This is a genomic window from Paraglaciecola sp. 20A4, from assembly GCF_011378905.1.
Lineage (GTDB): Bacteria > Pseudomonadota > Gammaproteobacteria > Enterobacterales > Alteromonadaceae > Paraglaciecola.
The window spans coordinates 1-57,671 of sequence record NZ_WTPY01000022.1 but is presented as its reverse complement, the minus strand read 5'-3'; the positions used below and the strand labels follow the sequence as shown (position 1 = coordinate 57,671).

Here is a 57,671-nt window from a genome sequence, read left to right as displayed (position 1 = left end):
ATATAGTTCGCAATTAGTGGCTGAATTAGCACAATCATTCCCTAGATTAGTTAACCTCGATGCATAATTTAACCAACAATAGTGCTTATGTGAGGTGTACTGTCTATGAAATAGTGAATTTCACTAAAATGCAGCTATCGTTTGATTTTACGCGGAAAAATGCAGCATAAGTTACATTAATTTACACTTGTGGATTCTAACATAGTCATATTTTGGTTAGGATGCAGCATCGTTTTTAAGTAAGTGAACCAATATAAATATGTCTACCGATAAAAGTTGGACCAAATCATTCTTTAGCGGAATTTGGTCAGTACTCAATTTTAGCCGTAAGCTATTCTTTAACATTATCTTTTTAATTATATTCATTGGAATTATCTCTTTGTTCTTTAGAGATAATGGCCAAATAGGCGTGCAGCAAGATTCTGCTCTAGTCCTGAATTTAAAGGGTGATATTGTTATCCAAAAAAATGCAATTGATCCCTTCGAAGAATTTATGCAGCAAGCGATGGGTCAAGCAAATGAAAAACCCGAAGTATTGTTACAAGATATATTATTGACAATAGATAACGCTAAACAAGATCAGCGCATCAAAACCCTAGTACTCGATTTGCAGGAACTTAATGGCGCAGGCTTAGATAAACTCGAGCAGATTGCTCAAGCAGTAGATGACTTCAAACTTAGCAACAAACCTGTTTACGCCATTGGCGACTATTACACCCAAGAACAATATTACATAGCCAGTCATGCTGACCATGTGTATATGAATCCTATGGGCTGGATGCTATTTGAAGGTTACGGCCGATTCGGTATGTATTACAAATCTGCCTTAGAAAAAATAAAAGCCACGACACACGTATTCAAAGTCGGCACGTATAAATCAGCGGTAGAACCTATACTACGCGATGATATGTCACAACCCGCAAAAGAAGCCAATAAAGCGTGGTTAAATGCGATGTGGTCACAGTATAAAGACGGTGTTGCTAAAGCTAGAGGAATGTCGCCCAACAATTTCGATGAAAAAGTCGAAGACTTTATGGTCAAATTTGAAAACGCTAATGGTAATTTTGCTCAGTACGCAGTTGATAACGGTTGGGTAGATGGCTTAAAGACCCGCGAGCAAGTGTTACAAGAGCTTGTTTCGCTTGTGGGAGAAGATGACTCAAAACGTGGCTACAAACATATTGCCTTTAAAAATTATCTGCGCATTGTAAATCCACCCTTGCCACACCTGAGTTCTAATATGGATAAAGTCGGTATCGTTGTGGCCAAAGGCACCATTTTAAATGGTGAACAAAAGCCAGGTACAGTGGGTGGCGACAGCACCGCTGAATTACTTCGAAAAGCACGACTTGACGACAGCATTAAATCTGTTGTGTTGTATGTAGATTCGCCCGGTGGTAGTGCATTTGCATCAGAGATCATTCGTCAAGAAGTAGAAAATCTTAAAGCGGCCGGTAAACCCGTTGTTGCTCTAATGAGTACCTACGCTGCGTCCGGAGGATATTGGATATCCGCCAGCGCTGATGAAATTTGGGCAGCCCCCAGTACTATCACAGGTTCAATTGGCATTTTTGGTATGTTCGTCAGCTTTGAGAACACTCTAGACTATTTAGGCGTTCATACAGATGGAGTGGGTACCACAGACTTCGCTGGTATGGGGATTACACGTGGTATTGATCCTAAGATGGGTCAAGTGTTGCAGCGTGGTATTGAACATGGTTACGATCAATTTATCAGCTTAGTGGCAAACGAACGCCATATGAGTAAAGCAGACGTTGATAGCATCGCCCAAGGGCGTGTTTGGATAGGCGAAACCGCGTTAGAATTAAACTTAGTTGATCATCTTGGTTATATTGATGACGCTATCTCTGCAGCCGCACAGCGCGCGAATCTGACGGAATACGATGTTACCTATGTCGAAAGAACGTTAAACAGTAGTGAGTTGTTTTGGAACGAACTATTCGCAAATGCATCAGCTGTGTTAGCAAAAACTCAATTCGCGCAAAGTGACGGCAAACTCATGAGTCTAATAAGCAAAGTAACCGCTGATTTTGACAATGTGGTCAAATTAAATGATCCACGCGGTGTTTACGCTTTCTGCCTAACCTGCGATATTTAACGTTAGTAATATTTACACCGTGCCTAACGCAATTGCGTTAGGCACGGTGGATCCGGTTAAATTGACGTAGCAGTATCTAACAATGACTTTTCCTCCCCCCTCGCCAACAACACTTGAAGACATGCAATTGAATATTATTGCGCGCGTTAATACCTGCGTAACACATGCTAACAATCGGTTAGCAATCAATCTTGCACAACCAACTATTAGCTTTGATCAACGTGGAAAGATCGCAGGATGCGCCCGCTTACAAAACAATACGCTTAAATTTAATCCCGTTTTATTGGTGGATAATTACGCGACATTTATGTCTGAAGTCGTACCTCATGAAGTATGTCATCTATTGACTTATACCCTGTTCGGTCGCGTTAGGCCCCATGGCAAAGAATGGCGTAGTCTGATGAGTCAATTGTTTCGATTAACGGGGCACACCTACCATAAAATGGATGTCACTAAAGTAAGTGGTAAAACATTTCCGTATGTTTGCGAATGTGGCCAAATCGAACTGAGTATTCGCCGCCACAATAAAGTCCAAAGGCAACAACAACGATATATTTGTCGCCAATGCAGTGAAATTTTACAGCCGCTTTAAGGCGTAAGGTCAGAACCAACGTTGTGTAAATGCCTTATCCAATTCATCAAACGCGGTTTTAAGTAAATCAGCTAATTCTTTATATTTCGGACGGGATTTAACTTGTGCCACACTACATCCCTGTTGTTGCATCTTATGATGAATGTCACGGTACCAAATCAAGGTAGACGGGGGTAGCCATTGATTAGCGCGGTGCCCAAGCCATAATAATCCTTGAACAGGAATAGACAGAAAGAAAATAGCCATCGCCACAGCGTTCGGCAGTGTTTCTAAACCTGTCACTGAATAGGCCATAGCAACCGTCAATACCGCTAATGGTGGCATGGTTTTGATGGCTAACTTTGTCGCAGCAATCACTCTGCACTCTGGGAACATTGGGTACAGTTCTTTCTTTAGTGGCCAAGTTTGCATGTATTGCTGACCATCTTTGAACAAGGTAAAAACGGATTGTGCCATGAGTAACCTACTTTTGTCGGATCGCCCCTTAGGGCATGGTAACGATGTTAGCTAAAAGTTGTTCTTTTAGAAAGTAGCCAATGGCATTAGTTCACGCCAAATACGATAGCAATCTTAGATATAGCAATTTTTTTATCTTAAAAAGATTGAAAGTTTGCTGTCTAGACGCATTTATAGAGGTAATGAGGGGGGAACCTCTTTACCTAATTGGCGCTATTGCATAAAATCGCCCACAAATTCATTTTGGAGACATTAATGTCTGAATCAAGGCACGTAAAATTACTTATTCTAGGCTCAGGCCCTGCGGGTTATTCAGCAGCAGTTTATGCAGCTCGAGCAAACTTAAACCCAGTACTGCTTACCGGCATTCAGCAAGGTGGACAGCTTACGACCACAACTGAAGTCGAAAACTGGCCGGGCGACGCCGAAGGTTTAACGGGTCCTGATCTGATGGTTCGCATGCAACAGCATGCTGAAAAATTTGATACTGAAATTATTTTTGATCACATTAGTAAAACGGACTTTTCCAAACGTCCATTTACCTTAGTTGGTGACCAAGCGACTTATACCTGTGATGCTTTAATTATCTGTACTGGAGCATCGGCTAAGTATTTAGGCATGGAATCAGAAACCGCATTTATGGGTAAAGGTGTATCAGCCTGTGCGACATGTGACGGATTCTTCTATCGCAATCAAAAAGTCGCTGTTATTGGTGGCGGCAACACTGCTGTTGAAGAAGCGCTTTATCTTTCAAATATCGCCTCGGAAGTGCATGTTATTCACAGACGTGAAACATTCAGAAGTGAAAAAATTCTAGCTCAGCGTCTATTAGACAAAGCCGAAAACGGTAATGTTACATTGCATTTAAATAGTACGCTAGATGAAGTCCTTGGCGACCAGATGGGCGTAACAGGCGTACGGATAAAATCGACCACCTCTGAAGAAACCCAAGAATTAGACGTTATGGGGCTTTTCGTAGCGATCGGTCATCAGCCCAATACGGCTATTTTCGAAGGTCAACTCGAAATGAAAGATGGCTATATTAAAGTCAATAGCGGTACGGCCGGTAATGCCACCCAAACAAGTGTTGAAGGGGTATTTGCTGCGGGTGATGTGAGTGATCATGTTTATCGCCAAGCGATCACTTCAGCAGGAACAGGCTGTATGGCCGCCCTCGATGCTGAAAAATATTTAGACGCACTTTAAAAACGCTTTCTTTGGGCCTCCTTTGAGGCCTTTTTCATTTTATATCCACTGAGCCTGTATGATTGAACTCTTTCAATTAGATAAATCCCTGGACTTTCCATCGCCAGTAAACGCCTTAAATGATCCCCCTGGTTTACTTGCTTTTGGAGGGGATTTGTCGATAGCCCGATTATTACATGCCTACCAACACGGTATATTTCCCTGGTTTAGTACCAATGAACCCATATTATGGTGGTCGCCCGATCCAAGAGGTATCCTGCCATTAGACAATTTTATAGTATCAAAAAGCCTAGCCAAATTTATTCGCAAAACATCCTATAAAGTGACAGTAAACCTGAACTTTGAAAAGGTTATCCGAGCCTGCGCTGAAGTACGCCGGCAAGTTTCAGGTACCTGGATCACCCAAGATATGATAAATGCCTATATCGATTTACATCATTATGGAAGCGCCCACTCTATCGAGGTTTGGGATAACGATACGTTAGTCGGCGGCTTATATGGTGTTACGCCTGGTAATCTTTTTTGTGGCGAATCTATGTTTCATTACGCGACGAATGCTTCTAAGCTTGCTATGTTTTATTTAGTTACGTTACTACGGGAAAGTGGCTGCAAATTTATTGATTGTCAGTTGCAGAATGATCACTTAGCGAGTTTGGGTTGTATCGAAATTCCTAGAAATGATTTTCTAAGTCAACTTAAGCTTGCGGTTCAACAACCCACTCCCACTTCACTGTGGCAATCTAGGGAATTAACTAAATCGCAATGAAGTTTGGTATCAGTCAAAGCTTTACCTGCAGTTATCTGCCGAACGAGCAAGAAACCTTATTAGTCTATGCTGAACAAAATGGGCATAACAGCTATTACGAAATGCTAATGGGCGCAGGCTTTCGCCGTAGCGGAGCGCAAATTTATCGACCTCATTGTGAAGCCTGTCACGCTTGTCAGGCTATTCGGGTTCCGGTGAATGACTTTGTAGCTTCTCGAAGCCAAAAACGTATCTTAGCCCGTAACAGCGACATTACAGTGGTACTCAGCGAAGAAGACAAGCCTGGTTACTATCCGCTTTACGAAAATTACATTAATTCTCGTCATCAAGATGGAAGCATGTACCCTGCCACGCCAGAACAATACGCCAGTTTTGCCCATGGCGAATGGTTGGCTCCCCTCTACATAGAATTGCACCTTGAGGGTAAATTGGTTGGGATAGCCGTCACCGATCCACTCGAAAAGGCATTATCGGCTGTTTACACGTTTTTTAAGCCGTCACTTGCTCAACGGTCACTCGGTACGTTCGCAGTGTTGCAACAAATTGCGATTGCGAAGCGTCTGAATAAGCAGCATTTATATTTGGGTTACCAAATAGATAGCTGTCAAAAAATGCATTACAAGCGCAATTTTTTACCCCATGAGCGTTTTATTGAGCAAAAATGGCAGTTAATTTCAAAAAAAGACTGGTAAAGCTTTACACGACCGCCTTTATTGGGCAAAATCTGCGCGGCATTTTTGACACTTATTATTTTATAGAGGTAACAGAGCTACATGGCGAAAGAAGATTGTATTGAAATGGAAGGTACAGTGTTGGATACCCTTCCAAATACTATGTTTCGTGTCGAATTAGAAAACGGTCACGTTGTTACTGCACATATTTCAGGAAAGATGCGTAAGAACTATATCCGCATCTTAACGGGCGACAAAGTAACATGTGAAATGACGCCATATGATTTATCGAAGGGCCGTATTATTTACCGCGCTCGTTAATATCTAAAGCAAACGAAAAGGCCCAGTGTTTTACAACACTGGGCCTTTTTCTATATCTAAAATTTAGTATTTGACGTATTTTACGCGCCAAATACCTTATTTTCTATTTAAGCTTCAGACTTAGCTTCTTTTAGTGCCTTAAAGGTAAACACCAATTTTTTGTTTTTCAGGGAAATCTTCACACTGCCGCCCTGGCTTAACTCACCGAACAACAATTCACTGGCCAGTTCTTTCTTAACATGCTGTTGAATAACACGCGCCATCGGCCGTGCGCCCATGTTGCGATCGTAACCTTGTTCAGCCAACCACTGTCTCGCATCGTTTGTGACGTCTAACGACACACCTTTGTTATCCAGCTGAACTTGCAACTCAACAATAAACTTATCGACAACCTGCAATATCACGTCTTGTTCTAGATGGTTAAACCATACTATAGCGTCCAAGCGATTCCTAAACTCAGGTGTAAACGTCTTGTTGATTTCCGACATCGCATCGTGACTATGATCCTGCTCTTTAAAGCCAATCGATTTACGAATGGTTTCTTGCACCCCAGCATTGGTCGTCATAACTAATACGACATTGCGGAAGTCGACCTTGCGGCCGTTATTATCTGTGAGCGTGCCGTGATCCATCACTTGCAACAGAAGATTGAATACATCTGGATGCGCTTTCTCAATCTCATCCAATAACACAACTGAATGAGGGTTTTTAATCACTGCATCGGTTAGTAAACCACCTTGATCAAAGCCCACATAACCTGGGGGCGCGCCTATCAATCGACTAACAGCATGACGCTCCATGTATTCAGACATATCAAAGCGTAATAATTCCACACCCATAATTTTCGACAGCTGTTGGGTTATTTCCGTTTTACCAACCCCTGTGGGTCCTGCAAACAAGAAGCTACCAATGGGTTTCGTTTCAGCGCCTAGACCGGCTCGAGATAAACGAATGGCATCAGTCAATGTATCAATAGCTTGATCTTGGCCAAACACCACTAGTTTTAAATCTCGATCAAGATTCTTCAACGACTCTTTATCGCTAGACGACACAGATTTTTCAGGGATACGTGCAATCTTCGAAATGATGTGTTCAATGTCGGTCACCCCAATCGTTTTCTTACGCTTTGAAGGCGGCAATAAACGTTGACTGGCACCCGCTTCATCCATTACGTCTATCGCCTTGTCTGGTAAATGGCGTTCATTGATATACTTAGCAGAAAGCTCGGCCGCGGCTCGCAGCGCTTTATGGGTAAAGCGCACACTGTGGTGTTCTTCGTAACGAGACTTCAATCCCATCAAAATTTTTGTGGTATCAGATACTGACGGTTCAATTACATCGATTTTTTGAAAACGGCGCGCTAATGCGCGATCTTTCTCAAAAATACCTTGGTATTCCTGATAAGTTGTTGAGCCCATGCAGCGCAATTCGCCGCTACTTAACTTCGGTTTTAGCAAATTAGAAGCGTCCATCACCCCACCCGACGCCGCACCCGCACCAATAATGGTATGGATTTCATCAATAAATAATATCGCGTCAGGATCCTTAGCCAACTCTTTCAATATACCTTTAAGACGCTTCTCGAAGTCACCACGGTATTTAGTCCCCGCGAGAAGAGTTCCCATATCCAATGAGTAAATTATGGCGTTAGCGATAACCTCAGGCACGTCATTATGAATAATTCGAAATGCTAAACCTTCTGCAATGGCCGTTTTACCGACCCCCGCTTCACCGACTAGCAATGGGTTGTTTTTACGACGGCGACACAATATTTGAATACTGCGTTCAACCTCAAAATCTCGCCCAATAAGAGGGTCTATTTTACCCGCTTTCGCCAACTCATTTAAATTAGTGGTGTATTGATCGAGCATAGAAGAGCCAGCTTCTTGGGTCGCCCCCTCTTCATCCTGCTCAATAGAGTGAGGTGTACTGTCATCACTTTTTGATACACCGTGTGAAATAAAATTAACGACATCAAGACGTGTGACATCTGCTTTTTTCAAAATGTACACAGCTTGAGACTCTTGCTCACTGAAAATAGCAACCAATACATTTGCCCCAGTCACTTCTTCTTTACCGGAGGACTGCACGTGGAAGACCGCTCGCTGCAATACACGCTGGAAACCTAACGTTGGTTGAGTTTCGCGTTCATTATTTGCATCTTCAAGCAATAAAGGCGTGGTGTCTTTAACGAAGTCGGTTAATTCCTTTTTAATCACATCTACGTTCGCGCCACAGGCTTTAAGCGCTTCGGTTGCGGAGCCATTGTCGAGCAAGGCTAATAAAAGGTGCTCGACGGTCATGAATTCATGTCTATGCTCTCTGGCAAAGATAAACGCTTCATTTAACGTTTGTTCTAATTCTTTATTTAACATTTTTAGACCCTCTTACTGCGCTAAACCTGTTCCATAGTACACATCAACGGATGCTGATGCTTCTTGGCATACTGGGTGACTTGCATAACTTTAGTCTCAGCTATCTCGGCGGTATATACACCACAAACGGCTCGACCACGATAATGCACAGTCAACATAATTTGATGGGCTTTTTCTGAGTCCAAGTTGAAAAACCTAACCAATACTTCAATCACGAAATCCATCGGCGTGTAATCATCGTTATTCAGCAAAACTTTATACATGGGTGGCGGTGCTAATTTCTGCTTAACCGTATCTAGCTGCTTTTCGCGCTCAATATTAATAGTGTTGTCTTTGCTCATAATAAGAAGAATAGTGCCCTTAGTGCAAATTTTGCAGTTTTATTAACATTTACTTATTTATCAATTTATCCTTGACAAAAACAGGTTAAAAAATCTACATTTTCTAGTGCGACGATTGTTATTTTAACATTTTCGCCTTCCCCATACTTCATTGTGGGGATAAATATGCGTCAGTTCAAGGGATTAAAAGGAAGCAGAAGTATGGCTGTTGGCAAAGTAAAATGGTTTAACAATGCGAAAGGGTTTGGTTTTATTGTTCCAGAGGACGGTGGTGATGACATTTTTGCGCATTACTCAACCATTCAAATGGAAGGATATCGCTCCTTAAAAGCAGGGCAAGAAGTGAAGTATGATGTACAGCAAGGACCGAAAGGACTACATGCTGAAAACATTGATTTCAACGGTGAGCCCGAACAGTAACGATTGGTCATAAAAAAAGCAGACCCGAGGGTCTGCTTTTTTATGCCTAATTAAAATTTATTATTTAAATTCTTTTAGGATGTTATTTAACGTATCACTTGGGCACATGGCTTTAGTAATCTTTTTCTCATCAGGGAAGTAATAACCACCAATATCTTCTGGCGCGCCTTGAGTCGAATCAATTTCAGACATAATTTTCGTTTCATTTTTGCTTAACTTATCAAACAATGACGAAAATTTGCTCGCTAATTCAGCATCATCACTCTGATTTGCTAACGCTTCAGCCCAATACATTGCTAAGTAAAAATGGCTGCCGCGGTTATCGAGTTGGCCCGCTTTACGTTGAGGTGACTTACCTTCATTCAGTAATTTTTCAGTCGCTTTATCTAACGTTTTAGCCAAAATTTTTGCTTTCGCGTTCTCATTTTTAATGGCTAAATCTTCAATAGATACCGCGATGGCTAAAAATTCACCTAGGGAATCCCAACGTAAATGACCTTCTTCAACAAATTGTTGAACATGTTTAGGTGCACTGCCGCCCGCTCCAGTCTCAAACAAGCCACCACCGGCCATTAATGGCACAATAGACAACATTTTAGCACTGGTGCCCAACTCAAGGATCGGGAATAAATCAGTTAGATAATCGCGTAATACGTTACCTGATACTGAAATAGTGTCTAAACCGCGAATTACACGCTCCATCGAATATCTAATGGCACGAACTGGCGCCATAATTTCGATGTGTAAACCGTCGGTATCGTGATCTTTAAGATACTTGTTCACTTTAAGAATAAGCTGAGCGTCATGAGCACGTTCATCATCTAACCAGAAAATCGCTGGGTCTCCTGATTGACGAGCACGATTAACCGCAAGTTTTACCCAATCACGAATAGGCTCATCTTTTGCCTGACACATACGCCAGATATCGCCATCTTCGACATTGTGCTCAATAAGTACATTTTCATCTTGGTCAATAATACGTACAACGCCTTCACCCGCGATTTCAAACGTTTTGTCATGTGAACCATATTCTTCCGCTTTTTGCGCCATCAAACCCACATTGGACACAGAGCCCATGGTGGTAGGATCGAATGCACCGTGAGTTTTACAGAAGTTAATCATTTCTTGATAAATGGTTGCATAAGTACTTTCAGGAATAACCGCTTTAGTATCATGCAATTTTCCATCAGGACCCCACATTTGCCCAGAAGAACGAATCATCGCTGGCATCGACGCATCAACAATGACATCGCTTGGTACGTGTAGGTTTGAAATACCTTTATCAGAGTTCACCATAGCAATCGGAGGACGATCAGCATAACAAGCATTAATATCAGATTGAATTTCGGCACGCTGTGATTCAGGCAAAGTAGATATTTTGTCGTAAACGCTGCCCAAGCCGTTATTCGCATCAACCCCTAGCTCTTCGAATAAATCAGCGTATTTTTCAAATAATTTTTTATAGAAAACTTTAACACAGTGACCAAATACAATGGGGTGAGACACCTTCATCATGGTTGCTTTGACGTGCAGTGAGAAAAGGATACCGGTCTTTTTTGCGTCTTCAATTTGTTCTTCAAAGAATTCACAAAGGGCTTTCTTACTCATAAACATGCCGTCAATAACTTCACCGGCTAACAAATCCACACGTGGCTTTAATATCTTGACTGTGCCATCTTTGTCAGTAAATTCGATGCGTACGTGTCCCGCTTTTTCAACGGTGACTGATTTTTCGCCTGAATAGAAGTCACCACCACGCATATGAGCAACATGAGTTTGTGATGCTTGGCTCCAAGGTCCCATTGAATGTGGGTTTTTGCGTGCGTAGCTTTTTACTGCTTTCGGGGCACGGCGATCAGAGTTGCCTTCACGTAGAACCGGGTTAACAGCACTGCCCAATATTTTAGAGTAACGCGCTTCAATTGCTTTTTCTTCGTCGGTAGACGGGTCTTCAGGATACGCTGGAACTTTATACCCCTTGTCGTTTAACTCTTTGATTGCAGCCTTTAACTGAGGCTTAGAAGCACTGACGTTAGGTAACTTAATGATATTTGTTGCTGGGTCTTGTGTGAGCTCGCCTAGTTCAGCTAAGGCGTCGGGTACTTTCTGCTCGTCACTCAAATAATCAGCAAAATTGGCCAAGATACGAGCAGCCAAAGAAATGTCACTAAGTTCAATTTCGATGTCGGCAGATGAAGCGAATGACTCTATTATTGGCAGCAAAGAATAAGTTGCTAGTAACGGGGCTTCATCGGTTTTCGTATAGATAATCTTTGACTTCTGAGTTGTCATTATATACCTCAAATGTTGCGGTAGAGAGCTACCGGATTAGTGTAGACTGATAAATAAGCGCAAAAACTGCCGCGAAATACCCGTCATTTAGTAAATTTATCAGGAATTAACACATCCGATCCTGACATCAGGATAAAGTTACAATGAAAAATTCGCTGGAAGATAATAAACAATTCGCCGCAGAGTGCAAAATAACTCAGCTATTTTATTCATAATAAGTTACAAGAAATGAACATTAATCAATATAAAAAGCCAAAAGCCACATCTGGTCGTACAAAAATCGTACTGTTTAACAAGCCATTTAATGTCCTCACTCAATTTACTGATGAAGCAGGCCGTCAAACTCTGAAAGATTATATTCCAATTGCCAATATATATGCAGCCGGTCGTTTAGACAAAGATAGCGAAGGGCTGTTGATATTAACCAACGATGGCAAGTTACAAAATCAGTTGACGGATCCGAAAAAGAAAACTAGCAAAACCTATTGGGTTCAAGTCGAAGGAAATCCTTCTGACGAAGACCTACAAGCTTTACGTGATGGTGTAAAACTAAAAGATGGCGTGACTCGTCCGGCTAAGGTCGAGTTAATAGATGAACCCGTTGTTTGGCCGCGTAATCCCCCCGTTCGTTTTCGTCAATCAATCCCAACATGTTGGTTATCAATCACCATCAGTGAAGGCAAAAATAGGCAAGTCAGGCGAATGACCGCCCATATAGGGTTTCCAACCCTAAGATTGATACGGTATCGAGTAGGCAACTGGACCTTAGATGGTATTCAAAACGGACACTATGTAGAATTAAATTAGTATCCGGGGTCACTCAACATATTGTGACATTTTACGTGCAGAATCCGGATGACCTTATGTCTGTTATTTGCTAGAATTCGCCACCATTTTTATTGAGACTTTGTTATTTATCATGCCTTATACCCACACTCTTAGTGCCACCGAGTTAGCCAACAATAACCAAAAAAAGGTCATTGTTGGTATGTCGGGTGGTGTCGATTCTTCCGTTTCAGCCTATATTTTGCTGCAACAAGGCTATCAAGTTGAAGGCCTGTTTATGAAGAATTGGGAAGAGGACGATAATGACGAATATTGCGCAGCCGCAGATGATTTAAGAGACGCACAAGCAGTAGCAGATAAACTCGGTATTGAATTACACCAAATTAATTTCGCTGCTGAATATTGGGATAACGTATTCGAATATTTCTTAAAGGAATACAAATCTGGGCGTACGCCTAATCCTGATATTATGTGCAATAAAGAAATTAAATTTAAAGCATTTCTTGAGTTTGCTGCAGAAGAACTTGAGGCAGATTATATTGCTACAGGGCATTACGTACGTCGCCGTAAAGTCAATGGCCATTGGCAGATGTTACGTGGCATGGACGATAACAAAGATCAAAGCTACTTCTTATATACTTTAGGTGAGCAACACGTCGCGCAAACGTTATTCCCCATTGGCGATATTGAAAAACCTCACGTGCGAGAAATTGCTCAAGAACAAGGTTTAATTACCCACGATAAAAAAGACAGCACCGGTATATGCTTTATCGGTGAACGGAAATTCACGGATTTCTTATCTCAGTACTTGCCCGCACAACCAGGTGTTATCGAAACACCTGAAGGTCAAGAGATTGGTCAACACCAAGGGCTGATGTACCATACTTTAGGTCAGCGAAAAGGTTTAATGATTGGCGGACTAAAGGAATTCGGCGAAGAGCCATGGTACGTTGTTGATAAAGATATGCAGCGTAATGTGTTGATAGTAGGACAAGGGGCAAATCACCCTCGCCTCTATTCTAACGGACTCGTGGCGAATCAGCTGCATTGGGTAGATAGAGAAGGCCCTTTATCAGCTCTAAAATGCAGCGTAAAAACCCGTTATCGCCAACATGATATCCCTTGTACAGTTACCCCTAAAGCTGATGGTAGCGTTACTGTCATATTTGATGAACCGCAAAAAGCGGTCACGCCAGGGCAGTCAGCCGTATTTTACGCTGATGAAGTCTGTTTAGGTGGCGGAATAATAGAGAGCTATATTCGTTAATGCAAAATTCTACTAAAAAAGACCTGAATACCGTCGACTTTGAAAAGTGCATCGCGCTTGCGGGTGTGTGTCAGGCCGCCGCATTGGTTAAACAAGTGTCTAAACACGGAAGCTGCGACGAGCAGGCGTTTAAAGCGACCATTGAAAGTATTGTTATCACAGAGTCCGACAACACCGAACAGGTATATGGGCAGTTAAGCAACTTAAAGATCGGTTTCGATACCCTTTATGCACAACTTGGCAATAGCACTAAGCCTAAAGACACAGAGATTACGCGTTATATTGCAAATCTGCTAAGTATTGAGCGTAAATTGAATCGCTCTAGCAAGCGCATGAATGAGTTAGGTGACAGAATTAATCACACTAAACGCCAACAACTTCACTTAGATTTATTTGCCAGTCAAATGTTGTCTAATCTTGCCAGTATTTACAGTGATATTGTGAGCCCAATAACAGCCAAAATTCAGGTTTCGGGTGATCCACAACTTCTCAAGCAAAGTGATAATCAGCATAAAGTCCGTGCATTACTTTTAGCCGGCGTTCGTTCAGCAGTACTGTGGCGACAACTAGGCGGAAAACGCCGACAAATATTATTTAATAGGCAGCGCACTCTCGTATGCGCTGAACAAGCATTAGCGCAAATCAACCAATCACGTTAGGAGCAAACATTCCATGCAGTTATCCGCATTAACCGCCGTATCCCCCATCGATGGACGTTACGCAGAGAAAACCGCTGAGTTACGAAGCATCTTTAGTGAATTCGGTTTACTAAAATATCGGGTACAAGTTGAAGTTCGTTGGTTGCAAAAGTTATCAGCCACGGCCCAAATTAAACAAGTCCCTGCTTTTAGCGCTGAAGCGAATGCACTATTGGATAACATTGTGGCTTCGTTCGACGAAAGTCATGCTGGTCGTATCAAAGAAATTGAACGCACCACTAATCATGATGTTAAAGCGGTTGAGTACTTTCTAAAAGAGCAAGTCGCCGACAACGAAGAACTAAATGCAGTCAATGAATTCATTCATTTTGCTTGTACATCTGAAGACATCAACAATATGTCTCATGCATTAATGCTGTTAGAAGCCCGTGAAAGCGTTGTTTTACCTTACTGTGATAAGTTAGTCAGTGAACTTAAGCGACTTGCCAAGGAATACCAGAGTATGCCTATGATGGCTCGTACTCATGGCCAACCTGCTTCTCCTACGACGTTGGGTAAAGAAATGGCGAATGTGATGTATCGTCTGCAGCGCCAACGTAATCAAATCGCTAATGTTGAAGTTCTTGGAAAAGTAAACGGGGCGGTAGGAAACTACAATGCACACTTATCTGCCTATCCTGATTTAGATTGGGCTCAATTCGCACAAGAATTTGTATCCAGTCTAGGCGTAACATTGAACCCATTCACCACCCAAATTGAACCTCATGATTATATCGCTGAGCTTTTTGATGCAATGGCGCGTTTCAACACCATATTGATCGATTTTAATCGTGATATTTGGGGCTATATTGCACTCGGTCACTTCAAGCAAAGAACGATAGCCGGTGAAATTGGTTCATCTACAATGCCGCATAAAGTTAATCCAATCGACTTTGAAAACTCAGAAGGTAATTTAGGTTTAGCCAATGCACTATTCGGTCATCTAGCCACTAAATTGCCGGTGTCTCGTTGGCAACGTGACTTGACCGATTCAACCGTTCTGCGCAACCTAGGCGTAGGCGTCGGTTATGCCATTATTGCTTATCAGGCCGCGCTTAAAGGGATCAGCAAGCTACAAGTGAATGAACAAAGTCTCCTCGATGAATTGAATAATAACTGGGAGCTGCTCGCAGAACCAATTCAAACGGTAATGCGTCGTTATGGTATCGAAAAACCTTATGAAAAATTAAAAGAACTCACCCGTGGCAAAAAAGTAAATCAGCAAATTATGGCTGAATTTATTGACGGTCTCGATTTACCAGACAATGCTAAAGAGCAACTTAAAGCCCTTACGCCTGCAAATTACATTGGTCAAGCAGTAGGTTTGGTAGACCAACTATAAGCATTTACTCGATAAGCTATTAACTGACGATACCTGAATCATCAGTATTGCATATAACCGTAAGCACCCTTTTACGGTTATATGCGACATAACTAATCTCACTTTATTCACCACTGTCCCTCAGGCTTTTTATCTTTTTACTTACTCGTCTTTTGTTAGAGTAAATTTATATCCATTTTTTGACCTATACTAATTAACCTACGGTCAACAGGAAGACCTCATGGTCACTCGTTTATTGCACATATGGATTTGGTGTGGAATTTCCCCTTCAGCCACCAACGACATTAATCCCACGCGTATAAGCAATATTTTAAGCTTGATGATCATCTTTGTGCTTTTGCTGCAAGTGCCCACCGCAATCTACTATTGGAATTTTGGCGGCTTATCAAAAATCAGCTTGTTACTTTGCCACTGTGTTCTCTTAATGCTCGTGCCATTATTCAATTGGGCGCAATATCAGCGGTTAGCTAAATTTACGCTAATATTTATTTTTATCAGCTATATTTTTTGGTCCAGTTTTATATGGCAAGCGAACCTCAATGTACATTACTACTTGCTGCTTGGGATCTTTGTTTGCCCATTCATCTTTGGCGCTAAAGGCGCAACTATGTGGATCTGCCTCAACTGCCATGTTGGCGTATTTCTGGCCATTGAAGCTTATTTTATTCTAGTTATTAATCCTCAAAACCTATCTGAATATCATCAGATAGCGAGTCTTTCTAGTGCCGTCTTTCTCACGTTATCTTGTGCGTTAACTAGCTTTCATGTAGGCAGAAATGTCAATCGAACCCAAAACAAATTGGTCAGTGCGCAACAACGTTCAGAACGATTATTATTAAATATATTGCCAGCTGCTATCGCTCATCGCTTAAAGCAACATCAGGGTAAAATTGCTGATCATTACGAACAGGCTTCGATTTGCTTTCTTGATTTAGAAAATTTTACGCAGTTGGCAAAATCACTGACACCGGAAGCTTTGGTGGATATGCTAGATGATATATTCAGTCAATTCGACAAACTCACCAAAATACATGGTTTAGAAAAAATTAAGACCATTGGGGACGGCTACATGGCGGCCGCTGGGATCCCTGCTGAAAGTCGATGTCATGCAATTCAGTGCTGCGAGTTTGCATTGGCTGCCCGTGAAGCATTTGATTTGCTCAAAACAAAGTACCAATTGAACTCCGGATTACGGATTGGTATTGGTTCAGGGGAAGTGATTGCTGGTGTTATTGGCCAAACTAAATTCTGTTACGATTTATGGGGTGAAGCTGTTACCCTTGCCGCACGTATGGAAAGTCATAGTATTAGCAAGCACATTCAAGTGAGTCAATTTACTTACGAGATGGCAAAAAATAAATTTCATTTCAGTCCTCGGGGTGAAATCCCGGTAAAGGGATTAGGTCAAACGCGCACCTATTGGTTGATCGGCCAGAAGCTGTGATCCCATCCAAAATAGCTTTGCCAATGCAAAAACAAAAGTAACCATTTTCAGCAAAAGGGCTGTATCGACGATGTATATATTTGATAATTTTGATCCCCACACTTTTCTCGCATCTTATTGGCAAAAACGCCCAGGTGTTTTTAAACATGCTTTTGCAGACTTTATCAATCCGTTAGACGAGCACGAACTGGCTGGGTTAGCACAAGATCCGAGAATTGATTCACGCGTTGTTTCCCTCAACCCACCTGCTTGGCAGGTTACACACGGCCCTATAGACGACTTTGAAAGTGTATGCCAAGGTAAATGGAGCCTGTTGGTTCAAAGCGTAGACCAGCATATCAGTGAAGCTGATACGCTTATTCGGATGTTTGACTTTATTCCCTACTGGCGTTTAGATGACTTGATGGTTAGTTTTTCGAACGAAGGTGCAGGTGTGGGTCCTCATCTTGATCAATACGACGTGTTTATCATTCAAGGCAAAGGTAGCCGACGTTGGCAAGTAGGGGAAAAAGGCGAATTTACCCCTTACCTTCCCCATCCAGATCTAAGCCAAATTAGTGACTTCGAGCCCGTGATAGACGAGGTGTTGCAGTGCGGAGATATGATTTATATTCCCGCAGGTTGTCCTCATAACGGTGTGGCGCTAGAAGATTGTATGAATTACTCAGTGGGCTTTAGAGCCCCATCCCAGCAGGATTTACTGTCTTCTTTGGCAGATTACAGTCTTGACTTAGGACTATTTAAAAAACGTTATCAAGACCAAGGCCTAACGCCCCGAAAAAACCCGAGTGAATTAGCGTCAACAGAAATAAACAGCTTCAGAGCAATGCTGCACGACGTAATCGACTCTGAGCAATTCGAGCGGTGGTTAAGTTGTCACTTTAGCGATACCCAATTAAATCAAGGCTACGACCCACAGCATAATCCAGATTATTCACTAAAAGAGATAGCCGAATTATTTGAGCAGGGAGCCCTATTTGAACGCCAACCTGGTATTCGACCAATATATTTAGCCAAAGAATATACCAGCGAACCATTAGAATTTTTTATTGAAGGCCAAGCCTATTTCGCCCCAGTAAACTACGTCGACGCTGTTTGCGGTATGTTATCGTCCCCTTCCTGGCAATACGACTTGACCAATAATAATCTTACTTCTTTATCCCTTGAGGATTTTTGGGTACAGCTTATGTGTGAACTCGTTAACGCCGGGGCATGGTTACCGCAAGAAGAAACCGACTTTTAAGCACAATTAAAAACGGCTCGTTTAGCAGGCGTTGTACTCAATACACTTAGTTTTATTTTATACGATATTGAGTGCGGCCTGATAACGTCTACTTTTCGCATCATTTTGTGTCCAATGTAAACCAGCAGGTCTACCCTGTTCATAAAGAAATGCGCTAGCAACCTTATTACCGGGAACAGCATAGCCTTAAACTGGTGAAGATAGGTGCCCGTAAATCGAAACGGTTACTTAAAACACCCCCTGTCCGACAACTCAGCGAATATTAACGACTGTCTATAAACCCTAGCAATGCCTATAGGGCGTGGATTTGCTTTTAGTCTTCTTGCAAATCCGTAATATCATCGATGATATCTTGCAATTCTTTCATGGCTTTACGCTGCTGCTTAGGGGTTAACGACGTTGATAACGCTGCTAGCATAGATGCGTAAACCTGATTATTGTGGGTCGATATTTGCGCTAGTTTTTCATCTTGATAGGTCTCTGGCTGTGATAGCAAGGTCAAAAAACTTTGTTTGAAGTGGGCTTCTTTGCGCTCATTAAGTAACATATCATGCGCCGCACTTTGTATGCGCTGGCGGTACGCCATCCATAAATCGAAGCTGCTTTGAAAATCCTCAGCAAAATTCATAATGATATTTTTTTGCTCAACGCTTAGCTTACCTATAAATTCCCGAGCGTTTTCTTGGGTATTTTTAATATTCTTTTTTAAGCGTTTTTCAACGTTGCTATCCTGTCGCTCTTCGATTCGCTTTTGATTTTCCTTATCCAACTCAGCAAACAAGGCATTAACTTGTTCATCACTTAAACTTGGTGCAAGTCGCACTAATTCAGGACTAATGTGATCGCGAAAACGTACCCAGTGCTGTTTTGCATTATTGAAATGTTGTTCCCATTGTTGAGCGCTAACATTGTTCTGAGATATCTGTAACTTAATCTGCTCAAGCTGCGCTTGATATTCGGTTAATTCGTCTTCGCGATGCCATTTCATCCACTGGGATACGTGGCCATCAAGTAATTTTTTTTGCGTTTTATCTAGCTCGACATAATCATCGATATACCAATACATCAACCAATCAATATTGTTATAAGCAAATTTGGAGCTGCACCCCGTGATAAATAAGCTTAGAGCGCAAAACAGCAGTAGGTATTTTTTCATTATGATCTCGCTAACGTTCACCATAAAACCCAGTAAGCGGCTTTAACTGGCTATTAAAATATCACGCGCCAAAAAGGGTAAATCGTTAATTTTATTTGCATTGGTAAAAAACATCGTTAGCCATTAATCATAGCTTTGACATTATCTCGATGGCTTCTGCTTACTTTTAGCTCGGTACCGTTGGTCAGGATCAGGTGATACTCGCCACTGATATGACTAACAAGTTTCTGCACAAACTTAATATTCACAATGGCTGAACGGTGAATACGTACAAATAATCTGGGGTCTAATTCTTCTTCAAGCTCTTTCATTGTGCGACGCATAATATGAGTTTGCTCTAATGCATGCACGCACATGTAATCTCCAGCGGCATCTATCCACTGTATTTCAGCCAACTCCACTCTCGTCACTTCGGTTCCGTCTTTAATGGCTAATACATCATCGTATTGGGTTGTGCTGATTTCTTCGCCTATCGCTAAGCGGCGTAATATATCTTCGCAATCATCACCCGTAAAATCAGCAACCAACTGCGCAAGTGTTTGTTTATGATCAGACTCGCTGTGTAACGTTACATGGTTAATCACTTTGTCCACAGCGACGCGCAATCGACGCTCATCAACAGGCTTTAATACATAGTCAAGCGCGTGTGCATCAAAGGCTTTAATCGCATAAGTGTCGTATGCCGTAACAAAGATGACCATAGGGACAGGTTGGTTTAATTCCCTTAGCTTATTAATCACCTGAAACCCATTTAAACCCGGCATTTGAATATCCAAGAAAATCAAATCGGGTCGCAATTGAGGAATTAAGGTGACAGCCTCCAAACCATTCTTACATTGGGCAACCACATTTAGCTCTTTAAATTCAGCTAGGCGAATCGCAAGCCCCTTTCGGGCCAAGGGTTCATCATCAATTATGACAGTGTTAATCTTCATGCAGGGCTTCTTTAGTCTCAAATGGAATACGAATACATACTTTTATACCAGAAGGTTGACTATTAGAAATACTAAACGAGAAATCATTTTTGTATAAAGACGCCAAACGTTCCTGAATATTTTGTAAACCGACACCATTAGCGCGGTACATTTGGCCGTTATCTAAATCTGCCCCAGGGCCGTTATCGGTCACCTCAAGCATCATATCTCGGCCGAATACTTTAGCTGATACCGCAATGCATCCGCCATCTTCTAATTTAGAAATAGCGTACTTAATGGCATTTTCAATCAGCGGTTGAAGTATTAAACTAGGAACTAACGCGTCGTTAGCATTGGGTTGAATATCCCAAATAATTGTTAACCGGTCTTCAAAACGTACTTTTTCGATTTCTAAATAGAGCTTAAGCGCTTCTATTTCTTGCCTAAGCGGGACTTTTTTAATGGGATCTTTGTCCAGAGAATAGCGCAAAAAGTCACTTAACCGACTGACCATATCTTCTGCGGTTTTATTTTCTTTCATTAAAATAAGCGTCGATATAGCGTTTAAGGTATTAAACAAAAAGTGCGGGTTTAACTGGTAACGCAGCATTTTTATATGGGCTTGATGCGCCATAGTTGTAGCACGCAAACTATTTTGTTTTTCCTTAAGCAACATTTGATAATTTTTAATGCCGAAATATAATCCGGTCCAGCAGCCAATCATGATTAATGAATTCACCGTATTGGTAAAATACATATACCATTCTTCAGGGCGATAGCCTTTTTTGTATATCTCCCAGTAGTTAACGTTTTTGACCAACGCCCATAGCAAAGCCACAATATAAACACTCGCCACCACGATCATAAGCATTTTCATCGGGCTTAGCTTCATCGCACGGGCATATATATAACGCAAAGGTATCGTCAGTAGCCAACCAGCATAGGCATTTAAAATGATAACGAACAGCCAAACACTGCGCATATCATGCAAAAATGAGCCAATATAATAGATCACCGCAAACCCACCCCAACCAAGTGTATGGAGGGTCCAAAACATACGTTCACGGGTGTCAAATAAAGCTTGCCACTTCATTACAAAAAATACCATTAGAATTCAATGAAATAACGATTATACGAGAAAGGTCAACCAAGGTCTTACAGTTGAGCGTATGCCCTTCCCCGTTTATCGCATATTAGCGCGAAACTTGGCAAAAAACGGGGAGGATTATACTAATAAGGAATGTTCATGCGCTTTAACCAGTGAACCCACCACCAGGCAGGCCCAACTAATAAAAACTGCAAATCTTTAAAAAACGATGGGCTTTTGCCTTCTATTTTGTGACCTATAAATTGTAAAATCCACATAAATACAAACAAGGCTAAACAGACTTCCCACACTTCGTAAATTGTCCCTTCAAGCAACATGATGCCATACAGTGCGATTACACTTAACAATGTCATAGCGGCGCCTATGGGGCCTGACAATCGAAAATAATAATATAGCATTGGCACAACGGCGATATGTGCCCACGTCACATCAAAATGTAGCATTATCTCAGGCCGAGGAATCGACCACAGCAACCCAAGGGTCACAAAATAGATTGCAGGCACAGCAATCGCATGAATTAATATATTGAGTTTGTTGGTATGACTATGACCATATTCATTTAACAACAATTCTATTCGGCGCATGAACACCCTCGCTCTTATTTACATTTTATTAACAGGCTTAAATCTGAGCATACCTAAAAGGCTAGCCCGCGTCTATTGGCCTTTTGCTGCGATTAAGGGTTATCAGTGTTGATTAGGAGTTGAGATAATAATTTAGCCACATCATTTTCTTCGGCACAAAACTGGATCCCGTAATAATGTCGGGTATCGTCTTCCTTTTTATTACGTACATGGCCAGACAAACTAATGTCATCACCTTGAGAGTTTGGAATAAGCAACTCAAGCTCCTGATCAATAGCAGGGCGAATGCCTTTAGCATCACGACCAATACTGATCATGCAACCTTGATTCGAAATATCACGGACTAAGCAAGGTATGATATCGCTTCGCTCTTGGGTATCAATTAAAAGTGCGGCAATACGCGTTTGCGCTCGCTGCTCAGCACGCAAACCGTGACTTTGAATACTTTCTGGGAACGCAGCAAAAATCAACTTAGACGGTTTGGTGATAACAATCGTGATCTTAACCTTGAAAGCCACAATTACCCCGGTTTCATCTTCAAGAATACAGCGTACAATCATGGTGTTATTCATGTAAATCGAACCATCAAGGCCTGCCCACTTATTATCATCCGGAAAGCGAAAAATCAGATTACGGTTGCCGTCTATGCCAACAAATTCAGTTTTAACCCGTCTTTTTAACGTGGGTGACTGAACCTGCAAGTCAACAACCATCCCTGGACGCATTGAGCGCAGTTTAAATAAATCATCACTTGATAACCCAGTGTTGTGTGGCAAGAGTTAAATATCCTGTAAAGTAGTCAACAAAGTTAGGTGCAATCCAGCCATTTAACGTAAAATTTACCCGAATATAAAGTGTTTTCGCAAAGGTTTATCGTAAAGATGATTATTTCCGAGCACTTCACCTAATTACACTGCGTCTTTATTTAAGGTTTTTTTCCATGTCCCAAATCTCACCTGCTATTCATTACACCCTTGGTATAGATTCCATTGCTGGTCATACCCTAGCGGTATCCTTATATATTAGTATTCCATCTGCGAAGGGCCACATATTATCTTTGCCCGCTTGGATACCCGGCAGTTACATGATCCGCGACTTTGCGAAAAATATCGTGCAAATGAGGGCTGAAGATGAGCATGGCTCACAGTTGGCGATTGAAAAGCATGACAAGCAAACCTGGATTTTACCCCCAAATAACGGTCCGATAACCGTTCATTATACTATTTATGCCTTTGACCTCTCGGTACGCAGCGCTTATGTATTCGACGACTTCGCATTCTTCAACGGCACCAGCACCTTTTTAGCCGTTGAAGGTCATCGCAACGAATCGTTAGGTGTAACGTTAATCAAACCCAAGCAACCTACATGTGCTAATTGGCGCGTAGCAACCACGTTACCATTAACGCAAGACACGCAGCATCATGCTTTTGGTCATTACTTGGCGAATGATTACAATGATCTTATCGATCATCCTATATTATTGGGTGACTACGATATTGTTCCCTTTGACGTAGTAACGCCTCTTCATCAACCACATGAAACAGTCACAACGCACGACCATACCTGCCATTTCGAACTCATTCTGGCAGGCGGACATCGCAGTGATGTACAACGTATATCCAAAGATTTGCGCGAACTTTGTGCCCACCATTTTGCCTTATTCGCTGACACGCCTCCGGTGGAACGTTATTTATTCATTACCATGCTGACAGGCAAAGATTTTGGCGGTCTTGAGCACATTTCGTCGACCGCGTTATTGTACAGTCGAGATGATTTACCGAGTATTGCGCAAGCGGACCATATGCCTGATGGCTACCGAACTTTTTTAAGTTTATGCAGCCATGAATTTTTACATACCTGGCATATAAAACGCACTAAACCCGCGGTGCTACAAGCAAGCGCACTGGCGCATGAAGCTTACACACCCCAACTGTGGATATACGAAGGCTTCACCAGTTATTACGATGACATTAGCTTAGCGCGCAGTTACGTTACCTCCATCGAAAGCTATTTGGAGGTGCTAGGACAAACACTCACACGCTTAGAGCGAAACGCTGGGCGGTTGAAACAAACCGTTACCGATTCGAGTTTTGATGCCTGGACCAAGTTTTACCAACAAGACGCCAGCGCCATCAACAATATTGTCAGTTATTACGTCAAGGGCGCAGTAATAGCGCTGTGCCTTGATTTACACATCCGTATACAGAGTAAACATACCTTAAGTTTAGATGACGTAATGCGCTATTTATGGCTGCACCACGGCAAGTTAGGAGTAGGCACTTCTGACGATATAATTCACCATATCGTACTCGACGTATTCAAACTGCCCCTCGAGCAATTTCTGCAAGATGCACTTTGTTCAACAAAGGAATTACCTGTTCAGCCCTTATTAGCTGACTTCGGAATAAGCCTGCAGCGCCGCGCACGCAGTGATGCTAACGATTTGGGTGGTAAACCCGCCAATCGAGTGCAAAGCAACCAGTTTGGCGCAGCTTTTAAAGCATCAGAGACTGGCGTCAGTATTACCCAAGTCAGTGAAAATACCCCTGCCTACCATGCAGGTTTACAGGTGGGCGATCAGCTTATTAGCCTCGATGACTGGCAAGTAACCACTGGAAATTTACTCAATATTTATGGCCAGTACGCCAAGGATGCACAGGTAAATCTGTTTGTTCTTCGTCATCAGCGACTTAAACAACTTACCCTTAAAATTGAAGAAGCCGAGCTGGACACGCTTTATTTAACTATCAGCGACCAACAAAAATTGAATCTATGGTTACCAAATAATGACCAGAATCGATAAAACAAGGCTTGAGCAATGGCCTAACATTCGCTCTTAAAAAATCGCACCAGTTTAGTGCAATTAGACTAAATGCGTATTCAACTGGTGCAGCTATCTCCATATCCCCCCCTACATAAAGCATAAGTGCCTTTTAACGCCCCTTCATTCCTTACTTAGCGTGGGCACGAACCTTGCTCTATTAAACCAGTATTGATTGTAAATAAACCATCCGGCACGCCTAAAGCGGCCCTTTGCGTTTGTGAATATTCGAACATAAAAAAAGGACTATCCATTGCACACTCAACCGTTAGATATGCAAAGTTTCATCAGTAATATGCCAAAAGCAGAACTTCACGTGCACCTTGAGGGCACCCTTGAACCTGAATTAAGTTTTGCCCTGGCAGCAAAAAATAATATTCCCCTAGAATTCGATACTCCTGAGCAATTAATTGCGGCCTACGATTTTCACGATTTACCATCTTTCCTAAAAATTTATTATGCGGGTATGAATGTTCTCATCAAGCAAGAAGACTTTTATCAACTCACGTTCAATTATTTAACCAAAGCCGCCAGCGAAAATATCGTTTATGTGGAGCTATTCTTCGACCCCCAAGCTCATACCAGCCGTGGGGTGAGCTTTGAAACAATCATCACTGGCATCCACAAAGCCCAACTGGATGCCGAGGAGACCCTTGGTATACGCAGTCAATTAATTATGTGCTTTCTTCGAGAGTTAAGCGCTGAATCGGCAATGGAACATCTTAAGCTAGCCATGCCTTATTTACCGTGGTTAGTGGGCGTTGGACTCGATTCTAATGAAAAGGATAATCCTCCAGCAAAGTTTGCTGAGGTATTTGCTCGCGCCCGCGCTTTGGATCTAAAACTCACCATGCATTGTGATGTAAATCAATTAGACACCCTAACCAATATCAAACAATGTTTAGATGATATACAAGTGGACAGAATCGACCACGGCGTTAATGCGTTACAAGACCCGGCACTGCTTAAAAAAATTCAACAACAGAAAATCGGATTAACCGTCTGTCCTGTATCAAATCGCTTTGTGGTGCAATCCTTAACATCAAAAGAAGTACGCCAGATGCTAGAGCAAAATATTTTGGTCACCATCAATTCCGATGATCCCGCATATTTTCGAGCCTACTTGAATGAGAACTATATTGAGTTACAACGAGAAGGACAGTTCAGTACTCAAGACATCGTTACCATGGTAGAAAATGCATTTAAGGTCTCATGGTTAAGAGACAGTGAAATTAATCATTATTTGGCGCAGGTAAGCCAATATACCAAGCATGCACTGATGCCGGGCCAAAATGCCCTCGCATAACGTCATGTGCTAGTGAGTAACTTACGGGCGGGATATAAGCCAGTCCGCTTTTTGACTATCAATGGTTATGATACAAATTTTGATTGTGATCAGTGTGCCTGCCTGCACAATGTTCAACCTAGATCAGATTTGTTAATTAACCATTGATAAGGAATGCTCCATGATAAAGGCTTACGCAGCACATGAACCGAGCGGCAAGCTCACAACCTTCGAATATGATCCTGGCGAACTTAAGCCAAACGAAGTGGAACTTGATGTTATGTATTGCGGCGTTTGCCACAGTGATTTGAGCGTAATCGATAACGAATGGGGGATCAGCAAATATCCGGTCGTCGGCGGACACGAAGTTGTGGGCACAATCCGTCAGGTCGGTAGCGCAGTCAAAGGGCTTAAAATTGGCCAAGTTGCAGGTTTAGGTTGGCATGCGGGTTATTGCAATCACTGTCGTTTATGCGACACGGGAGATCACAACTTATGCGCTAAGGCCCGCCCGACGATAGTTGGTCATCATGGGGGCTTTGCCGACAAAGTGCGCGCACAAGAAAATGCTGTTGTGGTTATTCCCGATGGAATTGATCTTGCCTCTGCTGGCCCGCTATTTTGTGGTGGTATCACGGTATTTAATCCACTAAGCGAATTTGATATCAAACCCACAGATAAAGTGGCTGTAATTGGTATTGGTGGCTTAGGACACCTAGCCTTGCAGTTTCTAAATGCATGGGGATGTGAGGTCACAGCATTCACTTCAAGTGAAGCAAAAAAACGAGAAGCAAAATCGTTAGGTGCCCATCATGTAATTAATTCCCGTGATAAAGAGGAAATAAAACAAGCCGCCGGCGAGTTTGATCTGATCATATCCACGGTAGCCGTCACCCTTGATTGGGAAGCATACATTAGTACACTCGCCCCTAAGGGCCGATTACATTTTGTTGGGGCGATAACCGAACCGCTAAAAATCAGTGTGTTTTCGTTAATGTCGCAGCAGCGAAGCGTGTCTAGTTCGCCTGTTGGCAGCCCAGCAACCATCGCGAAAATGCTTGAATTCGCCAAGCTGCATAATATTAAACCGGTTATCGAAACCTATTCTTTTGATGACATTAATGAGGCACTCGAAAGGCTTCGAGTCGGTGACGTGAAATACCGTATAGTGTTAAAACGCTAATAATCTGACGCGGCAAAAGAACTGTTAACGCCCCAAAAAAACACTGAGCGTAATTTGGGGCGCTTTTTACTATCAGATAAATCTACGCGGTAAGACCACGCTTGCGCCATAAAAAATATACTACCGGCACAACCAGTAAACTGAGTATCAAGGCGCTTGCCATACCCCCAACCATAGGCGCAGCAATACGCCTCATTACTTCCCCGCCTGTTCCACTGCCATACATAACAGGCAGTAAGCCGATGATGACGGTGGCAACAGTCATCATAACGGGCCGTACTCTAAGCCCTGCCCCTCGCATCACGCTGTGGCGTAGCTTTTCCACTGAAATACGACCACCAACGTTTCGTTCATCTAGGCACAGTTGTGCGTAAGCCTGATTCAAATACACCAGCATGATCACGCCAATTTCAACGGCCACACCAGCTAACGCAATAAAACCTACGCCTACGGCAACAGATAAATTAAAGCCAGCAAGGTACACTAGCCATATGCCGCCAATCATCGCTAAAGGCAGTGTTCCAAGGATAATAGCCACTTCTGCAAACCGTTTAAAGTTAAGATACAAAAGCAAAACGATAATGGCTAAGGTCAATGGGATGACGTAATTAAGCTTTTCTTTGGCTCGCTCAATATACTCATACTGCCCAGCCCACGTCACACTATAACCCGCAGGCAATTCCAGTTTTTCTTTCAGCAGCGCTCGTCCTTTTTCTACATAGTGGCTCACATCGATATTGTCTATATCAATAAATATCCAGCCATTTAAGCGGGCGTTTTCGCTTTTAATCGCCGCTGGCCCATCATCAATATAAACTCTGGCTACCTCACCTAAAGTTAACTGTTGACCCGTTTTAGTAATGATAGGCAAGCGCTGCAATTGCTCAGGAGAATCGCGGTATGCCTGGGGATAACGCACGTTTATCGGATAGCGTGCAAGGCCTTCTACTGACTGCCCTACGTCCACTCCGCCAATGGCCATCGTTATCACGTTTTGAATAGCGCCAACGCTAAGGCCATATCGAGCCGCGGCTTCTCGGTCTATATCCAACTTAATATATCGCCCGCCGACCGCACGTTCAGCATAAACTGAAGCCGAGCCCTGCATAGGCGTTAGGAGCCGCTCTATGTCTTGACCAATTTGCTGAATGATCGCTAAATCTTCCCCAGCCACTTTAATACCCACAGGGGTTTTAATACCCGTTGCCAACATATCAATGCGTGTTTTTATGGGCATAACCCAGGAATTTGTTACGCCTGGTAGATTAACCACCCGCTCTAATGCTTTACGCACATCAGTTTTAGTCATACCCACACGCCATTCATCTTCTGGCTTAAATTGTATAAAGGTTTCAATCATCGTTAATGGCGCAGGATCGGTCGCGGTATCCGCTCGACCTATTTTACCAAATACATTTTTAACCTCTGGCACAGTGCGGATCAGCTTATCAGTTTGCTGTAAAATTTCCCGAGCTTTACCGACTGATATCCCTGCATATGTGGTTGGCATATACATTAAATCGCCCTCATCCAGTGGCGGCATAAATTCGCTACCAATTTCCTTGAGTGGATAAAAGCCAATCAACGCAATGATAAAAGCAACACATAACGTGGATTTAGGGTAGCTCAGTACCGTTTTTAACGCCGGCATATACAGAGCTACCAACGCACGATTAAGCGGGTTCTTATGTTCACTTATCACCTTACCGCGAATGGCATACCCCATCAGTACAGGCACGACACTGATGGCTAGCCCAGCCGAAGCGGCCATGGCATAGGTTTTGGTAAATGCTAGGGGCGCGAACATTCGCCCTTCTTGGGCTTCAAGCATAAATACCGGTAAAAAGCTGACCGTAATAATAAGCAAACTAAAGAACAGCGCGGGCCCCACTTCTGAGGCCGACTTAATGACGATGTCCCAACGGTTCTGTTCGGTTAATTCAACATCTTGCATATGTTTATGCATATTTTCAATCATCACAATTGCCCCGTCGGTCATGGCACCAATGGCAATTGCTATTCCCCCTAGAGACATAATATTGGCATTAATACCCTGCCAATACATGATGATAAACGCGATTAAAATGCCCAACGGTAAGCTAACAATAGCGACCAAAGATGAGCGCACATGAAATAAGAACACTGCGCACACAACGCCCACTATCAGTAATTCTTCTAGCAACTTCGACCACAAATGATCAACCGCGCTCTCAATTAGTTCAGAGCGGTCATAAACCGCGACAATTTCAACCCCGTCAGGTAAACCTTGTTTTAAAACCTCAAGTTTTTCTTTAAATGCTTCAATGGTTTTTTGTGCATTTTCACCAAAACGCATCACCGCAATGCCGCCTACCACTTCACCTTCCCCATTTAGCTCAGCGATGCCACGGCGCATCTGCGGCCCAAGATGAATATTTGCCACATCGCGCAACAACACCGGCACTCCATTGTCGTTAAAGCCTAAAGGGATCAATGCTAAATCGGCTTTGCTCTGTATGTACCCATTGCTCGAGACCAAATATTCGGCCTCTGCCATTTCAATAACGGATGCCCCAACCTCTTGATTCCCAGCTTGAATCGCAGTTTGAATCAGACTTAAGGGAATGTTGTAAGCACGCAATTTATTTGGCTCAACCACCACCTGATATTGCTTAACCATACCGCCTATCGTAGCTACTTCTGAGATACCGGGTACAGATTGCAATTCAAATTTTAAAAACCAGTCCTGCAATGAGCGCAGCTCACTTAAATCATGACCTCCGGTTTCATCCTTAAGTGCATACATATAGACCCAGCCAACACCTGTAGCGTCAGGTCCTAATTGTGGTCTTGCTTGTGCAGGCAAGTTTGGGCTGACTTGCGATAAGTATTCTAATACCCGAGAACGCGCCCAATAAGGGTCGGTATCGTCATCAAAAATGATGTACACATATGAGTCGCCAAAAAATGAAAAGCCACGAACCGTTGTTGCCCCAGGCACAGATAACATCGCGCTGGTTAGCGGATACGTCACCTGATCTTCAACCACTTGCGGGGTTTGCCCGGGGTAGCTGGTTTTAATGATCACCTGCACGTCAGATAAATCAGGTATGGCGTCCACAGGAGTATGTTTAATACTAAATAACCCTAATCCCACGACCATGGCCGTGAGCAATAACACCAATAGACGATTGTTCACCGACCAGCGGATAATATGCACAATCATAGCGCGGCCTCATCGGCGAGTGACAATGCCGTTATAACGAATTCTCCGTCATGTAGTTCGAAGGTAAAAGTAATATCACTACCTGCTTTAAGCTTCTTAATTTCTTGACTACTAAGCTGTTCGCTGAAGATAAAGTCCATGGTGGCAGGTCCTCGCTGCCATTTTTCTATTGGCCCACGGCTAATATTGACCGTTCTTGCAATTGCATTAATTTCGTTAATGATGCCGCTGACCGTCGCTTGCTGGTGCAGGGTATTTTCTGTGTCTGCCCTCGCTGGCACTTCCATCACCGTCATGGTGTTCATCTGCGACATAGTCAAATTACTGCTGTGATCCATGCGCACAAAATCAGATGAAATACTGCTTTGCGAATCTAATAAAAACTGAGCCGAGGTAACGACGTCATCATCTTCTTTGAGACCATCCGCAATCTCAATGAAGTCACTGTCCATTCGACCTAGTTTCACCTCGACCGATTTAAAATACCCATCACCGAGGGCCAAAACCACCCGGTCTTGACGACCCGTTCGGATCACAGCTTCGCGGGGTACAAGTAACACCTTATTGCTGGCTTCTCCTTCAATCGTAATATCAGCAAACATATTAGGTTTTAATTGACGGTGGGGATTATCGAAACGCAAGCGCACTCTTAAAGCACGGGTCGTTTTATCAAGCGACGGATAAATATAATCTAGTTGGCCACGCCATTGTTGCTCAGGTAAATAACCCACATTCATGGTCACAAGCAGCCCACGTTTAAGTAACCCGGCTTGCTGCTGGAATACCTCAGCTTCAACCCACACTTCATCCAAACTGGCAATCGACATCAGCGTATCCCCAGGCTTAACATAATAGCCATGGCGAATTTTCAATTGCTCCAATACCCCTGATTGAGGCGCATAGAAAGTGACGCTTTGCAGCACTTTATTGCTGCTATTAAGTTGATCCATAGCTTGCTTAGGCATATGCAATGCCCGTAAACGCTGGCGGGCGGCATCAACCAGCACGGCACTGTTACGCTTTTTCGCCAGCAAATACTCTTCTTGGGCACTGACTAATTGTGGTGAATAAATCCCGTAAATTTTTTGCCCCTTGGTGACCGCTTCTCCCGCAGTACTGACGTAAAGCGCGTCGACCCAACCTTCCACTCTAGGATGCATATGCACTATGGTATCTTCGTTATAACCAATATAACCCACGGTATGAATGGTGTTCTCAAGCTTCGCCATGCGCGCATGTGCAGTGCGCACACCCAAGTTATTAACCACATCAGGTGATACCTTAATTGCCCCTGCTTGCGCTGCCATATCACTGTCGCCACTTTTTTCACCATAAAAGGGAATAAGATCCATGCCCATGGGTGACTTCCCCGGTTTGTCCTGACGAAAATTTGGATCCATCGGTGCAACCCAATAAAGAGGCTTATTTTGTTCACCAGCATCAAGCTGGCTATGATTACTTGCTTTATCGTCAGTTATAAAATGATTGCCGAACTGCGCATATAGTCCTATGGCAATAATACCGCCCAAGATAAAAGCGACGACGACACTAATGATTGTTTTCATGGCTGACTTTCCTGATGAGACACGGTGTGGGGTAAACCACCTAATGTGTTTGATGACAAATATTGGCGAGCAGAAAGCGCTTGATTGGTTAATGTCTGCACAGGTAAAAAATACGCAATCTGGGCCTGAATTTTATATTGTTGGTTTAGCAATTTAAGTTGCTCAAGTTGAGCATCAAGCTCAATAACGGCTATCTCTGAGGCCTGTGACAGACTGCTATAGTCGTGACTAAAATTGGCGATACTGACCTCTTTTTGTTCGGCAATATTAGTAAGGATAACCTTGTCGTAACGCTCAATACGCTTTGTCACCTGAGTATATTGGCCATGTAAACTATCAACTTCAGCCAACATTTCACGCAGTAACAGACGATAATCTGTGCGCAGTGACTCTTTTTGATGATGGGACACGGCCAACAGGCTGTCTTGTTTCGTAGTCGAAAAAATAGGTAAATCAACACTGACCCCAACAGACCAGAAATCTGCTCGGCTACGATTAAAATCATCATCTTGTCGATAGGCATAACTGGCATTCACGCCCCACTTCGGGTCGTATTGCGCTTTCGCTAATCGCACGCCGCTGTTACTCGCGGCTATCGCTTGGTAAAGGGCTTTCACTCTGGGGTGCGCAATTAAAATTTGAGTAATGGCATGGCGGTTAAGCTTTTCAGCCTTGAGTATCTCAGGCAAGGGCGTCAACACAGGCAAAACAGACCCAGCGGCTTCATCTATCTCGCATGTTTGAATAGCTGTGCGAGCCTCAATCGAACGATAATCATCGTTATTGTTCGGCTCTAAGGCTAACCACTGACATAAATTGGCTTGGGCTGTGCGTTGTAATGTGTGTAAAGCGCTAATCCGGTCATCTAATTTCGCAACGCTGAACTGCGCTTCCAGAACATCACTTTGTGTACCGCGCTTTGGGCCGCTGGCATAAACCGCTGCGTAGTTTGTTTGAGCTATATCGATAAGCTGTAAGAGCACCTCCCGCTGCTTCATAGAGAGTGCGATACTGTGCTTGGCGCTGTATAAGTCAATCCATAAACTCGTCACATTTCGCTTTACTTGGGCTAAGCGGTCTTGACGTAGTAAGGGCTGCTGCGCGGCCAACTCATCAAAGCGCTGACGGGATATGGTTCGGCTGTTACCCCGTGTTAGCGTTTGCTTAATACCGACCTTAAACTGTGTCATTGGCTCTTGGTTAAGGGCGAAACCGTCACTGGGTACGCTTAGCAAACCAAGTGAAAATTCCGGATTAGGCAGGGTATCAGCGGCCACGCCTTGCGCTTTCAACGCTTGTTCCTTTTGCGTACTGCCTGCTAACCAGGGGTCATTTTGCTGAGCGTGTAACACCGCTTGTTGTAAATTCACGGCCCCAGCTTGGATGCTGATCACCAATACACCACATGTCAGCAAAGTACCCGCGATACAACGTGCAGTACTTTGCTTGCGGCTTAATACGTTAGCCAATTTCATTTTTACTCTCGACAAAATATTTTTACTATTCATTCGTAACAACAGATAACGCTACGAAAATAGTGCTGTAAGAAACGAAAAGAGCTTTGCTTGAACGAAGCTTTTTCGGTTAAACATTAACAACTGAGTCTTAAAAAAAGACCCAACTAGACTGGTTTAACCGTGTATTGGAGGGCGTTTTGACTTGGAATGAAAAGGGCTTTGAATAGACGATAAACGACTGAAAATTTTATCATCGGAGAGATAAATTGGGGACACAGATTGCGCAGACATCAATGCTAGCAGACCACATGCAGCGACAGGGCAATGGCACGACCCGGCAGAATTATCGCCACAGCATTCGCTTTCTATAGCATTGTTTGCATCACCATTTGTTGATAACACATTATCGCCCATTTGCATCATGCAAGGCGCTTCAGTAGCGTGAGTGTCGTAAGAGCCACCGGACAATTGTGTGGACAACATATCGCCTTGGCTGCCTTGCATGGCAAAGCAACTCATACCATTAACCGCCAACGAATGACTAGCAAAAAGCAGTGCTATCAATAGGTAAGTGGTTAATCTAAAGGTCATATTATTACGGTTCTCTATTATTGGTGCTGGTATTATTGATGTTGTTATTATTGGTACTGGAAACGCCCAAAAAAGCGCTTTTATACCTGAAAAAGCGACCTGAATAATAATCAAAAACATATCACATCAATCGCTTTCTAAAAGTAGTTTATCGTTTGTATGCCCGTGGTGCACGAAATTAATTGCCACCCCTATTTTAGGGCTTTTTTGCAACCTATGCTTCAGTAATATCAGACGGCACTTTAGAGACATGCTCTGCAGGTAAAATCTTTCGGGCTAATGCCACCCAAAAAGGGCTGGCGAACAAACTTAATGCTATAACCGCTACCGTTACATGATAACCATAATCAGTAATCAGTTTTGATTGGCGACCCAGTGTAGCGAGAATAAAACTGAACTCCCCTACTTGCGCAAGCATGGCCGCGGTGTAGAGACTCTTAGACCAACTTAATTTCAGTAATCGCAGTGTTACCGTGGCTATAATAGTATTACCCACCAGCACCATCACGAGTAACGTCCCCAGCAATGTGCTGTTTTGTACAATAAATTCCATATTGAGTAACATGCCAATGGACATAAAAAACAATGCAATAAACACCACATGAAATGCTTCTAAACTACTTCGGATCCATATTGAGTCTTTCATTTTAGCCACCAGCATACCGCCTACAAACGCGCCAAGTGCGGTCGATAAATGCATAAATCCAGATAACAGGGCTAAACCAAAACAGCACAATAGTGCCCCAAACACCTGTAGTTCATGGTTAACCTTTAGCTTGTTTAACCAACGAAATTCAATATGTTCTTGATTGAGCAGCCAGCGCACCAGTAACAATACACCTATGCCAGCGCCCACCTGCATAGCAACAACATCAGATTGAACCCCAGACTCGTCCATTATGCCAATAACTATGACCATGGGAATAACAGCTAAGTCTTGTACTAATAAGATACCCAGAACATGCTGCCCTTGTTCGCTGTGCAACTCATTTTTATCTTGCATCAGCTTTAATACCACTGCGGTGCTGCTGAGACTCATAACAAACCCTAACAAGACGATACGTTGCGCTGACCAGTCTAGTAAACTGCCAATAACAAACATACTGGCCACGCTTAAAATGATCTGTAATCCCGTACTACCAATAGACACTCGCCAACTGCGGCGCAGTTTATCAGGGCTAACCTCCATTCCTATAAAAAATAATAACAGTATGACCCCGAGTGAGCCCATGGTTTCTATCACATCAATATCATTAATTAAGCTTAAACATTGTGGGCCAACAATAAGCCCGGTCAGAATATAGGCCAGCACCAGAGGTAATTTGAAATGTCTAAAGATTAACGAGAGCAATAAGCCAATAAACGTTGTGCCCACAACAGCGGGTAAAATAGGGTCAAAATGCATAGATTCCAAATGACGAGTTTTTTATTATCTATTACAAAGACCACCATAGATTTAAAGGTTCCCATCTGAAAAGCTTTGTCACACTTTCCCCGTGTTATATCTTAATAAAAATTCAGATAGCAGTAGAAAGTGAAAGGCAGTATCACTGACAAACCAGTCAGTTTGTTTTACAACTAACAAACGCAAGGGTTGCTGGTTGTTAAAGTTAATAACGCCATGCTTAAAAGTTCGATTTTTATTATTTTAACGTAAGCTTTTATGCTGAAATTTCACAGCGTATTTTGATATTTTCTATGGCTTTTTATAGTGAGTTCTTTTTAGTATTCGCAGCTTCAAACTGAGCTTTCACCTTTTGCATAAATTCGGTCTTGTTAGCCAGACGATCGGCCTCTACTTTTTGACTAATGACAGATTGACTCATGGCGTCGTTCCACGCTTTCATTCCAGGTACCGCTGCAAGTATATCCCATTCAAGTTGGCTCGAGCCAAAAGTGCTGACAATAGTGTTTACGTGATAAACGTAGATATCAGCCATCGTTAATTGTTCACCCACGATCCAAGGTGAAAACCGACACAAACGACTTAAAGCCTTCACGCCACGGTTTAATACCTGGCGCACTTCAACTTTGACTGATTCAGGAATCTCAGCGCCTGAAAATACATAAGGTATAAATCGCCTGCTTGGAAGTTCAAAATAAAGCTCTGCAATTTTCATAATTTGACGGACAACCGCACGTTCCCCAGCATTATCCGGATACAGTGGCATTGCAGGGTAAGTCTCTTCGATAAAATCACAAATGACACTCGACTCTGAAATATGAAGGCCTTCGTCTGTTGTGATAACAGGTACTTTGCCCGCAGGACTGATTGCGAGTAACTCGGCACTACCCCCGTAAAGAAGGTTTTCTTCAAATGGCAGTTCTTTGTATATAAGTACATGTTTGACTAGGTTGTAATAGTTGCTAGCCGCAAAACCGTGCAAAGTAATCATAAATCAGTTTTCCAATATTTATGGTGAAGGTTATTTTTAATTGCCGAAAAAGCAATTTAAGCCATTCCTGCTTGTTTTAATCGGGCTAAACATGGCACATAACCAGACACCCAATCTAGTAAAGTACCTATCAGAAATACAATTAACAAGTTTTAAGCGGTTAGGCGTGCAACCTAGCTCACATTATAGGCAGCGTCACGTTAGGTGATGTATTCAAAGGCTCTGACGATATGCTTCGTTATACACGCTTCTTGCAGTAAAGCCCTTGCTTTCGGCATCCTTCGTATGGGTGGTGATCCGTATGTTGTTATGATTGTCGTAACATATGTTCATCGCCTATCGCAGTACTTAAATGTCGTTCGAACTCGGTAGCCAGAATTAATCATTGCCCGCCGTTGATGTTGAAGTCCTTAATTATACAGTTATGGTGATGCGCAATATGATCTGCTTTATCGTCTCGTATACATCGGCCTGTGCACATGACAAGTTCGCTGTAATCAATCACGCCGTAAGCAATGCCTTTGAGCATGTTTGACCTGTGACTGCTCACAAAGCGCGCACGCTTTTTGGGTGTATAAATAGGCATTTTATATTTCAACGACTTAACATTTTAACGACAACAAACTGAGAATAGTGATAAAAGAATACCGAGCACTGATTAGCCATAAGATGTGATTATTATGCCAAAATTTCTCTCTATTAACGCACTATGAAAATTTTTCCATCTCTGTTGTAAGCGATACTGAAACGTAAGGTAAAAAACCTTATTTAGCGCTGAGCCGTTAAACCCAACCCCCTTACGCCATCGTCACTAAGCGCGTTTTTCGAATGTCGGTACTTTTCTTGCTCCCTTATAACTTGTGTACCTCCGACTTAGCTGCTGCATATTCAGTTGCTCTTCATGGGGTCGCTTCAAAAGCGTGATGCAAAATTTAATATTAAAGTGAATATTGACGAGGAGGTAATATGGCTGGCGGTTGGGCAAAAGACGGTGCTGTACAAGAACAAATTGACGCGAGCATTGATGAAGCGGTAGCGCGGGCGAAAAGTCAGATCCTTAAAGGAGAAAGTGCCCAGTACTGTGAAGAGTGTGATGAACCCATTTCCCAACGTAGGCGTATTGCTGTGCCAGGCGTTCAGTTATGCATCAACTGTCAAACAGAAATAGAGAAGCACGCCAGTGTTAAATCTTCTATCAATCGCCGTGGAAGTAAAGACAGTCAATTGAGATAATATATTGTGCCGATTTGGAATGGATTAATATGCTGACCACTTAAGAACTGCATGGTTCTTCACAGCAAGCGGCCATAACCTGCTGTGAATAACGGATAGCTACGCTAGCCCATATTTTACTCCGCGCTAAAAGGTGGTCTAGCGCGTTCATCTACGGTCAATTTGAAGACATCAGGGCGTGAATAATGACCTGCGGGATCTAAATCATAACGTGCTTTAATTATGTCGTCCAAATCCACTTTGGCACTGATCAATCCTTCTTCATTATACAGCGGACCTGCTAACACCTCTCCCATTGGCGATACAATAACACTGCCTCCGCGAATAAGAGGTTTATCCACCGGCCAATTCGTATCTAGGGCCATTTCTGACGTACCATTTTGTGACGGTGGCCCTTGATATTGGCACGCACTGACTAAAAAATTACGCCCCTCGTAAGCAATATGGCGCATACTCGCTTGCCAAATATCGCGGTCATCTACTGTCGGCGCACACCAAATATCCATTCCTTTGGCGTACATAGTACTGCGTAACAAAGGCATATAATTTTCCCAGCAAATAGCCGCGCCTACTCGCCCTGCGGTGGTGTCTACAATAGGAATGGTTGAGCCATCGCCCATCCCCCATATAAGGCGTTCACTAGCAGTCGGCATCAATTTTCTGTGTTTATTCACCTCACCATTTTGGGTAATAAACAATGCAGTGCAATAAAGCGTACTCCCCCCGCGTTCTATCACCCCTATTACGATGGACGTATTACACGCTACTGCTAACTCAGTAAGCGCCTGAACTTCAGGTCCGTCGATTTCAATCGCTTGCTGGAAATAAGCCAAGTAATCTTCACGTCCCTGCTCAGTTCGATACCCCACTCGCGTGCCAAAATCCGCACCTTTTGGGTACCCACCCAAGAGCGCTTCTGGTAACACCAATAAATCGCACTTGCTGTCTTCAATAGCATGTTTAAAACTTATAATGCGCGCTAACGTCGCGGCGGTTCCGTGTGCAGATGAGCCAAGTTGCAACGCGGCGATTATTTTCTTATTCATTGACTGTCCTGTTTTTCGGTATATTGATTGATGTCTTAAACCTTAACTCAATGTGCAATATTGATATGTACCCTGTCAATATGCTTTGCGATAGCTTACCCCGATAACCGATGGTTCACTTGCGCTTGCTTCGTTAGCACCTTACTCTGAACAAAAAGTATTGATAAGGCTTACATCATGACAACACCAGCCCCTTTCCCTCATCTATTAAGTCCTCTTGAGCTTGGGTTTACCACCATAAAAAACAGAACGCTTATGGGCTCGATGCATTTGGGTTTAGAAGAAGAAAAAGGTGGCTTTGATAAATTAGCTGCGTTCTATGCTGAGCGAGCCAAAGGGGGGGTTGGGTTAATTGTGACAGGTGGTATTAGCCCTAACATTGCAGGTTGGGTTGCGCCTTTCGCAGGCCGCATGAGCTCTAGCCGCCACGCTAAAAAGCATCGCATTATAACCGAAGCGGTACACCGCGAAGGCGGCAAAATCTGTATGCAAATACTGCACTCAGGCCGCTATGGTTATCATCCCTTTAATGTATCGGCTTCTGCAACAAAAGCGCCTATCGCGCCTTTTAAACCTAAAGCGCTTTCTATTCGAGGCATTAAAAAGACCATTGCCGACTATGTGGCCTGTGCCGGGTATGCCCAAGAGGCAGGCTATGACGGTGTCGAGATAATGGGCTCTGAAGGTTACCTGATCAATCAGTTTTTCTGTGAGCGCACCAATCATCGAGATGATGAATGGGGTGGTAGATTAGAAAACCGCGCACGTTTAGCCATTGAAATAGTCCGTCAAACAAGGCAAAAAGTCGGTACTAATTTTATCATTATCTACCGCCTATCGATGCTTGATTTGGTGGAAGGCGGAGCACCATGGGACGAAGTCGTTTATCTTGCCAAAGCTATCGAGAAAGCAGGTGCAACCTTGATTAATACTGGCATCGGTTGGCATGAAGCTCGCATACCCACCATAGTGACATCAGTGCCAAGAGCTGCCTTTACGTGGATCACGCAAAAAATGAAAGCTGAGGTATCAATTCCCCTGATTACCACTAACCGGATCAATACCCCTGAGGTGGCAGAATCAGTATTAGCAAATGGTCACGCGGATATGGTGTCCATGGCGCGGCCTTTTTTGGCAGACTCACAATTTGTGGCAAAAGCCATGCGCAATGAGTCTGACCAAATCAACACCTGTATCGCCTGTATCGCCTGTAATCAAGCATGCTTAGATCACGCCTTTGCCCAAAAACGCGCAAGTTGTTTGGTCAACCCCCAAGCGTGTTATGAAACCGAGTTAATTTTTAAAACCGTCGTCACCCCAAAAAAACTCGCCGTAATCGGCGCAGGGCCAGCAGGTTTAGCCTTTGCTACCTATGCAGCGCAGCGTGGACATCAAGTACATTTGTTTGAGCAAGCCAGTGAAATTGGTGGCCAGTTTAATTACGCCAAGCAAATCCCAGGTAAGGAAGAATTCTATGAGACCTTGCGTTACTACGCCCGTATGATTGAGGTTACGGGGGTAACGTTACATTTGAATACCAGAACTGATGCAGATAGTTTGCGCGAACATGACTTTGATGAAATTGTAATGGCTACGGGGATCAAGCCAAGACAATTAGCTATTCCGGGCATTGAGCACGAAAAAGTACTGAGCTACATTGATGTTCTGCGAGATCATAAACCAGTCGGTAATAAAGTGGCGCTTATTGGAGCCGGTGGCATTGGCTTTGACGTAGCGGAATATCTAGTCGAGCAAGAAGCATTAACCACACACCTTGATAAATGGTTGAGCCATTGGGGTATTGATAAAGATATAAAACACCCTGGTGGGTTAACCCAACCTCAAATATCTGTCACTCAGCGCGAAGTGTATTTGTTGCAACGTAAATCGAGCAAAGTGGGTGCAGGGTTAGGCAAAACGTCCGGTTGGGTTCATCGCGCGTCGCTTAAACAGCATAACGTCAAAATGATCAACTCGGTGGAGTATCTTAAAATTGACGACCAAGGTTTGCACGTCAGTATCAAAGGTGCACCGCGTATTATTGAGGCCGACAATATCATTATTTGTGCTGGTCAAGAGCCACTACGGGAACTGCATGACAGCCTACTTACATTAGGCAAACCCGTGCATATCATCGGTGGAGCCGACGTTGCCGCGGAACTGGATGCCAAGCGAGCGATAAGGCAAGGGGCCGAATTGGCCGCAACAATTTAAATCTAAGTATTAAAGTCACGATGATGGCAGCAAGCAACCAATACGCCCTTGGTTTCTTACTTACTGCCATTCGTTTTCTAACTGTAGAAGTTAGCGCTCAAGCTTAAGAATAATGCTGACGTACGCCTAAACTATTAATAATCACATTGACCTTGACTAATAAGCTCGGCGCGATCAGTAAAGTACCCTTCTAACAACTGTGTTAAAGCGGAATTGGCGGCACTTGCATTTGCTACATCAGTCTTAGAAACCGCCTTTGATATGCGATTGTAGTGATAACCATAAAAATCGATGTTAGCGGTTTTCAGGGCCTTAGCCATATTGTCTAGGTTATGTTGCTTATCATCCACGAATATCACAGATGCATATTCATGCTCGCTGCGCTTAAGCAGATCTAACAGCATTATGCCTTTATCCATGCCTTGAACCATAAACACACCATCCACATAACTTACCTGTGCGGTTCGACCGCCCAAGGTGTAATCATAGTGGTATCCAGTACCAGCAGGCGTCAATGATTTTTGCTTAAAATTTAATTGATTACGCGCAAGTTCGCGCATTGTAGCCGCTCTATAAGCGCCTGAACGGGCAGTTAGAATAACCACATCGTTATTCACACTATCAACTATATCCGCCATATTTGGTTGCGTAGGCTTATTAACCGCCATTTCAAACACCATACCTAATACATCAAACAAGCAGTTAACTTTCTCGCTGTCGGTAGTATCAACCAACACACCTTGTTGGTCGAGCGCTCTGCCCCGTTGCCAGTCATACCACTTATCGCTGCCAAAAAATTCAGTCGCGGTAAGTAATGTATCGTCGATATCAAATACCACCAGTGTCGATTTAGGTTCTAACGTGTTGGCTTTATCAACGGCGTCTTGCAGATCAGTTGACGGATAAATCACGCTAACAGTTTGGCTGGGATTGTCAGTCTTTATAGCATGCGTTATTACCTTAGCAGCATCAGCTTGACCAGTGGCACAACCGGCTAAAAAAACAGTTGAAGTTAGCCCGAATAAAGCGGCACGTAAGATAGGTGTTGGCCGCATGTTTGCTGCCGTCAAAGAGAATAGTTTAAGCATTATTATTAATCGTTCTACGCAAAATTGGAGGCTGATAATACAACATTTAGCGTCTGCGGTGTAGCCGCATTCCTTGAGCCAACGAGTCGAAATCACCGCCATTATTACTTCAAACAGCACATTGCTCTGTCGCTAATACCACAATCAACCGCGTTTACATGTTACTTGAATTGAAAAAAGTTCAACTTTAAATTGTAAATGATAATTATTTTCATTACCATTCTCGCACTTTTTATCGACACCAAATGGATATGTCATGCAGTATGCGTCTTTATCAATTCTTTCCCTTCTAATCAGCACTAGCCTTAACGCGCAGAATAACGCCCACAACGAAAGTAACACCCTCAAAGAAAATAATGATCTGGAAAGAATGATTATTACCGGCAGTCGTATTGTAGAAAGTATTGATGAAGTCCCCGCCTCTATCGTTATTATTACGCAGCAACAGATCCAAGACCAATTAAAAGTCAGCAGCGAGTTGCAGTCGCTTCTATCCACCTTAGTGCCAGGACTTGCTCCTTCTACTGGTACTTCCAGCAATTCCGGACAAACCTTGCGAGGCCGTGCTCCTTTAGTGATGATTGACGGCGTACCGCAATCGACTCCCCTACGAAATGGCTCTTTGGGTGTACGCAGCTTAGATGCCAGTACCATAGAGCGGATAGAAGTAATCAAAGGCGCTACCTCTGTGTATGGTAATGGCGCTGCTGGTGGCATTATTAACTACATTACAAAAAAAGCAGCCACTGATAAAACAATCGCCGGACACGTTACTATGTCGTCTCGTTTTAGTGCTGTTAAGTTTGACGACACCCTAGGCTCACGCATTGATGCAGGTCTAAATGGTAAGCTAGATAAATTCAGTTATGTTCTAAACGCAAGCTATGAGGCAAATGGCGTTCAACGAGATGCACAAGGCGATATTCTTGGCCTGACCTATGGCTTGTCTGATACCAATACACAAAATTATTTCAGCAAATTGGGCTACCAGTTCGATGACGAAAAAGCGTTACAAATCACTTATAACTACTTTAAATCAAAACAAGACACTGACTTGGTCAATGTCGTTGGCAATGTGAATTCAGGCATAAAAACCTATGCAATCGAGTCGCCTGACGGTGCATTGACGGTGGGTGAACCCCAAGGCCCTGAAAATCATAACTTTATGTTGAAATACTCTGATGATGAAATTTTCAGCAACACCCAACTAACCATAGATGCTTATGCGCAAACCATCGAAAATATCTTTTTCTTTTCAACTAATTTAGCCAATCCCGAACAGGGTTATGAAGGTGGCCAGTCTATTATTGAGTCAGAAAAGAAAGGTCTTCGCGCCACCTTTAATAGCCAATTCACGTGGCAAGATATAGAAACCACGTTGATTTATGGCATTGACGCCCTAAATGATGTCACGTCTCAGCCAATGGTCGATGGCCGCGTGTGGGTGCCTGAAATGGACATGGATAACATCGCAGGTTTCGTACAAGCCAAATGGATTCTACATGACGATATTATTCTTAAAGCTGGAGTTCGCCACGAAAATATCGATTTAAAGGTAGATGATTTTAGTACCTTGCGCTTATGTCTCACAGCGGATCAATGTTCTGTTGCCTTCGATGTCGTCGGCGATACCCTAAATTACATAGCGACTACCTACAATGTAGCTGTACGCTACAACATCAGCGATGCCTTTAGTCCCTTTATCAGTTATTCCCAAGGCGCAGATATTTCTGATACTGGCCGCCTTTTACGCACAGCAACCGTAACAGACATAGCACTTATTCGCACTGAAGCGTCCATTATCGACAACTACGAAATCGGTTTTACATCTGAATTCGATGCAACACGTTTCGAATTTGCTGCCTATCGCAGCACTTCTGAACTCGGTACAACAAATTCCTATGACGCCGTCACAGGAGTCTATCTTCCCGTTCGTGCACCACAAGAAGTTTATGGTTACGAAGCATCAATTAACCACCAAGTGCAATCAAATCTTGATGTATCGGCCACCTACTCTTGGGTCGAAGGGAAAAATACCGAACTCGATGTATACCTGGGAGGCAAAGATATTAGCGCGCCAAAAGGCACGTTCAACATCAACTGGCAACCGTCACCTGAAGCGCGATTGGCACTTAACTACTTATACGTTGGTTCTCGAAAGCGCTTTGAGCAAATTGACGGAGAATATGTGGGAGATCAAGGTCCCGTCAACAGCTACCATTTAGTCAACATCAATGGCAGCTATGACTTTGGCAAGCAATGGCAAGCGTTTATGGGCGTGGAAAATCTGCTTAACAATGACTATTACCCAGCACGCTCACAAGTATACACATACGGCGGTTACAACCACAAAGGCGTGGGTATAACGATCAATGTGGGTGTCACTTATCAGTTTTAAGCTTGGCTTGTTAATCAACACCACGCCCATTTCGGTCAAACTAGATGACGGGAATGGGCCGTATCACAAAACAGAATTAGCATTATCGGTAAAGGAATGATGTGAAAGCTTGGCTTAGACGAACCCATCTTATCCTAGCGCTAGCAAGCGCTATTTTCTTGATTAACCTGAGCATCACAGGCGCATTTTTGGTGTTTGCTAAAGACATTCAAGCTTGGCTTAATCCCCAGTATTGGTCTGTACCTGATCCCAATAACCCTATTGTGTCGCCTGCCACTTTACCAGTCAGTGAAATAGCTAAACGAATTCGGCAAATATCCTCCTCTGCTATTGTTTTTATCGAACACAGCGCGTCACCATCACGAGCATGGCAGGTACGTCTTGCTGACAAAAGCTATGTAAGCATTAATCAATATAGCGGTGATGTTCTGTTGCACTACCAATATGATGAGACTTTCTATGGTTTCACGATGGCTTGGCACCGTTGGTTACTTTACAGTGACGGCGACGCGCACCCCTTAGCATTACTTCCTCCCCTTGCCTCATTAATCTTATGCATAGAACTGCTGCTAGGATTTTATCTTTGGGTCAGGCCTAAAAATCGCTTAAAACGACTCAAGGTTAAATGGAAAGCCAAGAATAAAATTAGATTTATGCAACTGCATAATGTGTTGGGTGTATATAGCTTAATACCCCTATTTCTTATTGCATTTAGTGGGTTAGCTTTTTACTTTAAGGACGCTACCCAACAAATAGTTGAGGCGATTACGTTGTCTCGTATACAAACACCACGGACCGTAATTCTGCCCCAAACCACTGATGTCAAAAGCCTACAAACTAGAGCTAAAATGCATTATTCAGCCAACTACCAATTAGACAAAGCTGTTGCATCAGCACAAGACCGACTTAAAGACGCGACAATATATCGCGTGTATTTACCTCAATCGTCTCAGGACCCCCTTAAGATTAGAATGCGCATGCCGAATGAGAGTCATGCATATAGTTACAGTTGGTCAAATCCTTATACTGGCGCTTCAATTGATAGCTTCGATGCTAGCCAGATGTCTCTAGCAACCCGTGTATGGAATTTTAAATATTCATTTCATATAGGTGACTTTATGGCGCCCCCGATTAAATTTTTGTGGCTGTTTTTAAGTTTACTGCCGTTATTTTTTGTAGGCTCAGGTTTTTATCTTTATATCAAACGACAATCAAAGCCAAGAACTAAGCTCGTAATTAAACCTAAAAACAATATGCCCAGCGCCCCCCCCCCTCACTGATTAACCGGTAAAAATTATACCGAGCGTGAAATATTTTCTGCTATTAAGTTAAAAACCTCACGCCGTGGTATTTATTATGCTGTTGACCCCGGACGTATATTCAGCGCAAGCCTGCACCAGCATTGTCCCTCACTACTACCATATTACAATTACCCAGGTTGGCATATCACCTGCTTTACAAATATCACATTGAGCATCTATCAAGCCGTTAGCTGACATCATCGGGTTAGCGGATCGCAATTTACAATAGGAGAACATTATGTCTAAAGAATTACGCGAACAAATGTGGAAAGCCATGGCCGATAGTCCAGTCGTTATGCTTGGCTTAAACGCTTCAAAAGAGCACAGTGAACCTATGTACGCTCAACTGGATAAAGACGCCAACAGTGCATTTTGGTTCTACACGACTAAGACCAATCGTTGTGCCGCTGGTGGTTCAGCAATGGCACAATTTTCCAGTAAAGATCACAAACTCTTCGCCTGCATTTCAGGTAATTTAGTAGAAGAAACTGATCCCAATATAATCGACAAATATTGGTCGAAACACGTTGCAGCTTGGTACAAAGATGGCCGAGAAGATCCATCTCTTAAAATGATGCGCTTAGACTTAAATGACGCCGAAGTATGGCACGCTGACCCTGATTTCAGCGCGATCGTGAACCTCACCTTTGGCGGTAAAGTTAAGCCTGAAAAAATGGGTGAACATCAAAAAGTGCCATTGTAATCGCGCCAAAAATACGCGTACAACCAAGCATCTGGCCGGCTAGTAAGTCGGCCTTTTTATGTTAAGCGGCCAATACAACACATTTACCTTATCCCCTCTTAAAAGCCCCAAAATGCTTGAATAAATACCCATAATGTTTAATCGCAAGGCTCTAAAAGTAGTGAGGAACCTTGAGTATCTATTTAATAGAAAATGCAGATGCAATTATTTTAAAACCGCTTTATCCCTGATTGTAAGTACAATTGCGTCGACTAATTTTAGTTGTAAAGTCAAAGCAGCGATTTAGTAAGTAATCTCTACTCGAACTCCCAACTAACTACAATCGCTTCAATATTGAATTCCTCAGTTGCTTAGTCATCAGGCGCAAGGAAAGATCTAAATAGGTACGTTTTCAAAGCTAGTTTGAGTATTTCGACACGTTGATTTTTATACAAATATTGCAATTAAAGCTGGCAAAATTATTACACTTGATCTTAAATAGAAGCAACGAAACAGGACCTAACGTTACCCATTAGGTAACGCTTTAAACTTAATATCTATATTTGGTGGCTGCTTTTATGGATTTTAACGATGCATTCAATACGACGGAACTTATTTAATGATTAAAGATAAGCACTTTGCTAGATGGTTATTCTACGGAGTATGTAGCATCATAATATTGGCAAGTACCTTTTCAAATACAGTGCAGTCTGCGGAGCTTGCAGGTTCGAGTTTACGTATCAGTGGTTTTGGCACTCTTGGATTGACCAATACCGATGCACCAGATGGTTGGGGGTTTCGACGACATATTGAACAACCCGCCAACGAAGGAAGCTTGCGGGCAGACATTGATTCACGTATTGGTGTTCAACTAAATTATTCAATCACCCCTCAATTCGAATTAGTTAGCCAATTAGTTGCCAAACGCCGTTCGAGTTATGCACCTTCGAGCGACATTATTGAATGGGCATTTGCTGCCTATCGGCCAGTACCCGATTTGACCATACGAGTTGGCAGACTCAACATAGATTCATTCTTGCTTGCAGATTATCGTAATGTAGGTTTCGCTTATCGCTATGCTAGGCCTCCAGTCGAGTTTTATGGATCGTTACCAACTACATTGGACGGCGTTGACATAAATAAAGACTTACAATTTGATGACAGCCGATGGCGCATAAAGGTTTTCGCTGGCCGATCTTATGCTGGCGATCTGGCTTTTGATTCTCGCATTGTCGTTAGCCCCGTATATGGTCTTACCACTACCCGTGAATCGGGTGGTTTAACGTTGCGAGCAGGGCTTTCATGGGTGGGACTTTCAGAAAACCCAAATGTATTAAAGCCGCTAATCGCTGCCTTAGAAGGCATACAGGCTATTCCAGTGCCATCTGTGGTAGCTCAGGCGCACGAATTGCAAGATTTAATGGATGGTGAAGATGATCACTCACTCTACATGGCGATAGGTGTAAACTACGAAATTCAGGACTGGGTGATGAACATGGAAGTCACTAACGTTACAGGCCATCCCTCTGGGAATCTGCGAGCTGGGTACGCAGGAATTGGCAGACGAATTGGGCCTTACACTATATTTGCTGGTATTAGCCATATTACGACGCCCGATATACCAATTGAAACACCAGACTGGGCGACCCCTTTAACGCCCATACTGGGCTCAGCCGGAGCTTTTCAAGCGCAAATACTTGCAGCGTCAGCGGCAATCGCTCGCAATAATTATGGCGCTAAACAAACCAGTTATTCATTAGGTACGCGCTGGGATTTTCGCTCCGATATGGCACTCAAAGTGCAATGGGAACATTTTAAAATCGAAGCTAATGGCGCCAGATTATGGGCGAACTCAACATTAGAACCCGGCGGTCGTGCCGATGTCACCAGCCTTCTACTGGACTTTGTATTTTGAGCCGGCTTATGAGTAAGGGTTTGCGAACCTTAATGTTTTCCGTGGCGGCTATGTTCGCATGTCAGGTACAGGCCGATTTTTATGTTGTCGTGCAGTCCGATAACCCTCAAGCGTTTATCACTAAAAAAGAAGCAGTTAACCTCTTTATGGGTCGCAGCCGGGCATTTTCAAACGGCGATTTTGCGCTAATTTTTGATCTTCCCCGTGATGATCCTAAACGTGCCGCTTTTTACCTGTCCTTAACTGGCTGGGCTCCAGCTAAGGTAAACAGCTACTGGTCGCGCCTAATGTTTTCTGGACAGAGCATGCCACCACAACCTTTGCCAGATGAACTAGCGATGATTAATATCGTAGAACGCAATCCCAGTGCTCTTGGCTGGCTTAGTCAGCCCCCGACTAACCCGTCATTACGCACGATACTGGTAATAAAGGAGTAGCCTTGACCGAACCCACTAGACGTTTCAGAGGGCTTCAAGGTCGACTTCTGTTAATAATCATTTTGGGGGCAACATTTTTTTCTATTGCTGCTGGCGGTTTAGCTTATCACCTAGGGCAAGACCAAGCGGTGAGGACTAGCCGCGCAACATTGAAAGATCTTGCGCAAGCAGTAGAAAAGACCGTAGCCATAGGGGCTTACGCTGTCGATCCAGTTTTACTTCGTGAAGTCGTTGACGGTCTGGTTCGCAATTCATTAGTTGCCATGGTACAAGTTCAGTTAGCTAACGGTGAAACCTTAGCGCAAAACCCGCGGGTAGAGGCATCTAGCGCTTCAAATATAAGTGTTAGTGAAAATATGCAAATCGAACAACCGTTAGTTTCCCCTTTTGATGAAACTGAGCAGTTGGGAGTGCTGCGTATTTATGCTGATGAAGCACGCATTGCCACCATTGCAAAAGCAGAGGCAAAGACCTTAGCTGCAATGATGATAGGGCAAGCGGCGCTAGTAGCTATGCTACTTTATGGTGTTGTAGCCCTGCTGGTTTCAAGTCCTATTATACAACTGGCTACACAACTTAAAGCACTGCCCCCTGGCAGCACTGGACTCCTGGACACGCCAAGGTTTAACCACAATGATGAAATTAGTACACTGATTAATGTTACCAATACCCTACTCGACTCCAACGCAATGATCTTAAATAGAGAACGAGAATTACGTGAAGAAATAGAAAAGATGGAAGCACAATACCGACAAATTTTTGATTCAAGTAGCGCCGGTATTTTTGTACTTAACGAGAAAGGCTGGTTGATTAACAGTAATCCGACGGTATCGAAGGTACTCGGTTTGCCTCTTTCAAATATGCGTCAATTTTCTCGCGATAATTTTATTGAACGCGTGTTTGGGCAGCCTGAACAAGTCCGCGCCATGATCCGAGAGTCGGCACGCACGTCAGAAACCGTATCGGGCGATTTAGAGCTGTTACAAAAAGATGATAAACGGCGCTGGGTTCACTGCTTAATATCAGTGCACGATGTAACTGATACTACCGCTAGCCAAAAGTTATTACATGAGGGCACAACAGAGGGAGTCATGTATGATATTACCGAGCGCAAAAGTGCAGAAACAGCGGTACGATATCAGGCTGAACACGATGCGCTAACGGGTCTAAAAAACCGCGCATCAAGCGATGCTTCCATAGATCACTTCATCAACGAAAGCGTTGCAAACTCATCAAGCTTAAGTGTATTTTGTATCGATCTAGATGGTTTCAAGCAAATCAATGACCGACATGGTCATGATGCAGGAGATCAGGTTCTCGTGGTTTGTGCCCAGCGTATGAAAAAAGCAGTGCGAAGATCCACCGATTTAATCGGACGCCGTGGTGGCGATGAGTTTATCGTCGCTCTACGTAATATAGGACCAGCAGACCCTGCTTTAAGTGAAACAGCCGACGCCTTGCTAGCCTCGCTATGCGAAGTTATCCCCATCAGCAACGGCAAAACGGTACAAATAGGTGCGAGCATTGGTATCGCATGCGCGCCTTTACACAGTATCGATCGTGAAGAGTTACTACGAATGGCAGATGCCAGCATGTATGAAGTGAAAAGGACGGGTAAGAACAACTACGCAATGGCATTTCCTGAGGGACAATAACGCGTAATTGGCACTTCCCTTTTAACTTAACAACGCTAACATCGCTATAATGCCCTTGGCGATCTCATTTTAATCTTCAGTTAACACATATTCATGGTGCCCAGTGCTTATCTAAGTTAATACCCAGCCGTACTAGCTCCCCTATATTTGCACGCTAGCTTTACCTATAGTTAATGACCAATTTGTCGATTTTTGGTGCTACGCCTTAAATTAAATCTACCTAATTTAAACCTTTCCCGTTATCCCTTCGACTTATTCCCTGATAAACACTTATTCAATCGGGAACGAAAATGGACACGCCAATCACTGGGCACACGACCACTAACGGTATAGCAGATACCAGCGCACAAGATATAACGATAAATAGAAAGCCATCCCATAAACCCTATTGGATCGTAGCAACCGGTATCGCCGGTATGATTGCCCTGTATTGTGTATTGGCACCTACGATAAACAGTTGGCAAGCATCTGATATAAGCGTATCAGCACAACGTATACATTTAGGCAAAGTGCTACGCGGCGATCTTGTTCGTGACTTGACGGTACAAGGTCGCGTGGTTGCGGCCGTTAGCCCCCGCTTATACAGTCCGGCGCAAGGCACTATAAACCTACTGGTGGATGCTGGCGACAATGTGCGTAAAGATCAGGTGTTGGCCAGTGTCGATAGCCCAGAACTTACCAATGAATTACAGCAAGAAGAATCAAGCTTACAAAAATTAAAAATGGAGCTTGACCGCCAACGAATTCAATCGAAAAAACAAGCTTTAGAAAACCAAAAAGCGGCGGATCTCGCCCAAGTATCATTAATCGCAGCACAACGTGAAAAACGCCGAGCAGATAAAGCGATTAACACCCAATCCATCAGCCAGATAGACTTTGAAGAAGCCCAGGATAATTTAGAAAACGCAAAATTAGTATTTAGGCATGCCCAACAAGATGCCGATTTGAGCAAAGAAAGCCTGTCTTTCGAAGTGCAATCAAAGCAACTGTTAGTAAAACGCCAAGCACTCTTGGTCAGTGATTTGTCACGCAAGGTAGACGAGCTCGATATTCGCTCGCCGGTCAGCGGCGTTGTCGGTAATCTGGCTGTCGCGCAGAAAAACCAAGTGGCAAAAAATCAAGCGATCCTGAGCGTAGTGGACTTGTCTGAGTTTGAGCTTGAAGTCGATATACCCGAGAGTTATGCAGATGATTTAGCCATCAATATGCCAGCCATTGTCAATATTAATGGCAGTGAACATCAGGCTACCTTAGTGACCATTTCACCTGAAATTGCGAACAACCAAGTGATAGGTCGAGTACGTTTTATCGATAAGAACGAACGAGGTGAATTGCTAACGCAACCTGAAGGGTTGCGTCAGAATCAGCGCCTTAGCACGCGTATTTTGATGGAAAAACACTCTGATGTGCTAATGCTGTCCCGTGGGCAATTCTTAGAAAGTGGCGCCGGCCGCATCGCTTATGTAATTGAAGGGAACATGGCCAAGCGCACCGATATTATTACCGGCGCACGCAGCCTTGCAAATGTTGAGGTCATCTCTGGTTTATCTGCGGATCAGCAGGTGATTATATCAAGCATTGAACAGTTCAATGGCGCCCAAACAGTACTCATTACCCAGTAGTACACAGGAATAAATACGCCCCAGCGCAGATGCGCCATATGACCACACTCCATGCTGATGAATTAAGACGTTACGCATCGCAGCTAATTTTAGGGAAATATCATGCTAAATATGACCGACATTAAGAAAATATATCGCACCGATTCAATTGAAACCCACGCACTACGTGAATTTAATTTACAGGTTAATGAGGGCGATTTTGTGGCAGTAACAGGTCCGTCTGGCTCGGGGAAAACCACCTTTTTAAATATCGCGGGGCTACTGGAAACGTTCGAAGAAGGTCGATATGAACTTGACGGTGTAGACATTAGCAATCAAAACGATGCCGCCAGAAGTCGTTTACGTAATCAAAAAATTGGCTTTATTTTTCAAAGCTTTAATTTGATACCAGACTTAAATTTATTCGACAATGTGGATGTGCCTCTACGTTATCGCGGCTTTAATCGCCAAGAACGTAAGAAACGCATTGAACAAAGCCTTGAAATGGTCGGGCTCGCTAAACGCATAAAGCATCTACCCGCGCAGTTATCCGGCGGTCAACAACAGCGCGTAGCCATTGCACGTGCATTGGCGGGTGAGCCACGTTTTCTGCTGGCAGATGAGCCAACTGGCAATCTAGACAGCAACATGGCGCAAAGCGTGATGACGTTACTCAAAGAAATCAATGCCAGGGGCACGACCATCATCATGGTGACGCACGACACCGAGCTGGCCGCGCAAGCCAAACGCAATATTCACGTACGCGATGGCAGAGTCAGTGAAAACGTTGGGTGCAAAACGATGTCGACCTCAAATAGCGATGTTACGCCCTTGTCATCGTTAAACGCGGTTTCAGCGCAAGGTTGTTAAGGAAAGCATATGTTTCATTATTATCTCAAATTAGCGTTTAAGAGCTATAAACGTAATCCCATTTTAACGGGGTTGATGGTGGCTGCTATTGCGTTAGGAATTGGTGCAAGTATGACCACAATCACCGTCAATTACTTGATGTCAGCGGATCCCATACCCACTAAAAGCGGGCAGTTATTTTATGTCCAAGTGGATAGTTGGGATCCAAACAGGGGGTTTAACGATGAGCCAAACACCCCCCCTAATCAACTAACGTGGACAGAAGCCACAAATCTGATGTCCGCGAACAAAGCCTATCGCCAGAGCGCCATGGCGAAATCTGGGGCCATTATTGAGCCAAGCAATGGCGATATCAGCCCTTTTGAAGCATCAATACGCTTAGCGTTTAAGGATTTTTTCCCCATGTTTAACGTACCGTTTAAATACGGTAACGCCTGGGATCAAAAAGCAGACGATGATAGACAGATGGTGGTCGTACTCAGTAAAGACATTAACGACAAGGTGTTTGCCGGGCAAAACTCCGTTGGCAAGAGCATTATCATAGACGGAAAATCATTTCGGGTCATCGGCGTATTGGCGAGCTGGCAACCCTTACCCAAATTTTATGATGTGAACAATGGCGCATTTGACGAACCAGAAGCGCTCTTTATGCCATTTTATTTAAAACAAGAATTGGAACTGCCTAACTGGGGCAACACGAATTGCTGGAAAACCCCTGACGGTGAGGGATTTTCCGCCTTCTTACAATCCGAATGTATTAACTTTCAAATGTGGGTCGAGCTGCCAACGCTGCAAGACAAACGGGCGTATATGGCGTTTTTGAATAACTACGTGAACGACCAAAAAGAACTGGGCCGCTTCCCTCGCCCCTTAAACAATCAATTGCTCAATGTTATGCAATGGATGGACGATCAAAAAGTCGTTGCCGACGATGCGCAGATCATGATGTGGCTGTCATTTATGTTTTTACTCGTTTGCTTACTTAACACGATTGGCCTACAAATGGCTAAATTTAGTGCAAAATCCGCTGAAATTGGCCTGCGCAGAGCCGTTGGTGCAACCAAGGGTGATCTCTTTTTTCAATACACGATTGAAACCGCCGCGGTGGGTATTGCGGGAGGGATCCTGGGATTAGGCTTGGCGTTTCTAGGATTAGTGGGAATACGCCAGTTGTATGGCGACGTAATGAACGATCTCGCCAGTTTAGACACCACCATGATTACGCTCGCACTGTTATTGTCATTGCTCGCCAGTGTGTGTGCCGGTTTATACCCAACGTGGCGCGCATGTAATATTGCCCCTGCTAGTCAGCTTAAAAGCCAATAAGGATAGCCCTGTGACACATTCAAGCACTCCCTCATTTTTTGCTGAAAACTGGGAAATAGGTCCTATTTTTAGAACATTGCTGCGCAACAAGGTCGGCGCTATGCTTATTGCCCTGCAAATTGCATTTACCATGACTATTGTGGTTAACGCGATTTATATCATTGTCCAGCGCAGTGAAAAAATGCAACGTCCGAGCGGGATTGACGAAGCAAACAGTTTTTTCATATCCAGCGTCGGCTTTAGTCATGATTTCAATGGTCTTGTGAGCACACAACAAGATTTAAACCTCATTCGCTCCCTAAACGGTGTGGTTGACGCTATACAGATCAATGCAGTGCCACTGAGTGGAAGTGGTTGGTCGATGGGACTGCAAACCGAGCCAGGCGCAGAGTTTGATGGTACAGGTACTGCCGTGTATATGGTGGATGAACACGCTTTGAACGCGCTGGATGTAGCGCTAGTGGCAGGTGAAAACTTCTCGCCAACTGATATTCAAGTGCGCACGTCTAGCCAAACCCATTGGCCAGATAAAACCATTATTACGCTGGCGATGGCAAATAGGTTATTTCCCAATGATGGCTTAGCGGCTGTGGGTAAAACGGTATACATCAATGATATCGAGCCCATGATTATCACTGGTATTATTGATAAACTACAGGCACCTTGGGTGGGCTGGGATAACGTGGAAAACGTGATGTTAACCCCTGAGATACGCGATGCAAAATCCAGTCGTTATTTCATTCGTACTGAGCCTGGTGAGCGCGATCGCATCATGACCCAAGTCGAGAGCGTCTTGGCAAAAAGTAACCCAGGGCGGATCGTTAAAGACCTGCGCAGTATTGACGAAACCCGCCTGCGCGCCTATCGCGACAACAGCGCCATGATCCGTATTCTTATTACCGTCATGGTGATCTTAATAATTGTCACTGGTTTGGGCATTGTCGGACTGGTTAGTTTCAGTGTCAATCAGCGTAAAAAACAGATTGGTACACGTCGGGCACTCGGGGCAAGTCAACACGCCATTGTGCGCTATTTCATGCTTGAAAACTTATTGATCAGCACCGCAGGGGTGTTACTAGGGGCTCTATTAACGGTGGGGTTGAACATAGTGCTGGTCGACGCATTTAGTCTTACCCCTATCGCCTGGTATTATATTCCTCTTGGCATGTTAGCGCTTTGGTTAGTGGGCCAGGTAGCTGTTTATGGCCCCGCCAAGAAGGCCGCAAATATTCCCCCCGCGCTTGCCACTAGGAGCGCGTAAAGCCATATTTATACCGACGCACCTCCCGTAGCAACATTGCGACCAGTGTCACCTTAAAAAAGGGTGCCACTGGCTTAATATCTAGCCCAGGATTAGACGCCCCGGCCTTCCAAATTACCTTGCTTTTGAAACAACAAGTACGCGATTATGTGCCTGTTCAACTATTATATTCGTTATTTTTTCTGCCATCAGTGCCAAGCCTAACGTCTACAGGATAAATATGCTTTTTCCATGTGTTTTAAGCTCGATCCTAGATGGAAATATTTTTATCACGGAGATCGTTGGTACGATTGATAAAGTGACATCGAGAAAGTATTCAATAGTCTAAAAACGCAAATACGCAAACTCGACGGCGCGCCCTGGGCGAATATTATTCTTGCCCAGGAATGGGAACTGAGTGCGCTTGAGATTGACGAAACATTGATAGAAATTGAAAAATGGGTAAGAGCCAATAATCGCTCTCATCTTGTATTTGTTGTGGGTAAGGAACACGCCCAAATTAAACGCTTTACCCTTGAGCAATAGCGACTATCGCCGTATTTCCTCGTCCAAAATAAGCCATGCACTGGCTGCATCAACAGGGTTTTTCATTAGGATCAAAAAACAGCGTTTTTGCGTCATTAATGCTTGAATAATTTATCTTGTTTCGGTACATTGCTTTCGTCTTAGGGGAGTAGCCCGCTCAAGTATTATGAGTGAGACTGTCAACATACTTGAGCCCTCACGGCTTATGGCAGTTTCGTACTAACGCAATCATTTATGAGTGTGCATTAGTATCGGCAAGACCTAAGGTAAATAGCGCCCCAAATGCGGGAGGCGGCTATTTGCCTTTGGTTAAGTATCCCGCTCGAGAATCTAAATGGACGCCTTTTTTACCTCAACACTTACCGTTACCCTCGCCGAAATGGGCGATAAAACCCAGCTGCTCTCGTTGCTACTTGTGACGCGTTTACAGAAACCTTGGCAAATTATTGCAGGGATTTTATTGGCAACCATTTTAAATCATGGTGTATCAGCTTGGTTTGGTGATTGGCTCAGCCAATTTCTAACCAGCGAATTAGGCATTGTTCTTATCAATGTTAGTTTTATCACGGTAGGCTTGTGGTTATTGATCCCAGATAAAGATGACGCTCCTAATACCACCTTAGACAAATACGGTGCGTTTGTGGTGTCTTTAGTTCTATTCTTCATTGCCGAAATTGGTGATAAAACCCAAATCGCCACTGTGTTGTTAGCCGCTCAGTATCAATCTTTGTTGTGGGTTACCTTAGGCACCACTTTGGGTATGTTGTTGGCCAATGTACCTGTGGTATTTGCGGGTAATTACTTAATGCAGCGGATCCCATTTGCTCTAACACGCGCCTTAGCGGCGTTAGTTTTTGTGGCAATCGGTGCCTACGGCCTGTTGACGATATTCAATATAATTTAGCTGGCTTGCCAGCATAAAAATTAAGAAATGTTTTGTTATCATTATTGCCTCACATTCAAAGCAGATAATGATTATAATGCCCTCATTGTTCAACGAGGTTAAGTGCTAGAAATGAAGTTTATTGTTAAGTTTATCCGTGAAGCGTTAGGTCGATTGATTATTTTAGTGGATTTAATCACCCGCCCCCGTAAGCAAAAACGTAGTCCCCAAGAGCAAGCAAAGGTAGAAGCAGAAATAAGTCACTATGCGCTTTACCAATTTTATGCGTGTCCATTTTGCGTGAAAACACGCCGAGCTTTACATCGTTTAAACTTACCCATGCAAAAGCGCAATGCAAAAGAAGGGTCAGAGCATCGTGCTGCTTTATTAAGCGGCGGTGGTGCAGTAAAAGTGCCTTGTTTACGTATTCAAAAAGACGGCCAAGACACCTGGATGTACGAATCCTCTGAGATCATAAAATTCCTTGAGCAGAAGTTCGCTTAAAAGTAGCAAAATGAAAATCCGAGAAAAAAGCCGGGGCTAATAGTTGAAGTAAAGTGACCCCATAAAGTTGGACTCATTTCTAAGCGGCAACCAAGGCCTGATGTCGATATTGTATCGGACTCAGGCCT

At 43.4% G+C, this 57,671-nt stretch carries 47 protein-coding genes and 1 riboswitch; of the genes, 30 read left to right on the top strand and 17 right to left on the bottom strand.

From position 1 onward, the window contains the following. The first annotated feature begins 259 nt into the window (after positions 1-259). Both sppA and GQS54_RS17120 read left to right on the top strand, forming a co-directional pair. Complete coding sequence (sppA, locus tag GQS54_RS17125) at positions 260-2,119, top strand: signal peptide peptidase SppA (protein WP_166425165.1); 1,860 nt, start codon at positions 260-262, stop codon at positions 2,117-2,119. Positions 2,120-2,201: 82 nt separating this feature from the next. Continuing rightward, complete coding sequence (locus GQS54_RS17120) at positions 2,202-2,711, top strand: SprT family zinc-dependent metalloprotease (protein WP_240919989.1); 510 nt, start codon at positions 2,202-2,204, stop codon at positions 2,709-2,711. A 9-nt stretch (positions 2,712-2,720) separates the two neighbouring features. Here GQS54_RS17120 and yfbV read toward each other — a convergent pair whose 3' ends face one another. Further along, positions 2,721-3,167 (bottom strand): terminus macrodomain insulation protein YfbV, encoded by a 447-nt coding sequence (yfbV, locus tag GQS54_RS17115; protein WP_166425164.1) that lies wholly within the window; start codon positions 3,165-3,167, stop codon positions 2,721-2,723. 255 nt (positions 3,168-3,422) lie between these two features. Here yfbV and trxB point away from each other — a divergent pair, with 255 nt between their 5' ends. The 4 genes from trxB to infA all read left to right on the top strand — a co-directional run bounded on the left by trxB (position 3,423) and on the right by infA (position 6,131). Next, the gene (gene trxB / locus GQS54_RS17110) at positions 3,423-4,373 is read left to right on the top strand and encodes a thioredoxin-disulfide reductase (protein WP_166425163.1); all 951 of its coding nucleotides are present in this window, start codon (positions 3,423-3,425) and stop codon (positions 4,371-4,373) included. Positions 4,374-4,431: 58 nt separating this feature from the next. Next, positions 4,432-5,139, top strand: coding sequence for a leucyl/phenylalanyl-tRNA--protein transferase (gene aat, locus GQS54_RS17105; RefSeq protein WP_166425162.1), 708 nt, complete (start codon positions 4,432-4,434; stop codon positions 5,137-5,139). Continuing rightward, the gene (locus tag GQS54_RS17100) at positions 5,136-5,831 is read left to right on the top strand and encodes an arginyltransferase (protein ID WP_166425161.1); all 696 of its coding nucleotides are present in this window, start codon (positions 5,136-5,138) and stop codon (positions 5,829-5,831) included. Before aat ends, GQS54_RS17100 begins: the two co-directional genes overlap by 4 nt. An 81-nt stretch (positions 5,832-5,912) precedes the next feature. After that, positions 5,913-6,131, top strand: coding sequence for a translation initiation factor IF-1 (gene infA, locus GQS54_RS17095; protein WP_006990869.1), 219 nt, complete (start codon positions 5,913-5,915; stop codon positions 6,129-6,131). A 107-nt stretch (positions 6,132-6,238) separates the two neighbouring features. Here infA and clpA read toward each other — a convergent pair whose 3' ends face one another. Then, a complete protein-coding gene (gene clpA, locus GQS54_RS17090; RefSeq protein ID WP_166425160.1) occupies positions 6,239-8,506 on the bottom strand; it encodes an ATP-dependent Clp protease ATP-binding subunit ClpA in 2,268 nt (755 codons plus the stop codon). Between the two features lie 20 nt (positions 8,507-8,526). Next, the gene (gene clpS, locus GQS54_RS17085; RefSeq protein WP_006990871.1) at positions 8,527-8,847 is read right to left on the bottom strand and encodes an ATP-dependent Clp protease adapter ClpS; all 321 of its coding nucleotides are present in this window, start codon (positions 8,845-8,847) and stop codon (positions 8,527-8,529) included. Positions 8,848-9,048: 201 nt separating this feature from the next. Between clpS and cspD the strand changes: the two genes are divergently transcribed. Further along, complete coding sequence (cspD, locus tag GQS54_RS17080) at positions 9,049-9,267, top strand: cold shock domain-containing protein CspD (RefSeq protein ID WP_006990872.1); 219 nt, start codon at positions 9,049-9,051, stop codon at positions 9,265-9,267. A 60-nt stretch (positions 9,268-9,327) separates the two neighbouring features. Here cspD and GQS54_RS17075 read toward each other — a convergent pair whose 3' ends face one another. Then, positions 9,328-11,559, bottom strand: coding sequence for an NADP-dependent isocitrate dehydrogenase (locus GQS54_RS17075; protein WP_166425159.1), 2,232 nt, complete (start codon positions 11,557-11,559; stop codon positions 9,328-9,330). A gap of 228 nt (positions 11,560-11,787) precedes the next feature. Between GQS54_RS17075 and GQS54_RS17070 the strand changes: the two genes are divergently transcribed. The 6 genes from GQS54_RS17070 to GQS54_RS17045 all read left to right on the top strand — a co-directional run bounded on the left by GQS54_RS17070 (position 11,788) and on the right by GQS54_RS17045 (position 18,339). Further along, positions 11,788-12,366, top strand: coding sequence for a pseudouridine synthase (locus GQS54_RS17070; protein WP_166425158.1), 579 nt, complete (start codon positions 11,788-11,790; stop codon positions 12,364-12,366). 112 nt (positions 12,367-12,478) lie between these two features. Next, entirely contained in the window at positions 12,479-13,612 is a 1,134-nt protein-coding gene (gene mnmA, locus GQS54_RS17065) for a tRNA 2-thiouridine(34) synthase MnmA (protein ID WP_166425157.1), read from the top strand. Next, positions 13,612-14,271 carry a high frequency lysogenization protein HflD gene (hflD, locus tag GQS54_RS17060; protein ID WP_166425156.1) on the top strand — a complete coding sequence of 220 codons (660 nt, stop codon included), beginning with the start codon at positions 13,612-13,614 and terminating at the stop codon, positions 14,269-14,271. The genes mnmA and hflD overlap by 1 nt, the downstream gene beginning before the upstream one ends. Positions 14,272-14,284: 13 nt before the next feature. Next, the gene (purB, locus tag GQS54_RS17055; RefSeq protein ID WP_166425155.1) at positions 14,285-15,652 is read left to right on the top strand and encodes an adenylosuccinate lyase; all 1,368 of its coding nucleotides are present in this window, start codon (positions 14,285-14,287) and stop codon (positions 15,650-15,652) included. 220 nt (positions 15,653-15,872) lie between these two features. After that, positions 15,873-17,096 (top strand): adenylate/guanylate cyclase domain-containing protein, encoded by a 1,224-nt coding sequence (locus GQS54_RS17050; protein WP_166425154.1) that lies wholly within the window; start codon positions 15,873-15,875, stop codon positions 17,094-17,096. Between the two features lie 70 nt (positions 17,097-17,166). Continuing rightward, complete coding sequence (locus GQS54_RS17045) at positions 17,167-18,339, top strand: cupin domain-containing protein (protein WP_166425153.1); 1,173 nt, start codon at positions 17,167-17,169, stop codon at positions 18,337-18,339. Between the two features lie 313 nt (positions 18,340-18,652). Here the strand turns inward: GQS54_RS17045 and GQS54_RS17040 are convergent, their stop codons facing one another. The 5 genes from GQS54_RS17040 to GQS54_RS17020 form a co-directional block, all read right to left on the bottom strand. After that, positions 18,653-19,495: a DUF6279 family lipoprotein gene (locus GQS54_RS17040; protein ID WP_166425152.1), complete on the bottom strand. Its 843-nt coding sequence runs from the start codon at positions 19,493-19,495 to the stop codon at positions 18,653-18,655. Positions 19,496-19,611: 116 nt separating this feature from the next. Then, on the bottom strand, positions 19,612-20,430 hold the full coding sequence (locus GQS54_RS17035) for a LytTR family DNA-binding domain-containing protein (RefSeq protein WP_166425151.1): 819 nt from the start codon (positions 20,428-20,430) through the stop codon (positions 19,612-19,614). Continuing rightward, entirely contained in the window at positions 20,420-21,502 is a 1,083-nt protein-coding gene (locus GQS54_RS17030; RefSeq protein WP_166425150.1) for a histidine kinase, read from the bottom strand. The genes GQS54_RS17035 and GQS54_RS17030 overlap by 11 nt, the downstream gene beginning before the upstream one ends. A gap of 137 nt (positions 21,503-21,639) precedes the next feature. Next, on the bottom strand, positions 21,640-22,101 hold the full coding sequence (locus GQS54_RS17025; protein ID WP_166425149.1) for an Mpo1-like protein: 462 nt from the start codon (positions 22,099-22,101) through the stop codon (positions 21,640-21,642). 92 nt (positions 22,102-22,193) lie between these two features. After that, positions 22,194-22,814, bottom strand: a complete 621-nt coding sequence (locus GQS54_RS17020; protein ID WP_166425183.1) for a PilZ domain-containing protein — start codon at positions 22,812-22,814, stop codon at positions 22,194-22,196. Positions 22,815-23,041: 227 nt separating this feature from the next. Here GQS54_RS17020 and GQS54_RS17015 point away from each other — a divergent pair, with 227 nt between their 5' ends. The 3 genes from GQS54_RS17015 to GQS54_RS17005 all read left to right on the top strand — a co-directional run bounded on the left by GQS54_RS17015 (position 23,042) and on the right by GQS54_RS17005 (position 27,390). Next, positions 23,042-24,904, top strand: a complete 1,863-nt coding sequence (locus GQS54_RS17015) for a PDZ domain-containing protein (protein WP_166425148.1) — start codon at positions 23,042-23,044, stop codon at positions 24,902-24,904. A gap of 271 nt (positions 24,905-25,175) precedes the next feature. Beyond that, entirely contained in the window at positions 25,176-26,228 is a 1,053-nt protein-coding gene (gene add / locus GQS54_RS17010; protein ID WP_240919987.1) for an adenosine deaminase, read from the top strand. 160 nt (positions 26,229-26,388) lie between these two features. After that, complete coding sequence (locus GQS54_RS17005) at positions 26,389-27,390, top strand: NAD(P)-dependent alcohol dehydrogenase (RefSeq protein ID WP_166425147.1); 1,002 nt, start codon at positions 26,389-26,391, stop codon at positions 27,388-27,390. A gap of 82 nt (positions 27,391-27,472) precedes the next feature. Here GQS54_RS17005 and GQS54_RS17000 read toward each other — a convergent pair whose 3' ends face one another. From GQS54_RS17000 to GQS54_RS16975, 6 genes are all read right to left on the bottom strand, one after another. Further along, positions 27,473-30,595, bottom strand: coding sequence for a CusA/CzcA family heavy metal efflux RND transporter (locus GQS54_RS17000; protein ID WP_166425146.1), 3,123 nt, complete (start codon positions 30,593-30,595; stop codon positions 27,473-27,475). Then, entirely contained in the window at positions 30,592-32,160 is a 1,569-nt protein-coding gene (locus tag GQS54_RS16995) for an efflux RND transporter periplasmic adaptor subunit (RefSeq protein WP_166425145.1), read from the bottom strand. Before GQS54_RS16995 ends, GQS54_RS17000 begins: the two co-directional genes overlap by 4 nt. Beyond that, positions 32,157-33,635 (bottom strand): TolC family protein, encoded by a 1,479-nt coding sequence (locus tag GQS54_RS16990; protein ID WP_166425144.1) that lies wholly within the window; start codon positions 33,633-33,635, stop codon positions 32,157-32,159. Before GQS54_RS16990 ends, GQS54_RS16995 begins: the two co-directional genes overlap by 4 nt. A 156-nt stretch (positions 33,636-33,791) precedes the next feature. Beyond that, the gene (locus tag GQS54_RS16985; protein WP_166425143.1) at positions 33,792-34,208 is read right to left on the bottom strand and encodes a hypothetical protein; all 417 of its coding nucleotides are present in this window, start codon (positions 34,206-34,208) and stop codon (positions 33,792-33,794) included. Positions 34,209-34,422: 214 nt separating this feature from the next. Next, positions 34,423-35,613, bottom strand: a complete 1,191-nt coding sequence (locus GQS54_RS16980; protein WP_166425142.1) for a cation:proton antiporter — start codon at positions 35,611-35,613, stop codon at positions 34,423-34,425. A gap of 301 nt (positions 35,614-35,914) precedes the next feature. Then, positions 35,915-36,604, bottom strand: coding sequence for a glutathione S-transferase family protein (locus GQS54_RS16975; protein WP_166425141.1), 690 nt, complete (start codon positions 36,602-36,604; stop codon positions 35,915-35,917). A gap of 966 nt (positions 36,605-37,570) precedes the next feature. Between GQS54_RS16975 and GQS54_RS16970 the strand changes: the two genes are divergently transcribed. After that, positions 37,571-37,837: a DksA/TraR family C4-type zinc finger protein gene (locus GQS54_RS16970; RefSeq protein WP_166425140.1), complete on the top strand. Its 267-nt coding sequence runs from the start codon at positions 37,571-37,573 to the stop codon at positions 37,835-37,837. Positions 37,838-37,953: 116 nt separating this feature from the next. Here GQS54_RS16970 and GQS54_RS16965 read toward each other — a convergent pair whose 3' ends face one another. Continuing rightward, complete coding sequence (locus GQS54_RS16965; protein WP_166425139.1) at positions 37,954-38,883, bottom strand: carbon-nitrogen hydrolase family protein; 930 nt, start codon at positions 38,881-38,883, stop codon at positions 37,954-37,956. 177 nt (positions 38,884-39,060) lie between these two features. On the opposite strand from GQS54_RS16965, the gene GQS54_RS16960 reads away from it, so the two are divergent. Continuing rightward, entirely contained in the window at positions 39,061-41,097 is a 2,037-nt protein-coding gene (locus GQS54_RS16960) for an NADPH-dependent 2,4-dienoyl-CoA reductase (RefSeq protein ID WP_166425138.1), read from the top strand. A 134-nt stretch (positions 41,098-41,231) separates the two neighbouring features. Here the strand turns inward: GQS54_RS16960 and GQS54_RS16955 are convergent, their stop codons facing one another. Next, positions 41,232-42,185, bottom strand: a complete 954-nt coding sequence (locus tag GQS54_RS16955; RefSeq protein ID WP_166425137.1) for a DUF2608 domain-containing protein — start codon at positions 42,183-42,185, stop codon at positions 41,232-41,234. A 256-nt stretch (positions 42,186-42,441) separates the two neighbouring features. Here GQS54_RS16955 and GQS54_RS16950 point away from each other — a divergent pair, with 256 nt between their 5' ends. From GQS54_RS16950 to GQS54_RS16895, 12 genes are all read left to right on the top strand, one after another. After that, a complete protein-coding gene (locus GQS54_RS16950) occupies positions 42,442-44,583 on the top strand; it encodes a TonB-dependent receptor (protein WP_166425136.1) in 2,142 nt (713 codons plus the stop codon). Between the two features lie 101 nt (positions 44,584-44,684). After that, positions 44,685-45,863: a PepSY-associated TM helix domain-containing protein gene (locus GQS54_RS16945; RefSeq protein ID WP_166425135.1), complete on the top strand. Its 1,179-nt coding sequence runs from the start codon at positions 44,685-44,687 to the stop codon at positions 45,861-45,863. Positions 45,864-46,122: 259 nt separating this feature from the next. After that, on the top strand, positions 46,123-46,587 hold the full coding sequence (locus GQS54_RS16940; protein WP_166425134.1) for a pyridoxamine 5'-phosphate oxidase family protein: 465 nt from the start codon (positions 46,123-46,125) through the stop codon (positions 46,585-46,587). Between the two features lie 598 nt (positions 46,588-47,185). Further along, positions 47,186-48,481: a hypothetical protein gene (locus tag GQS54_RS16935; protein WP_166425133.1), complete on the top strand. Its 1,296-nt coding sequence runs from the start codon at positions 47,186-47,188 to the stop codon at positions 48,479-48,481. Positions 48,482-48,489: 8 nt separating this feature from the next. Beyond that, complete coding sequence (locus GQS54_RS16930; RefSeq protein WP_166425132.1) at positions 48,490-48,918, top strand: hypothetical protein; 429 nt, start codon at positions 48,490-48,492, stop codon at positions 48,916-48,918. Between the two features lie 2 nt (positions 48,919-48,920). Beyond that, on the top strand, positions 48,921-50,573 hold the full coding sequence (locus GQS54_RS16925; protein WP_166425131.1) for a sensor domain-containing diguanylate cyclase: 1,653 nt from the start codon (positions 48,921-48,923) through the stop codon (positions 50,571-50,573). 290 nt (positions 50,574-50,863) lie between these two features. Further along, positions 50,864-52,195 (top strand): HlyD family efflux transporter periplasmic adaptor subunit, encoded by a 1,332-nt coding sequence (locus GQS54_RS16920; RefSeq protein ID WP_166425130.1) that lies wholly within the window; start codon positions 50,864-50,866, stop codon positions 52,193-52,195. Positions 52,196-52,297: 102 nt separating this feature from the next. Continuing rightward, complete coding sequence (locus GQS54_RS16915; RefSeq protein WP_240919986.1) at positions 52,298-53,044, top strand: ABC transporter ATP-binding protein; 747 nt, start codon at positions 52,298-52,300, stop codon at positions 53,042-53,044. 9 nt (positions 53,045-53,053) lie between these two features. After that, on the top strand, positions 53,054-54,370 hold the full coding sequence (locus GQS54_RS16910) for an ABC transporter permease (protein WP_166425129.1): 1,317 nt from the start codon (positions 53,054-53,056) through the stop codon (positions 54,368-54,370). Positions 54,371-54,380: 10 nt separating this feature from the next. Then, positions 54,381-55,631, top strand: coding sequence for an FtsX-like permease family protein (locus GQS54_RS16905; RefSeq protein ID WP_166425128.1), 1,251 nt, complete (start codon positions 54,381-54,383; stop codon positions 55,629-55,631). Positions 55,632-56,287: 656 nt separating this feature from the next. Next, positions 56,288-56,408: riboswitch (yybP-ykoY riboswitch) on the top strand. 82 nt (positions 56,409-56,490) lie between these two features. Beyond that, positions 56,491-57,060, top strand: a complete 570-nt coding sequence (locus GQS54_RS16900) for a TMEM165/GDT1 family protein (protein WP_166425127.1) — start codon at positions 56,491-56,493, stop codon at positions 57,058-57,060. A 111-nt stretch (positions 57,061-57,171) separates the two neighbouring features. Then, a complete protein-coding gene (locus GQS54_RS16895; protein WP_166425126.1) occupies positions 57,172-57,543 on the top strand; it encodes a glutathione S-transferase N-terminal domain-containing protein in 372 nt (123 codons plus the stop codon). Positions 57,544-57,671 lie beyond the last annotated feature (128 nt).

Excerpts from the sequence above, each read along its gene's own strand:
- GQS54_RS16895 (WP_166425126.1), top strand. The coding sequence starts at position 57,172 with ATGAAGTTTATTGTTAAGTTTATCCGTGAAGCGTTAGGTCGATTGATT.
- GQS54_RS17005 (WP_166425147.1), top strand. The coding sequence starts at position 26,389 with ATGATAAAGGCTTACGCAGCACATGAACCGAGCGGCAAGCTCACAACC.
- GQS54_RS16990 (WP_166425144.1), bottom strand. The coding sequence starts at position 33,635 with ATGAAATTGGCTAACGTATTAAGCCGCAAGCAAAGTACTGCACGTTGT.
- hflD (WP_166425156.1), top strand. The coding sequence starts at position 13,612 with ATGCAAAATTCTACTAAAAAAGACCTGAATACCGTCGACTTTGAAAAG.
- GQS54_RS16930 (WP_166425132.1), top strand. The coding sequence starts at position 48,490 with ATGAGTAAGGGTTTGCGAACCTTAATGTTTTCCGTGGCGGCTATGTTC.
- GQS54_RS16985 (WP_166425143.1), bottom strand. The coding sequence starts at position 34,208 with ATGACCTTTAGATTAACCACTTACCTATTGATAGCACTGCTTTTTGCT.
- GQS54_RS17120 (WP_240919989.1), top strand. The coding sequence starts at position 2,202 with ATGACTTTTCCTCCCCCCTCGCCAACAACACTTGAAGACATGCAATTG.
- trxB (WP_166425163.1), top strand. The coding sequence starts at position 3,423 with ATGTCTGAATCAAGGCACGTAAAATTACTTATTCTAGGCTCAGGCCCT.
- purB (WP_166425155.1), top strand. The coding sequence starts at position 14,285 with ATGCAGTTATCCGCATTAACCGCCGTATCCCCCATCGATGGACGTTAC.
- GQS54_RS16960 (WP_166425138.1), top strand. The coding sequence starts at position 39,061 with ATGACAACACCAGCCCCTTTCCCTCATCTATTAAGTCCTCTTGAGCTT.
- GQS54_RS17035 (WP_166425151.1), bottom strand. The coding sequence starts at position 20,430 with ATGAAGATTAACACTGTCATAATTGATGATGAACCCTTGGCCCGAAAG.
- mnmA (WP_166425157.1), top strand. The coding sequence starts at position 12,479 with ATGCCTTATACCCACACTCTTAGTGCCACCGAGTTAGCCAACAATAAC.
- GQS54_RS16940 (WP_166425134.1), top strand. The coding sequence starts at position 46,123 with ATGTCTAAAGAATTACGCGAACAAATGTGGAAAGCCATGGCCGATAGT.
- GQS54_RS16965 (WP_166425139.1), bottom strand. The coding sequence starts at position 38,883 with ATGAATAAGAAAATAATCGCCGCGTTGCAACTTGGCTCATCTGCACAC.
- GQS54_RS16900 (WP_166425127.1), top strand. The coding sequence starts at position 56,491 with ATGGACGCCTTTTTTACCTCAACACTTACCGTTACCCTCGCCGAAATG.
- GQS54_RS17025 (WP_166425149.1), bottom strand. The coding sequence starts at position 22,101 with ATGCGCCGAATAGAATTGTTGTTAAATGAATATGGTCATAGTCATACC.
- GQS54_RS17040 (WP_166425152.1), bottom strand. The coding sequence starts at position 19,495 with ATGAAAAAATACCTACTGCTGTTTTGCGCTCTAAGCTTATTTATCACG.
- GQS54_RS16975 (WP_166425141.1), bottom strand. The coding sequence starts at position 36,604 with ATGATTACTTTGCACGGTTTTGCGGCTAGCAACTATTACAACCTAGTC.
- GQS54_RS16910 (WP_166425129.1), top strand. The coding sequence starts at position 53,054 with ATGTTTCATTATTATCTCAAATTAGCGTTTAAGAGCTATAAACGTAAT.
- GQS54_RS16970 (WP_166425140.1), top strand. The coding sequence starts at position 37,571 with ATGGCTGGCGGTTGGGCAAAAGACGGTGCTGTACAAGAACAAATTGAC.
- GQS54_RS16915 (WP_240919986.1), top strand. The coding sequence starts at position 52,298 with ATGCTAAATATGACCGACATTAAGAAAATATATCGCACCGATTCAATT.
- clpA (WP_166425160.1), bottom strand. The coding sequence starts at position 8,506 with ATGTTAAATAAAGAATTAGAACAAACGTTAAATGAAGCGTTTATCTTT.
- GQS54_RS16935 (WP_166425133.1), top strand. The coding sequence starts at position 47,186 with ATGATTAAAGATAAGCACTTTGCTAGATGGTTATTCTACGGAGTATGT.
- GQS54_RS17000 (WP_166425146.1), bottom strand. The coding sequence starts at position 30,595 with ATGATTGTGCATATTATCCGCTGGTCGGTGAACAATCGTCTATTGGTG.
- GQS54_RS17015 (WP_166425148.1), top strand. The coding sequence starts at position 23,042 with ATGTCCCAAATCTCACCTGCTATTCATTACACCCTTGGTATAGATTCC.
- GQS54_RS16995 (WP_166425145.1), bottom strand. The coding sequence starts at position 32,160 with ATGAAAACAATCATTAGTGTCGTCGTCGCTTTTATCTTGGGCGGTATT.
- GQS54_RS17070 (WP_166425158.1), top strand. The coding sequence starts at position 11,788 with ATGAACATTAATCAATATAAAAAGCCAAAAGCCACATCTGGTCGTACA.
- cspD (WP_006990872.1), top strand. The coding sequence starts at position 9,049 with ATGGCTGTTGGCAAAGTAAAATGGTTTAACAATGCGAAAGGGTTTGGT.
- GQS54_RS17050 (WP_166425154.1), top strand. The coding sequence starts at position 15,873 with ATGGTCACTCGTTTATTGCACATATGGATTTGGTGTGGAATTTCCCCT.
- GQS54_RS17075 (WP_166425159.1), bottom strand. The coding sequence starts at position 11,559 with ATGACAACTCAGAAGTCAAAGATTATCTATACGAAAACCGATGAAGCC.
- GQS54_RS16920 (WP_166425130.1), top strand. The coding sequence starts at position 50,864 with ATGGACACGCCAATCACTGGGCACACGACCACTAACGGTATAGCAGAT.
- clpS (WP_006990871.1), bottom strand. The coding sequence starts at position 8,847 with ATGAGCAAAGACAACACTATTAATATTGAGCGCGAAAAGCAGCTAGAT.
- GQS54_RS16950 (WP_166425136.1), top strand. The coding sequence starts at position 42,442 with ATGCAGTATGCGTCTTTATCAATTCTTTCCCTTCTAATCAGCACTAGC.
- GQS54_RS17020 (WP_166425183.1), bottom strand. The coding sequence starts at position 22,814 with ATGGTTGTTGACTTGCAGGTTCAGTCACCCACGTTAAAAAGACGGGTT.
- GQS54_RS16955 (WP_166425137.1), bottom strand. The coding sequence starts at position 42,185 with ATGCTTAAACTATTCTCTTTGACGGCAGCAAACATGCGGCCAACACCT.
- GQS54_RS17045 (WP_166425153.1), top strand. The coding sequence starts at position 17,167 with ATGTATATATTTGATAATTTTGATCCCCACACTTTTCTCGCATCTTAT.
- sppA (WP_166425165.1), top strand. The coding sequence starts at position 260 with ATGTCTACCGATAAAAGTTGGACCAAATCATTCTTTAGCGGAATTTGG.
- yfbV (WP_166425164.1), bottom strand. The coding sequence starts at position 3,167 with ATGGCACAATCCGTTTTTACCTTGTTCAAAGATGGTCAGCAATACATG.
- aat (WP_166425162.1), top strand. The coding sequence starts at position 4,432 with ATGATTGAACTCTTTCAATTAGATAAATCCCTGGACTTTCCATCGCCA.
- GQS54_RS16980 (WP_166425142.1), bottom strand. The coding sequence starts at position 35,613 with ATGCATTTTGACCCTATTTTACCCGCTGTTGTGGGCACAACGTTTATT.
- GQS54_RS17100 (WP_166425161.1), top strand. The coding sequence starts at position 5,136 with ATGAAGTTTGGTATCAGTCAAAGCTTTACCTGCAGTTATCTGCCGAAC.
- infA (WP_006990869.1), top strand. The coding sequence starts at position 5,913 with ATGGCGAAAGAAGATTGTATTGAAATGGAAGGTACAGTGTTGGATACC.
- GQS54_RS17030 (WP_166425150.1), bottom strand. The coding sequence starts at position 21,502 with ATGAAGTGGCAAGCTTTATTTGACACCCGTGAACGTATGTTTTGGACC.